This window comes from Affinundibacterium seohonense (assembly GCF_014284305.1).
In the GTDB taxonomy this organism is placed as follows: domain Bacteria; phylum Pseudomonadota; class Gammaproteobacteria; order Burkholderiales; family Burkholderiaceae_D; genus Undibacterium; species Undibacterium seohonense.
This window is the reverse complement of sequence record NZ_JACOFW010000003.1, coordinates 24,476-82,146: the sequence shown is the minus strand read 5'-3', so window position 1 is coordinate 82,146 and position 57,671 is coordinate 24,476. Positions and strand designations below refer to the sequence as shown.

48 protein-coding genes (1 of these 48 cut by a window edge) are annotated in these 57,671 nt (G+C 46.2%); 26 read left to right on the top strand and 22 right to left on the bottom strand.

What is annotated here, in order from left to right; translation table 11 throughout:
- Window positions 1-55: the end of an alpha-amylase family glycosyl hydrolase gene (locus tag H8K52_RS03960; RefSeq protein ID WP_425507521.1), read on the top strand. It extends 1,586 nt beyond the left edge of the window; 55 of the gene's 1,641 nt are visible here — the last part of the coding sequence; its start codon lies beyond the left edge, outside the window; the stop codon is at window positions 53-55.
- 78 nt (window positions 56-133) lie between these two features.
- The gene (locus H8K52_RS03955; protein ID WP_186921598.1) at window positions 134-832 is read left to right on the top strand and encodes a thiol:disulfide interchange protein DsbA/DsbL; all 699 of its coding nucleotides are present in this window, start codon (window positions 134-136) and stop codon (window positions 830-832) included.
- 81 nt (window positions 833-913) lie between these two features.
- On the opposite strand, the gene H8K52_RS03950 is transcribed toward H8K52_RS03955, so the two are convergent.
- The 3 genes from H8K52_RS03950 to H8K52_RS03940 all read right to left on the bottom strand — a co-directional run bounded on the left by H8K52_RS03950 (window position 914) and on the right by H8K52_RS03940 (window position 4,008).
- Window positions 914-2,038, bottom strand: coding sequence for a beta-ketoacyl-ACP synthase III (locus tag H8K52_RS03950; RefSeq protein WP_186921597.1), 1,125 nt, complete (start codon window positions 2,036-2,038; stop codon window positions 914-916).
- 139 nt (window positions 2,039-2,177) lie between these two features.
- Window positions 2,178-2,816: a YitT family protein gene (locus tag H8K52_RS03945; RefSeq protein ID WP_186921596.1), complete on the bottom strand. Its 639-nt coding sequence runs from the start codon at window positions 2,814-2,816 to the stop codon at window positions 2,178-2,180.
- Between the two features lie 199 nt (window positions 2,817-3,015).
- Entirely contained in the window at window positions 3,016-4,008 is a 993-nt protein-coding gene (locus H8K52_RS03940; protein WP_186921595.1) for a tetratricopeptide repeat protein, read from the bottom strand.
- A gap of 249 nt (window positions 4,009-4,257) precedes the next feature.
- On the opposite strand from H8K52_RS03940, the gene H8K52_RS03935 reads away from it, so the two are divergent.
- Together H8K52_RS03935 and H8K52_RS21025 are read left to right on the top strand one after the other, a co-directional pair.
- Window positions 4,258-5,568, top strand: a complete 1,311-nt coding sequence (locus tag H8K52_RS03935) for a hemolysin family protein (RefSeq protein ID WP_186921594.1) — start codon at window positions 4,258-4,260, stop codon at window positions 5,566-5,568.
- A gap of 393 nt (window positions 5,569-5,961) precedes the next feature.
- On the top strand, window positions 5,962-9,591 hold the full coding sequence (locus tag H8K52_RS21025) for a sensor domain-containing phosphodiesterase (RefSeq protein ID WP_222613667.1): 3,630 nt from the start codon (window positions 5,962-5,964) through the stop codon (window positions 9,589-9,591).
- Here the strand turns inward: H8K52_RS21025 and H8K52_RS03925 are convergent.
- The 4 genes from H8K52_RS03925 to H8K52_RS03910 form a co-directional block, all read right to left on the bottom strand.
- The gene (locus H8K52_RS03925) at window positions 9,550-10,698 is read right to left on the bottom strand and encodes a 6-phosphofructokinase (protein ID WP_186921593.1); all 1,149 of its coding nucleotides are present in this window, start codon (window positions 10,696-10,698) and stop codon (window positions 9,550-9,552) included. The genes H8K52_RS21025 and H8K52_RS03925 overlap by 42 nt on opposite strands.
- Window positions 10,699-10,745: 47 nt before the next feature.
- Window positions 10,746-10,934: a YgaP family membrane protein gene (locus tag H8K52_RS03920; protein WP_186921592.1), complete on the bottom strand. Its 189-nt coding sequence runs from the start codon at window positions 10,932-10,934 to the stop codon at window positions 10,746-10,748.
- A gap of 118 nt (window positions 10,935-11,052) precedes the next feature.
- Window positions 11,053-11,913 carry an MBL fold metallo-hydrolase gene (locus H8K52_RS03915; protein WP_186921591.1) on the bottom strand — a complete coding sequence of 287 codons (861 nt, stop codon included), beginning with the start codon at window positions 11,911-11,913 and terminating at the stop codon, window positions 11,053-11,055.
- The gene (locus H8K52_RS03910; RefSeq protein WP_186921590.1) at window positions 11,885-12,133 is read right to left on the bottom strand and encodes a hypothetical protein; all 249 of its coding nucleotides are present in this window, start codon (window positions 12,131-12,133) and stop codon (window positions 11,885-11,887) included. Before H8K52_RS03910 ends, H8K52_RS03915 begins: the two co-directional genes overlap by 29 nt.
- On the opposite strand from H8K52_RS03910, the gene H8K52_RS03905 reads away from it, so the two are divergent.
- Window positions 12,132-12,938 carry a sulfite exporter TauE/SafE family protein gene (locus tag H8K52_RS03905; protein ID WP_186921589.1) on the top strand — a complete coding sequence of 269 codons (807 nt, stop codon included), beginning with the start codon at window positions 12,132-12,134 and terminating at the stop codon, window positions 12,936-12,938. The genes H8K52_RS03910 and H8K52_RS03905 overlap by 2 nt on opposite strands.
- On the opposite strand, the gene H8K52_RS03900 is transcribed toward H8K52_RS03905, so the two are convergent.
- Window positions 12,935-13,309, bottom strand: a complete 375-nt coding sequence (locus tag H8K52_RS03900; RefSeq protein WP_186921748.1) for an ArsR/SmtB family transcription factor — start codon at window positions 13,307-13,309, stop codon at window positions 12,935-12,937. The two genes, H8K52_RS03905 and H8K52_RS03900, sit on opposite strands and share 4 nt — an antisense overlap.
- 193 nt (window positions 13,310-13,502) lie before the next feature.
- Here H8K52_RS03900 and H8K52_RS03895 point away from each other — a divergent pair, with 193 nt between their 5' ends.
- The 6 genes from H8K52_RS03895 (at window position 13,503) to H8K52_RS03870 (ending at window position 22,892) form a co-directional block, all read left to right on the top strand.
- A complete protein-coding gene (locus tag H8K52_RS03895) occupies window positions 13,503-14,639 on the top strand; it encodes an efflux RND transporter periplasmic adaptor subunit (RefSeq protein WP_186921588.1) in 1,137 nt (378 codons plus the stop codon).
- Window positions 14,640-14,675: 36 nt separating this feature from the next.
- Window positions 14,676-17,933, top strand: coding sequence for an efflux RND transporter permease subunit (locus H8K52_RS03890; protein WP_246464260.1), 3,258 nt, complete (start codon window positions 14,676-14,678; stop codon window positions 17,931-17,933).
- 32 nt (window positions 17,934-17,965) lie between these two features.
- Window positions 17,966-18,175 carry a YgaP family membrane protein gene (locus H8K52_RS03885; protein WP_186921587.1) on the top strand — a complete coding sequence of 70 codons (210 nt, stop codon included), beginning with the start codon at window positions 17,966-17,968 and terminating at the stop codon, window positions 18,173-18,175.
- A 90-nt stretch (window positions 18,176-18,265) separates the two neighbouring features.
- Window positions 18,266-18,685 carry a thioredoxin TrxC gene (trxC, locus tag H8K52_RS03880; protein ID WP_186921586.1) on the top strand — a complete coding sequence of 140 codons (420 nt, stop codon included), beginning with the start codon at window positions 18,266-18,268 and terminating at the stop codon, window positions 18,683-18,685.
- A 56-nt stretch (window positions 18,686-18,741) separates the two neighbouring features.
- Complete coding sequence (locus H8K52_RS03875; RefSeq protein ID WP_186921585.1) at window positions 18,742-20,016, top strand: NAD(P)/FAD-dependent oxidoreductase; 1,275 nt, start codon at window positions 18,742-18,744, stop codon at window positions 20,014-20,016.
- A gap of 275 nt (window positions 20,017-20,291) precedes the next feature.
- The gene (locus tag H8K52_RS03870) at window positions 20,292-22,892 is read left to right on the top strand and encodes a M14 metallopeptidase family protein (RefSeq protein WP_186921584.1); all 2,601 of its coding nucleotides are present in this window, start codon (window positions 20,292-20,294) and stop codon (window positions 22,890-22,892) included.
- Window positions 22,893-22,954: 62 nt separating this feature from the next.
- On the opposite strand, the gene mnmA is transcribed toward H8K52_RS03870, so the two are convergent.
- Window positions 22,955-24,052: a tRNA 2-thiouridine(34) synthase MnmA gene (mnmA, locus tag H8K52_RS03865; protein ID WP_186921583.1), complete on the bottom strand. Its 1,098-nt coding sequence runs from the start codon at window positions 24,050-24,052 to the stop codon at window positions 22,955-22,957.
- A 181-nt stretch (window positions 24,053-24,233) separates the two neighbouring features.
- Entirely contained in the window at window positions 24,234-24,722 is a 489-nt protein-coding gene (locus H8K52_RS03860) for an NUDIX hydrolase (RefSeq protein ID WP_186921582.1), read from the bottom strand.
- Between the two features lie 565 nt (window positions 24,723-25,287).
- Here H8K52_RS03860 and H8K52_RS03855 point away from each other — a divergent pair.
- The 4 genes from H8K52_RS03855 (at window position 25,288) to H8K52_RS03840 (ending at window position 28,931) form a co-directional block, all read left to right on the top strand.
- The gene (locus H8K52_RS03855; RefSeq protein ID WP_186921581.1) at window positions 25,288-26,403 is read left to right on the top strand and encodes a Re/Si-specific NAD(P)(+) transhydrogenase subunit alpha; all 1,116 of its coding nucleotides are present in this window, start codon (window positions 25,288-25,290) and stop codon (window positions 26,401-26,403) included.
- A 166-nt stretch (window positions 26,404-26,569) separates the two neighbouring features.
- Window positions 26,570-26,932: an aspartate 1-decarboxylase gene (panD, locus tag H8K52_RS03850; RefSeq protein WP_186921580.1), complete on the top strand. Its 363-nt coding sequence runs from the start codon at window positions 26,570-26,572 to the stop codon at window positions 26,930-26,932.
- Between the two features lie 227 nt (window positions 26,933-27,159).
- Window positions 27,160-27,483 (top strand): NAD(P) transhydrogenase subunit alpha part 2, encoded by a 324-nt coding sequence (locus H8K52_RS03845; protein WP_186921579.1) that lies wholly within the window; start codon window positions 27,160-27,162, stop codon window positions 27,481-27,483.
- Complete coding sequence (locus tag H8K52_RS03840) at window positions 27,483-28,931, top strand: NAD(P)(+) transhydrogenase (Re/Si-specific) subunit beta (RefSeq protein ID WP_186921578.1); 1,449 nt, start codon at window positions 27,483-27,485, stop codon at window positions 28,929-28,931. Before H8K52_RS03845 ends, H8K52_RS03840 begins: the two co-directional genes overlap by 1 nt.
- A gap of 809 nt (window positions 28,932-29,740) precedes the next feature.
- Here the strand turns inward: H8K52_RS03840 and H8K52_RS03835 are convergent.
- The 6 genes from H8K52_RS03835 to H8K52_RS03810 all read right to left on the bottom strand — a co-directional run bounded on the left by H8K52_RS03835 (window position 29,741) and on the right by H8K52_RS03810 (window position 32,723).
- On the bottom strand, window positions 29,741-30,271 hold the full coding sequence (locus H8K52_RS03835; protein WP_186921577.1) for an REP-associated tyrosine transposase: 531 nt from the start codon (window positions 30,269-30,271) through the stop codon (window positions 29,741-29,743).
- A gap of 135 nt (window positions 30,272-30,406) precedes the next feature.
- The gene (locus tag H8K52_RS03830; RefSeq protein WP_186921576.1) at window positions 30,407-30,730 is read right to left on the bottom strand and encodes a low molecular weight protein tyrosine phosphatase family protein; all 324 of its coding nucleotides are present in this window, start codon (window positions 30,728-30,730) and stop codon (window positions 30,407-30,409) included.
- On the bottom strand, window positions 30,727-31,071 hold the full coding sequence (locus tag H8K52_RS21945; protein WP_425507523.1) for a DUF5329 family protein: 345 nt from the start codon (window positions 31,069-31,071) through the stop codon (window positions 30,727-30,729). The genes H8K52_RS03830 and H8K52_RS21945 overlap by 4 nt, the downstream gene beginning before the upstream one ends.
- A 95-nt stretch (window positions 31,072-31,166) precedes the next feature.
- A complete protein-coding gene (locus H8K52_RS03820; protein WP_186921574.1) occupies window positions 31,167-31,556 on the bottom strand; it encodes a VOC family protein in 390 nt (129 codons plus the stop codon).
- A gap of 113 nt (window positions 31,557-31,669) precedes the next feature.
- Complete coding sequence (locus H8K52_RS03815; RefSeq protein ID WP_186921573.1) at window positions 31,670-32,137, bottom strand: helix-turn-helix domain-containing protein; 468 nt, start codon at window positions 32,135-32,137, stop codon at window positions 31,670-31,672.
- 172 nt (window positions 32,138-32,309) lie between these two features.
- Complete coding sequence (locus H8K52_RS03810) at window positions 32,310-32,723, bottom strand: SRPBCC family protein (RefSeq protein WP_186921572.1); 414 nt, start codon at window positions 32,721-32,723, stop codon at window positions 32,310-32,312.
- 382 nt (window positions 32,724-33,105) lie between these two features.
- On the opposite strand from H8K52_RS03810, the gene H8K52_RS03805 reads away from it, so the two are divergent.
- Window positions 33,106-35,931 carry a TonB-dependent receptor plug domain-containing protein gene (locus tag H8K52_RS03805; protein ID WP_186921571.1) on the top strand — a complete coding sequence of 942 codons (2,826 nt, stop codon included), beginning with the start codon at window positions 33,106-33,108 and terminating at the stop codon, window positions 35,929-35,931.
- 100 nt (window positions 35,932-36,031) lie between these two features.
- On the opposite strand, the gene H8K52_RS03800 is transcribed toward H8K52_RS03805, so the two are convergent.
- Window positions 36,032-36,580, bottom strand: a complete 549-nt coding sequence (locus H8K52_RS03800) for a CNP1-like family protein (RefSeq protein WP_186921570.1) — start codon at window positions 36,578-36,580, stop codon at window positions 36,032-36,034.
- Window positions 36,581-36,582: 2 nt separating this feature from the next.
- Window positions 36,583-37,257 (bottom strand): RNA pyrophosphohydrolase, encoded by a 675-nt coding sequence (locus tag H8K52_RS03795; RefSeq protein ID WP_246464258.1) that lies wholly within the window; start codon window positions 37,255-37,257, stop codon window positions 36,583-36,585.
- Between the two features lie 500 nt (window positions 37,258-37,757).
- Between H8K52_RS03795 and H8K52_RS03790 the strand changes: the two genes are divergently transcribed.
- A complete protein-coding gene (locus H8K52_RS03790; RefSeq protein ID WP_186921569.1) occupies window positions 37,758-39,500 on the top strand; it encodes a proline--tRNA ligase in 1,743 nt (580 codons plus the stop codon).
- Between the two features lie 11 nt (window positions 39,501-39,511).
- The gene (locus tag H8K52_RS03785) at window positions 39,512-40,147 is read left to right on the top strand and encodes a lytic transglycosylase domain-containing protein (RefSeq protein ID WP_186921568.1); all 636 of its coding nucleotides are present in this window, start codon (window positions 39,512-39,514) and stop codon (window positions 40,145-40,147) included.
- A 349-nt stretch (window positions 40,148-40,496) separates the two neighbouring features.
- On the opposite strand, the gene rlmF is transcribed toward H8K52_RS03785, so the two are convergent.
- The 4 genes from rlmF to H8K52_RS03765 form a co-directional block, all read right to left on the bottom strand.
- On the bottom strand, window positions 40,497-41,486 hold the full coding sequence (rlmF, locus tag H8K52_RS03780; RefSeq protein WP_186921566.1) for a 23S rRNA (adenine(1618)-N(6))-methyltransferase RlmF: 990 nt from the start codon (window positions 41,484-41,486) through the stop codon (window positions 40,497-40,499).
- A gap of 177 nt (window positions 41,487-41,663) precedes the next feature.
- Window positions 41,664-42,071 (bottom strand): SWIB/MDM2 domain-containing protein, encoded by a 408-nt coding sequence (locus H8K52_RS03775; protein ID WP_186921564.1) that lies wholly within the window; start codon window positions 42,069-42,071, stop codon window positions 41,664-41,666.
- A 659-nt stretch (window positions 42,072-42,730) separates the two neighbouring features.
- A complete protein-coding gene (gene ffh / locus H8K52_RS03770) occupies window positions 42,731-44,089 on the bottom strand; it encodes a signal recognition particle protein (RefSeq protein WP_186921562.1) in 1,359 nt (452 codons plus the stop codon).
- A 258-nt stretch (window positions 44,090-44,347) separates the two neighbouring features.
- Entirely contained in the window at window positions 44,348-46,510 is a 2,163-nt protein-coding gene (locus tag H8K52_RS03765) for a S46 family peptidase (protein WP_186921561.1), read from the bottom strand.
- 316 nt (window positions 46,511-46,826) lie between these two features.
- On the opposite strand from H8K52_RS03765, the gene H8K52_RS03760 reads away from it, so the two are divergent.
- The 8 genes from H8K52_RS03760 to H8K52_RS03725 all read left to right on the top strand — a co-directional run.
- The gene (locus tag H8K52_RS03760) at window positions 46,827-47,636 is read left to right on the top strand and encodes a cytochrome C assembly family protein (protein WP_186921559.1); all 810 of its coding nucleotides are present in this window, start codon (window positions 46,827-46,829) and stop codon (window positions 47,634-47,636) included.
- A complete protein-coding gene (locus tag H8K52_RS03755) occupies window positions 47,633-47,929 on the top strand; it encodes a PP0621 family protein (protein ID WP_186921557.1) in 297 nt (98 codons plus the stop codon). Before H8K52_RS03760 ends, H8K52_RS03755 begins: the two co-directional genes overlap by 4 nt.
- Before the next feature lie 17 nt (window positions 47,930-47,946).
- Window positions 47,947-49,686, top strand: coding sequence for a two-component system sensor histidine kinase NtrB (locus tag H8K52_RS03750; RefSeq protein ID WP_186921555.1), 1,740 nt, complete (start codon window positions 47,947-47,949; stop codon window positions 49,684-49,686).
- Window positions 49,683-51,158, top strand: coding sequence for a sigma-54-dependent transcriptional regulator (locus tag H8K52_RS03745; RefSeq protein ID WP_186921554.1), 1,476 nt, complete (start codon window positions 49,683-49,685; stop codon window positions 51,156-51,158). Before H8K52_RS03750 ends, H8K52_RS03745 begins: the two co-directional genes overlap by 4 nt.
- The gene (ampD, locus tag H8K52_RS03740) at window positions 51,142-51,765 is read left to right on the top strand and encodes a 1,6-anhydro-N-acetylmuramyl-L-alanine amidase AmpD (RefSeq protein WP_186921552.1); all 624 of its coding nucleotides are present in this window, start codon (window positions 51,142-51,144) and stop codon (window positions 51,763-51,765) included. The genes H8K52_RS03745 and ampD overlap by 17 nt, the downstream gene beginning before the upstream one ends.
- Before the next feature lie 647 nt (window positions 51,766-52,412).
- Window positions 52,413-55,334: a ribonucleoside-diphosphate reductase subunit alpha gene (locus H8K52_RS03735; RefSeq protein ID WP_186921550.1), complete on the top strand. Its 2,922-nt coding sequence runs from the start codon at window positions 52,413-52,415 to the stop codon at window positions 55,332-55,334.
- 146 nt (window positions 55,335-55,480) lie between these two features.
- The gene (locus H8K52_RS03730; RefSeq protein WP_186921549.1) at window positions 55,481-56,689 is read left to right on the top strand and encodes a ribonucleotide-diphosphate reductase subunit beta; all 1,209 of its coding nucleotides are present in this window, start codon (window positions 55,481-55,483) and stop codon (window positions 56,687-56,689) included.
- Window positions 56,690-57,170: 481 nt separating this feature from the next.
- A partial coding sequence (locus H8K52_RS03725; RefSeq protein WP_186921546.1) for a hypothetical protein occupies window positions 57,171-57,671 on the top strand: 501 nt, incomplete at its 3' end.

The following is a 57,671-nucleotide window of genomic DNA, read 5'->3' as shown; positions in this document are numbered from 1 at the left end:
AAGAATAACTTTGCCTGCTTATGGCGCTTGGATAGGTCTGCAACGTGGGGTTTGAGAGTCGTTGCAAAGCCACATGAGAAATTAGGGTTTGCGTTTATACTGTGTTTTTTGATTCACTTTATGGATGAGAACCATGCAGCTTACTCAACTATCACGTCGTCGATTTTCTCAATTGCTCGCAGGGGCGGGTTTGGGTTTGGTTAATTTCGCAGCGAATGCGAGTATCGCGAAACCAGAAGCTGGTAAAGAATATCGCGTATTAGCGCAAGCCCAGCCAGTCAATGCTGGTGACAAGATTGAAGTCATCGAATTTTTTGCCTACTACTGCCATTTTTGCCATCACTTAGAAACGAGCTTAGCCGAATGGGTAAAGAAGCAGGGCGATAGAATTCAATTTAAACGTATTCACGTCTTAAATCCCGGTGTCGAAGCGCAGCAAAAATTATTCTTCGCGCTGGACGCTATCGGTAAGGCAGATGAATTACACAATCAAGTTTTTGAGGCCTACCATGTGCAGCGTAATCGTTTGATGACAGACGAGCAGGTACGTGATTTCATCAATAAAACGAATATCGATAAGGCGGCGTTTTTTAGTGCTTATAACTCGTTCACCGTGAAAACGAAGCAGGGACGTTCACAGCGCGTGATGTCGGACTATGAAGTGACTTCATGGCCGACTTTGATTGTCGATGGACGCTTCCAGACATCACCGTCGATGGCGGGCAGTGAACATGGTCGTCCTAGCGAAGATCAAGCCAATCAAGCCTTGTTGCCGGTGTTGGATTGGTTGGTAGCGAGCGCACAGAAACAAAAAGCGGCGACACCAAAATAAGCTGTCGGTGCCAAAATAAAAAACGCCAGAGTGTGAATTCTGGCGTTTTTATTTGTTGAATTGAATCGAATTTTGTCGAGATTAACTCAGCTTCTTGACCACCACGCAGCCGATAGAGTAGCCAGCGCCAAATGAACAAATGACGCCAATCGCATCTTTCGCCAAGTCATCTTGATGCTTGTGAAACGCAATGATGGAACCAGCAGAAGAGGTGTTGGCATAAGTATCCAAAATTGTCGGTGATTCTTCTGGAGTCGCATCGCGTCCTAAGATTAAGCGGGCGATCAAGAGATTCATATTCAGATTGGCTTGATGTAACCAGAAGCGTTGTACACCACCGACTTCCAAGCCAGCGCTTTGCACGGTATTGGTGATGGTCTCTGCGGCCATTGGACAAACTTCTTTAAAAACTTTGCGTCCTTGTTGACGGAATAATTTATCGACTTTACCAATTCCGCTTTCATCCGCACGATTTAAAAAACCAAAGTTGTTGCGAATGTTATTGGAGAATTGGGTTTTGAGTTTCATGCCCAAAATCGCAAATTGATGTGACGATGTCGCGAGGTCAGCGCGCTCTAATAAAATCGCGGTACAGGCATCACCAAAGATAAAGTGACTGTCGCGATCACGCCAGTTTAAATGGCCGCTGGTAATTTCTGGATTGACGACTAATACCGCACGCGCTTGTCCGCTTTGAATCGCACTCATTGCAGCCTGAATGCCGAAGGTGGCGGAAGAGCAGGCGACATTGATATCGTAGCCGTAGCCATCAATGCCGAGTGCGCTTTGGATTTCTACTGCCATTGCCGGATAGGCGCGTTGCATATTACTGGCGGCGCAAATAACTGCGTCGACATCGGCAGCGGTTTTGCCCGCACGTTCCAATGCTTGTTTTGCCGCCGCTACCGCCATTTCACACATAATCGATGGTTCGTCATCACTGCGCTCGGCGATATGCGGCACCATGCGATTGATGTCTAGTACGCCGGCTTTGTTGATGACATAACGGGATTTGATACCAGAAGCCTTTTCAATAAACGCTTCGCTAGATGGTTCTAAAGCGGTGATCTCACCAGCGGCAATCGCAGCGGCGTTGCTTTGATTGAATTGCTCAACGTAAGCGTTAAAACTGGCGATTAATTCTTGATTAGAAATTGATTCGGTAGGCGTGTATAGACCTGTGCCGCTGATGACGACTTGATTCATCTGGGTTTCCTCGGTTGGCTTGATGGATTGCAGCGCTTCTGTAGGCGGTGCTTAGCACGCCAATTTTACACGGGTATTTCAAGCCTGCTGCATTTGTAGGCAAAACTTAGAGGAATGACTCCAACTACATTCGGGCGAACTACACTGCTAAATAGCGACCCGGACGGTGATTGAGCATAATCGCCAGGTTTAAGACTACAGCGCCAAAAATCGATGCCAGCATCGCCATCGGTGTGACCAATAAAAACGAGGCGAATACGATACATACATCAATGCCCATCTGTAGTTTGCCAGCACGGATGCCATGTTTTTCTTGCAAATACAAGGTCAGGATATTGATACCACCCAGACTGGCCTGATGACGAAATAAAACGATAAAGCCGACACCCATTAATGAGCCACCAATGAGGGCAATATAGAGAGGCGTGAACTGGCTAAGTTGTACCATTTTAGGATGTAAGCCCGACATCAGCGACACCAAGGCGACTGAGATAAATGTCTTTAAGGTAAACCGCCAACCCATGCGCTTCCATGCCAGCCAATAAAATGGCAAGTTCACGACAAAAAAAACAGTACCAAACGATAAGCCAGTTGCATAGTGAATCAGAAAGGCCAGACCCGCTGTACCGCCCGTGAATAGGCCAGCTTGATTAAACAAAGCCACACCGAGTGACACCAATAAGGTACCAGTAAAAATAGCCAGCACATCTTCAAAAAGATTATGGGGTACTGCGACTGGTGGTGCTGGTGGAACAGGGATAATTGGGGGAGTTGACATTGCGGTCTTCTTATCAAGCGAAACTCAGCAGAGCAGAAGCCGTATTGTAGTGGGGATGTGCCTTGAATAGGCTGTCAGTGCAGCCTATTCAAGGATTGCTTGATGCTTGTCAAACTAGGTCAATGTGTCCTAATGGACGGACTTTCAACTACGGTAATTTTTTCAGTCATATGTGGCTAATTATCAATTATCAGCGCTTCTATGAGCCTTTTAAGGCTTTCAACTGATCTTCCGCGTCAGCCTTAGGTTTTTTTGCTAGCTCAGGTTTAAAACTGAGTGCGCGTTCAAATGCCGTAACGGCTTTGACCTTGTCACCTAAATTTTGCCAAGCTTTACCGATGCGATAAAACGCATTCGCACTGGCCTCAATGAGTACCGATTTTTCAAAGTGGGGAATCGCCTCTTTTGCTTTGCCTTGTTCTAAGAGAACCTTACCCATTCCGTAAAATCCCATTGCTGAGTCAGGAAAACGATTACACAGTTCGCGGAAGATTCTTTCGGCCTCTACCATTTTCTTGTTATTGGTTAAAGCATGACCAATACTGGAAAGCACGTTTCTTTGATGCTTCGCCAACGCCTCGGAGTTTGCAGTATTGACAGCGAGTGCAGTCGATGAGGCGCGATCAAAATTGTCTTCATGCAGATCTAGTGATGCCTGTAACAAGGCACCGGCAGCTGGGCTAAATTTGATGGTTTCGATAATTAAATCTTTTGCTTTATCAGTGCCGCCACCGACAAAGCCGGGCGCTTGTAAATAGAACTGCATTAAAGAAGCACGGGCACTAAAATTGTTTGGGTCAAGCTCGATGGCTTTTTTGAAGGAGTCACGAATTTTGCCGATATAGGTGATCGCAGACATCACGCCGCCACGCATCGCTTTGGTGCCGAGTACATTGCCTAGAGCTTCGTGGCATTCAGAATTTTTGGGATTGGCAGCGATGCATTGCTCGGCGATTTTGACCGCTTCATCAAGTCGACTCTCTTTGCCTTCGATTAGGATTAATTCGGTTTTCGCAATCAGTGCATCAGGATTGTTGGCGTCGGTGCCGAGTTTGGCGGCTACTGCTTTTTCGACTTCTGCATATTTTTTAGCTTTGATCAGCGCATCGTATTCATGGGCTTGTGCTGTGGTCAGGTAAGTGCTGGACGCGAATAGTGCTACGGCTGCGGCAAATTGGTATTTTGATTTCATTGAACGATCCCTGGTAAAAATAGACTTGGAATATGGAGCGAGTAGGAGTGTCACTTTTGCATTAACGATTGTCAACCAAGATGCGATGACACAGAATTTAACAATCATGAAATGTCGAAAATGGGGGGTGAATGGCAGATTGCTGTTCTATCACTTTCTGATTGGACAGACTGATTCTTATGGATTTGCCATAGTCTTGTCGTATTTCTAGGGTAAAGTAGAGGCTTGTTTCTTTTCGAAAGTTAGGCGTTGGATAATATTTTGTATATCGTGGCAGCAATATTTTTAGTGTTGCTGAATGGTTTTTTTGTGGCGGCCGAATTTGGATTGGTGAAGTTGCGGGCAACCCGAGTACGAAGTCTGGCAAAAGTTGGTGGTTTTCGCGGACGCTTGCTAGTTGCAGTACATCAAAATCTCGATGCGTATTTGTCTGCCTGTCAGCTCGGCATTACTCTAGCGTCGCTTGGCTTGGGCTGGGTTGGTGAACCCGCATTCGCGCGGATCCTAGAGCCAATACTAATTTCCGTCGGGATCGATTCTGCCGAGTGGATACATAGAATTTCTCTCTTCTTTGCCTTCTTTGTCATTTCTTTTTTACACATTGTGGTCGGTGAACTTGCGCCGAAGTCGATGGCGATCCGCACTCCGGAAAGGGTGTCACTGTGGACGGCACCAGCATTGTATTTGTTTTATTGGACGATGTTTCCCGCCATTTGGGTTTTAAACAAAAGCGCGAACGCCGTACTCCGTTGGCTCGGTCTAGATGCAAACCATGGTGGCGATGCCCACTATTCTCCAGAAGAATTAAAAATGATTTTGCGCGGCAGTCATGCCAGCAAGAAATTGACGCCTGATGAATGGAGCATCATGGCGCAGATGTTGGACTTTGGTGATCTCGAAATTTCTGATTTGATGCGCCCGATTAATGAAGTGGTCGCTATGTATAAAGATGCGAGTCTGGAAGACAACATGGCAACGGCCGCTCGAAATCGCTTTAGTCGATATCCCTATATCGATACGGATGGAGAAACAGTCTTGGGTATGTTGCATTTGAAGGATTTGTTCTTAGCCCAGCAAAGCGGCAAATCTCTAGATGATCTAAGCAAACATTTACGCCACGTTGAGTATGTACCTCCTAACACCCCAGCCTTGGAGCTATTCCGCCGATTCCGTAAAGGTGCGCCGCACTTTGCGATGGTCGGTTATCGGGACAGTAAGCCCGTGGGCTTCCTCACCTTGGATAACTTATTAAGTGCCTTGGTAGGACAAATTCGCGACGAATTCCGCCAAAATGATAATGACTGGACTTTGCTAGATGACGGTACTTTAATTGGTAAAGGAAGCTTACCTTTGTTTACCTTAGGTATTGCTCTGGGAATCGATCTGGACAACGAGGAAGTTGAATCTATTGGTGGTTTGATTATGCAAGTTTTGGGGGATTTGCCAGAAGAGGGTCAAAAAATAGAATTCCCGCAATTTGATGTCGTCGTCAAAAAGATGAATGGTCCACGTATTATTTTGGTCAGAGTGCATCCTAAAGAACAAGTCGACGAGCATTGAGTCGCTATTGTGACTTAATCGACAATTTGTTTTAGAACACGATGCTTGAAGGACGCCAAATTAGGGGTCCTTTTTTTTGCCATGGCTCAGCGGCGCGGTATGCGACGTAAATTTCTTAAGTAGAAATGAGAAGCCTGTTTTGCTTAAAGTTTTATGGTTTTGGCCCCCGCGCTAGCTCGCTGCAAATTCGAAATGGCGAGTGTCTTGTGGCTGTTGTTGTTTTGCATATTCCGACTAGACATCAAGCTTGTTTTAGCTCAAGGTAACTGAAGTTTGACATGTTATAAATAAATACTGTCAGGAATGTCGTTACTGTCTCTCATCTATGACAGAAATTTTAATTTTCTAACCATTTGCCATATTCATCCGATCAACCTTTCAGTGATAAATTCAATGATCGCGTTAACTAGTTTTTTTAGATTTATGAAGAATTTCTGGTTGACGCTCTGTATGCTGGCCTTACTGAGCCTTAGCTTCACCGTGTATGTACGTTCAGAGAAGCAGCTCGATCATATGAATGAATTGCGGTTCAGATCGCATGCCTTAGCCGTTGAATTGCGCCAGTCCTCGGATGATCTGACGCGTATGGCACGCTCCTATGTGGTCACTGGCGATCCGATTTATAAACAATCCTATTTTGATATTTTGGCGGTGCGTGAGGGACAGCAAGTCCGGCCACCAGCCTATCAAGGCACTGATTGGGATCTTGCTGTGAATGACACGAGTCGAAGTGATGCTGCTGGCGGTGAACGGGTTGCGTTACTCGATTTGATTCGACAAGCCGGGGTCAATAGTGAAGAGTTTGCAAAATTGGCAGAATCTAAAACGACTTCAGATCAATTGACTTTGCTGGAAAAACAGGCAATGGCCTTGGCTGATGAGGAACGGTCAAATTGGTTGAATAAAGGTGAGCGCCCTATCGATTTGTTGATGAATAAGGCATACCACGAGGCAAAAGGCAAAATTATGCAGCCCATTGCCCAATTTCATCAAATGTTGGAAGCGAGAACTTTGCGTGATGTTCAATATGCCGAGACGGTTGCGCTGCAGATGCGTTATGTATTTATGGTGGTGTGTCTGACTGTCGTTTTCTTATTGTGGCGGGCATATCATGATTTTCAAAAAACGCTAGGCAGCTCAGTCACTAAAATTAAAGAACATCTAGACAGCTTAGGAAAAGCTGATTTCAAACAGATGATTATTTTACGTCCGGGAATGGAAAAAAGTGTCCTCGGTCTCGTTGGTATTGCCCAGCAGGCGCTCTATCAAATTGAGCAGCAACGACAAACGGTCGAGGCAAGAAACAAGAGGCTGACACAATTTTATAATGTTCTTAGCCAATGCAATCAGGCCATCGTTCGTAGCCATTCTGAGCAAGAGTTATTTTTACAAATTTGCCGCAATATTTTGCAATACGCGGGAATCAAAATGGTTTGGATCGGCGTGCTAGATGAGGAAGCAAAAACAATCCGTCCGCTTGCCTGGGATGGCATTGGTACTGTGCTTTTCAGAGAACGCCTCTTTCACCTCGAGTCACCTGATGAGCCCCGTGATTTATGTGTCAACGCTCTATTAGACGCACGCGCACTTTGGTCGCAAGAGAGCGTGCAATCGCCTGAAGCTGTGCAATTTAATCTGGCGTCTGCAGCTGCTATTCCGCTGTTCAAAAATGGATCTGTATATGGGGTGATGAATTTGTATGCAGGCAGTGCGCAAGCCTTTGATGACGAAATTAGAGTGTTGTTGCTTGAGTTGGCAATGGACTTGAGTTTTGCATTGAATCGATTTGAATTGGAGCTCGGTCGGCAGCGTTCTCGCAAGCTCGAGTCCTTACGAACGTATCTGCTTGAGCGTGTTAACAACGTAATTTATTTGGATCAGTTGTTTCATGATGTCGTGCTTGAACTGGAGCAGGTGTTACCTGATAGTGCCTGTTCGATTCTAACTTTGGATGCGGATCAGATTCATATTCACGCCGGTGCGATGCCTCATTTGCCCGATTTTTATTCCCAAGCTATTGATGGTCTGGCAATTGGCTACGGTGTTGGCTCTTGTGGACATGCGATGTTTTCAGGAACCCGCACGGTCGTCGAAGACATTGCCACCCATCCATACTGGATCGATTTTAAGGAGATCGCTGGCCGCGCTGGTCTGGCTTCATGTTGGTCGGAACCTATTCGATCCTCCAATAATCAAATCCTCGGTGCTTTTGCGATTTATCACAAAGTGCCGACTAAACCAGAGCTGTGGCATATCAGTTTGCTTGAAATGGCAGCACATTTTCTGGCAATTGCCATTGATAAAAATCGCATCGAGAGTAATTTGCGCAAATTGTCACAGGCGGTGGAGCAGAGTCCTAACATCATCATCATTACCGACACCGAGGCCAAAATCGAATATGTGAATCAAGCCTTCGTCGATAAAACCGGCCACACGCTGTCGCAAGTCCTTGGCAAACGCCCAAATATTTTGCAGTCGGGAAATACACCGTTATTTACCTATGAAGATATGTGGGATCGCTTGCGCAGCGGCGGCAGTTGGCAAGGCGAGCTGACCAATCGCTATAAGGACGGCAAGGAATATATCGAACTTGCGCACATTTCGCCGGTGCGCGATGCAAATGGGGTGATTACCAATTTCATATCCTTGCAAGAAGATATTACAGAAAAAAAACGTACGGAAGAGCGTATTCAATATCTGGCTCATTACGATGTGTTAACAGGATTACCCAATCGCGTTTTGCTTGAGGAGCAAGCTCAATTGGCGATCAAATCCGCACGGCGCAAGGGCAGTCCACTGAGCTTAATGTTCTTTGACTTAGATCATTTTAAGAATATCAATGATTCTTTGGGACACAGCACCGGTGATGCCCTGTTAGTAGAATTATCGCGTCGTTTGCGCGACGTCTTACGCGAAGATGATGTGGTGTCGCGTTTGGGCGGGGATGAATTTATTTTACTATTGTCTGGTGTTGATGAAACTGGTGCCGAACGGGTCGCAGAAAAGTTATTGCACACGGTGAGTCAGTCGTATCAATTGGGTCAATATGATTTAAATATCTCAACGTCAATTGGTATTGCTGTTTATCCTGAAGATGGGGAAGACTTAGAAACTCTGTTACGTAATGCCGATACGGCGATGTATAGGGCCAAGCAAGACGGTCGTGGTATTTACCGATTCTTCACACCAGAAATGCAGGCACGCTCTGGACGTCATCTTGAATTGGTCAATGCGCTACGTTACGCCTTAGAACGCAATCAATTGCACGTCGTGTATCAGCCACAAATGTCGCTGATTACTGGGAAAATCATCGGCAGCGAAGCGTTGCTGCGCTGGACGCATCCAGAGCTAGGATCAATTTCTCCTGCTGAATTTATTCCGGTAGCGGAGGAGACAGGTTTGATTTTGGCAATTGGCGAATGGGTACTACGCTCAGCGGTATCGCAAACCAAAGCTTGGCATGAGCAAGGATGGGCCGATCTGAGTATTGCCGTCAATTTGTCTGCGATCCAGTTTCGGCATACCGATTTGCCGGGGACAGTTTCGCGGATACTGCAGGAGTCACAGTTAGCAGCGACCTATCTCGAATTAGAATTAACAGAGGGCGTTGCCATGATCGACCCACCCGGCGCGATTGCCATCATGAACGATCTGCATTTACGTGGTGTGCGAATGTCGATTGATGATTTTGGAACGGGTTATTCTTCATTGAGCTATTTAAAGAAATTCAAAGTGTCGAAATTAAAAATCGATCAGTCATTTGTGCGGGATATTAATAGTGATCCAGAAGATAAAGCGATTGTCAGTGCCGTCATCAGTATGGCAAAAAGCTTGGGATTGCAGACGATCGCGGAAGGTGTTGAAACCGAAGAGCAACTGACTTTCTTACATCAACAACATTGTGATGAAGTGCAGGGCTATTATTTTGCACGTCCTCTGGCACCAGTACAGTTTGCGCAATTTATGTTGGATAACAAGAATTTAGTCTCCAAAGCTAATGCCGATGTCACGTCCAGTTTGTAGCGTATCGCCATCTAGAGGGACCCCTTTCATGCGGCCTGCGACTTCATCTAGATTGACATATTCCACATTCGGAAATGCCAGCGCGACCATGATGCCCGAGTAGCCTTCATCCAGAGCCCGTACCGCAGCCGCACCGAAGCGCATGGCGGACAGTCGATCAAATGAAGTTGGACTACCGCCACGTAACAAATGGCCTAGTACCACGGCACGTGCTTCTTTGCCGGTGATGGCTTCTAGTTGACGTGCGAGTTGCTCGCCCACGCCGCCCAAGCGCTCGACTCCGCCCAAGTGCGCTTGCTCTTCTAGTACGCGTTGACCATCTTTGGCGCGCGCACCTTCCGCCACCACGACGATGCTGTAGTGACGTCCAGCCTTGGTACGCGCATGAATTTTTTGTACCACTTGATTGATGTCATAAGGAATTTCTGGAATCAAAATGGCATGCGCAGTACTCGCCATGCCAGCATGTAATGCGATCCAGCCCGCATAGCGGCCCATTACCTCGACCACCATAATCCGACGGTGACTTTCCGCGGTGCTGTGCAAGCGATCGATACAGTCAGTAGCAAATGCGACGGCGGTATCAAAACCAAAGGTGGTGTAGGTTTTATCTAAATCGTTGTCGATGGTTTTCGGTACACCAATCACGCGCAGACCGCGCGCTAATCCACGTTGATGGAGTGCGTGCGCAATGGTTAAGGTGCCATCGCCACCAATGCAAATCAAAGCATCGATATTCATCCCGCGCAGATGCTCAATAATGTCATCGGTGCGATCAACTTCATATTCACTACCGTCGGCATTTGTCATGACAAAGCGCATAGGATTGCCATGATTAGTAGTGCCAAGTATGGTGCCGCCTAAATGGTTGATACCGCGTACCTGATCTTTGCCAAGTGCAAACACACCATCAATGGGAAAACGATCGGGCCGCAGAATGCCATTGAATCCTTCCCGAATACCAAAACACGTCCAACCACGTTGCGATGCGGATAGGACAACCGCTCGAATCACGGCGTTTAGCCCTGGCGCATCGCCGCCACCAGTGGTGATGGCAATACGTCGGATCGGATTGGATGTGTTTGAATTGGGAATGTTGACACTCATGCGAGCTCCTGAATTAAATCGTGTTCAATCGCGTTAAATCTTGCTTTTTAATCTTTGCGGCAAGTTGAAATACCAAAGGGCATATAGGCCGGGCAAAAACGCAAGGTGCCAGTTAAGATCGGTACGATGCCAATATAGCCCCACATGCCGATATAGCCGGTCACTGCGGCAGCGATTAAAGCGACGCCAACAACGACACGAATTAAACGATCAGTACTTCCGACATTGACTTTCATGGTGCTCTCCTGAGTTGATTGAAGTGAGAAAATACAGCGAAAAAATGAAACGATTTGATACAACTAACTCGAAATATTTGTGCATCAACAGTTGTCACGTAAAGCTAAATACTGATCGCTAAATACCATTAAAAGGGATCTTTAAATAGCTGACACCGTTGGCTTCTGGCGGTGGCAGATTTCCCGCACGGATATTGATCTGTACTGCGGGCAAAATCAATAAAGGCATGTCTAGCGTTGCATCGCGGTTGCTACGCATCGCAACAAAATCCGCTTCGCTCATGCCATCATGCACGTGAATATTATTGGCCTTTTGTGCTGCGACTGTGGTCTGAAAGTCGACTTCACGATTGTTTGGCGGATAGTCGTGACACATAAAAAGTCGGGTATCGCCAGGGAATGCCAGAAGCTTTTGGATCGAAGCAAACAACATCTTTGCATCGCCACCGGGAAAATCGCAGCGTGCGGTACCGACATCAGGCATGAATAAAGTATCACCGACGAAAATTGCATCACCGATTTGATATGCCATATCCGCTGGTGTATGTCCCGGTACAAACAAGGCCTTGGCGCTAAGTTGGCCTATCATGAATACGTCATCTTCTTGGAACAAGTGATCAAACTGCGAACCATCGATTGCAAACTCGGGTTCCAGATGAAAAAGTTTTTTGAAAACGGTTTGTACTTGGTTGATGTGCGCACCGATTGCAATTTTGCCGCCAGCCTGTTGTTGCAGATAATGTGCCGCCGAAATGTGATCGGCATGTGCATGGGTTTCCAAGATCCAGCTGAGTGTTAACTGCTGATGGCTTAAGGCGTGCAAGAGTTTGTCTGCGGACACGGTTTTGCTGCGGCCAGATTTGTGATCGTAGTCAAGCACAGGATCGATAATCGCAGCATGCCCACCTATTTGGTCAAAGACTAAATAGCTGACGGTGCAAGTATTGGAATCAAAAAAACTTTGTATCTGAGGATTCATTCGGCGAAAGTGCTACTACAAAATAGTGATGGGTCATCATAGCAAACCAGTTTTTGAATGCAAGATAATTTCTAATAACTGCCTTTGAAACCACAATTGTTTCGCTTTGTTTTGATTTGCCACATAATGTGGTTCGTGAAAGGCGAGTGCTGCCTTTTTTTTCTTTTTGATTTTGATAAATCATCTTTTTGGACCTTGCTCCTCCCAATACGGAAGCCATGAGCTTACTCACACTATTACTGATTATTTTGATTGGCACCGTGGTCGGGTTGATCATGGGTTTAACTGGTGCTGGCGGCGGTATGCTTGCCGTGCCCGCATTGGTGTATAGCCAAGGATGGAGTATGCAGCAAGCGATGCCAGTCGCTTTGCTTGCAGTGAGCTTGGGGGCTTTGATTGGTGCGATTGACGGATTGCGTCGTGGGCAGGTTCGGTATAAAGCGGCAATCTTGATGGCGCTCGCCGGAGCACCGATGACGACACTGGGTGTTTTGTTTGCACAGAAAATGTCCCAGCGAGGCTTGATGTTAGCCTTCTCCGCGGTGTTGATGGTGGTTGTGACACGTTTGATTTTACAAGTGCGTACCAATGCGAGTTCCTCTGTGAAAAGTGATGCCATGGCGATGGTCAATCATCAGACTGGACGGTTTAACTGGAGTTGGGCGACCGCGATGATCATCGGACTGATTGGCGCATGCGCAGGATTCGCAACTGGCCTATTGGGCGTCGGTGGTGGTTTTATTATTGTCCCTTTATTGCGGCATTTTACGAATTTAACGATACAAAGCGCAGCAGCAACATCGCTGATGGTGATCGCATTGGTTGGCGCAGTCGGGGTGAGTTCTGCAGTCTTGCATGGCGTCGAGCTGCCGCTGTTATTTTCTTTGTGGTTTGCTGGCGCTTCTATTGCTGGCGTATTAATGGGACGACAGTTGGCGAATCTGTTGGACTCAAAAACAGTGCAGTTAATTTTTGCAGCAATGTTAACCGCGGTTGCTCTGAGTTTTCTATGGAAATCGCTCTAGGCTTTTACGGCGTTGAGTGTCGTTAGCCCATCAGATTTTTTACTCTGCAATCCACCTAATAACGAGGCTTGTGATTCTAACTGGCGCGCCACATTGCCGCAGACTAAATCACACAAGGCATAAATAGAATCATCTGCAATGCGGTAGTACACCGCGGTACCCCGCCCTTCGCGCACCACCATGCCGTGTTTTGCTAGGGTCGATAAGTGGCGGGAGACATTTGCCTGTGAGCAGTCGCATGCGCTCGCTAAATCACCAACATTTTTTTCCCCATCACGCAGATTATTCAAAATCTTGAGCCGGGTCGGCTCTGAAAGTGCGGAAAAGTATTGGGCAACGTGATTTAGCGCAAGTTCTGATAAACCTTCCATATTTGTACATGTCTGAGTGAATGGATCCATCATGATACCCTCTATAATAAATTTTTGTCTATTTGCGCAAAAAGTCTATTTACTATTTGCGCATGTGCGCAAATAAGTATATTATGTGTGGCATGAGATAGCAATTTAATTTTTGTCTTCTATTTACTTTTGATTTATTCCGAAATTTAGGGGAGTCACCACCATGACACTGTTGTCGACAAATTATCTACGTAAGCCTGCCGTGTTGTTCATGCTGATTCTTGCCACTTTCTCGCAAACTCAGGCGTTAGCACAAAAGCCTGCAGTAAACCTAGCATCGACGAATGTCGCTGCCAACTCAGGTTTAAAGTCCGTTGCGGTGAGAGCTGTGAACGGCGATAGCAATTTAAGTGTTGATGGCGTGGTTGAGGCAGTCAGAAATACTGTGATCTCGGCACAGATTGCCGGTGCGATTGTGCAGTTGCCAGTGCAAGCGGGCGATGTGGTAAAAGCGGGTCAATTGCTGGTGCGCATGGATGCACGTGCAGCACAACAAGAATTCAATGCGAGCAAAGCCCAAGTCGATGCAGCTAAATCGAATCTTGCGGTTGCAGAGAAAGATTACGAACGTCAAAAATTGTTGTTCGAAAAAAATTACATTAGCCAAGCGCAATTGGATCGCGCTTTAGCGCAATTCAAGTCTGCCAGCGCGCAAGCGAATTCACAAATTGCCCAAGCTGGCGCGGTGCAAACGCAATCTGGCTTTTATACCATCAATGCGCCATATAACGGCATCGTGTCCGAAATGCCATCCGCAGTCGGTGAAATGGTGATGCCAGGTAAACCAATTATGACCGTGTATGACCCTAAGGAACTACGCGTGATTGTCACCGTGCCGCAAGCACGTATCAGTCAATTGAAAGCTGAACAAAATCTGCAAATCGAGTTTCCATCTTTGCCAGCAGCGCAGCGCTTTGTTAAACCTAGAAAAATGACGATCCTGCCTTTGTCCGATGCAGCTACGCATACGGTACAAGTGCGCTTTGATCTGCCAGCAGATGTGCAGGCAGTCAATCCCGGCTTATTTGCGCGTGTCAATTTATCTTTGAATGCTGATTCGACTACTGCGAAAGGTGCGAGCGTCAATCGTTTGTATGTGCCACGCAGCGCGGTTATTCGTCGTGCTGAATTACATGCTGTGTATGTGATCAACGCGCAAGGAAAGCCGATCTTGCGTCAAGTGAAACCTGGTCCGATGCTACTCAACGAACAAGAAATTCTTAGTGGTGTCGCGGCAGGTGAAATGATCGCCATCGATCCTTTAGCGGCAGCAAACGCTAGCAAACCAGTAAGCCAATAAACGAATCAGCACCTACCTCAACAAGAAGGAGCGAACATGTCTGACAACGATATGATCAAAGCGAAAACAATGGGCGTATCTGGCAGGATTGCTGCATTTTTTCAAGCATCGCAAATTACGCCTCTGTTGGCGTTGGTCGCCTTTTTACTAGGGCTGTTTGCAGTCATGGTGACACCACGCGAAGAAGAGCCGCAGATTAATGTCACGATGGCGAATGTGCTGATTCCATTTCCAGGAGCATCAGTGAAAGATGTTGAGCAGATGGTGGCGATTCCTGCTGAGCAGGTCTTGAGTCAGATTGCCGATGTCGAACATGTGATGTCTGTCGCACGTCCCGGTATTGCCATTATCACTGTGCAGTTTAAAGTGGGTGTGCCACGTACTGAAGCTTTGGTGCGTTTGTATAACACCATTCACAGCAATCGCGATTGGCTACCCGCAAATCTCGGTACGCTCGAGCCTTTAGTGAAACCGAAAGGCATCGATGATGTGCCTATCGTTTCTTTAACTCTGTGGAGTAAGAATACCGAAACTGGCGCAGCCGCTTTGGAACGTGTCGCGCATAGCATTGAGGCAGATATCAAGCGCGTGCCAGGAACACGTGAAGTGGTCAGCATAGGCGGACCCGGACGTGCGATTAACATTGAACTTGATCCAACTAAGTTAGCTGCAAATGATTTGACCGTGATGGATTTGCAAGGCGCTTTGCGTGCAGCAAATTTGGGTCTGCCTAGTGGCGAATTGAGCGCCGGTAATCAAAGCGTTGCAATTGAAGCGGGCCCATTTTTGCGTGATGCGCAAAGCGTTGGTGAGTTAGTCGTTGCCGTGAAAAACAAACGTCCTATTTTCTTGCAAGACGTCGCAAAGATTGAAGATGGTGCATTGCCAGCGAGTCAATACGTTTGGCACGGTACTGCTGGTAAAGATGCCGCGGAGTATCCAGCGATCACCATCGCGATTACGAAAAAGCCAGGTCAAAATGCCGTTGAAGTGGCAAATACTGTCATCAGCCGCGTCGAGACATTGAAGAATGCAGTAATCCCTGCTGATGTCGAAGTGTCTGTCAGTCGTAACTATGGTCAAACGGCAGATGATAAAGCGAAAAAGCTTATCCAAAAACTGTTGTTTGCGACCTTGTCCGTTGTCGCATTAGTCTTCATCGCACTTGGTCGTCGTGAAGCCGCCATCGTTGGTACGGCGGTGATTTTGACTTTGACAGTAACCTTGTTCGCCTCTTGGGCTTGGGGCTTTACGCTCAATCGTGTTTCACTTTTCGCTTTGATTTTCTCTATCGGCATTTTGGTCGATGATGCGATTGTGGTGGTGGAAAACATCCATCGCCATCAAGCCTTATTCCCACATAAAACGCTGACAGAAATTATTCCAGGTGCAGTGGATGAAGTCGGTGGGCCAACGATTTTGGCGACATTTACGGTCATTGCCGCTTTATTGCCGATGGCATTCGTCAGTGGTTTGATGGGTCCATACATGAGCCCAATCCCGATTAACGCAAGTATGGGGATGTTGTTGTCATTGGCGATCGCTTTTGTCGTAACGCCTTGGTTAGCACGTATCTGTATGAAAGAAGGTCATCATGCGCACGATGGTTTGGCGAGCAAATTGGAGCCAACTTTCCGCAAGATATTTAAGCCATTTTTGGACGACAAAACCGGCAGCAAGAATCGTAAAAAGCTCGGTCTTGGTGTGGCTGGTTTGATTGCTTTATCTGTTGCCTTGCCTGTGATTGGATGGGTGCAATTGAAGATGCTGCCTTTTGATAATAAGTCTGAATTTCAAGTGATCGTCGATATGCCTGCGGGCACGCCAGCCGAAAAAACGGCAGCGGTCTTGCGTGAACTCGGCAATTATTTGCAGACGGTTCCTGAAGTTAGTGACTATCAAGCGTATGCAGGTACGGCCGCGCCGATTAATTTCAACGGTTTAGTACGTCAATACTATTTGCGTTCAGGTGGCGAGGTCGGTGATATTCAAGTCAATCTTGTCGATAAAAGTCATCGCTCCGATAAGAGTCATGTGATCGCAACCCGTGTTCGTCCTCAATTACAAGCTTTGGCGAAAAAGTTAGATCCAGAAGCCAATGTGAAAGTCGTCGAAGTCCCACCTGGTCCACCTGTTTTGGCACCGATCGTTGCAGAAATTTATGGTCCTAGCGATGAAGAGCGCCGTCAGGTCGCTAAGCAAGTACGCGCCGTGTTTGAAAAATCCGAGGGCATTGTTGATGTGGATGACAGCAGTATTTTGCATGCGCCGCGCAAGTTGTTGATCGTCGATAGAAAGAAAGCTGCGCAGCTAGGGATCGCACAGTCCAGCATCGTGATGACTTTGCGTGCAGGCTTAGCGGGTGATTCTGCTGCTTACCTGCATGATGAAAGCAAATATCCAGTCGCAGCGAATTTGCACTTGCCAATTAGCGAGCAGGGTAGTCTCGATACCTTGTTGTCCTTAGGTGTAAAGAATGCCCAAGGCGGCATTGTGCCGATTCGCGAACTTGTGACTGTGACAGACACTTTGCGCGAACAACCTCTGTATCACAAAGATGGTTTGCCAGTGAATTTTGTGGTTGCGGATATGGCAGGTAAAGTTGATAGCCCGCTGTACGGCATGTTTGCCATGCGTAGTGAAATCGCGAAGATCGTGACCCCAGGTGGCGGTAAGTTAGAGGAGTTTTTCATTAGCGCACCACAAGATCCTTATCGCGGCTTTAGTTTGAAATGGGATGGCGAATGGCAAGTCACGTATGAAACTTTCCGTGACATGGGTGCGGCTTATGCGGTTGGCTTGATTTTGATTTATCTGTTGGTGGTTGCGCAGTTTGGTTCTTATTTGACGCCGCTCATCATCATGGCACCAATTCCACTGACGATTATTGGTGTGATGCCAGGACATGCGATTTTGGGTGCGCAATATACGGCAACGAGCATGATAGGCATGATCGCCTTAGCGGGGATTATTGTGCGCAATTCCATTTTGTTAGTCGACTTTATTCATGTGCAAATTGCCGAAGGTATGGCGTTTAAAGAAGCCGTGGTGAGCTCGGCAATTACACGCGCACAACCGATTGCATTAACTGGATTGGCAGCGATGATGGGTGCTTTCTTTATTCTCGATGATCCTATCTTTAATGGTTTAGCGATCTCATTGATCTTCGGTATTTTTGTCTCGACTTTGTTGACCTTGGTCGTGATTCCTTTGCTGTACTTCATGGCGTATCGCAAGAAACATGAAGCAGGGATTTCGGAAGTGGCTTCAGATGTCGTAGCAGAGCAAGTTTAATTTTTTACGTTGTTATATTGAGGAGAAATAACATGACTTCATGGCAAATGGTTCGCGTAGTAGCAGGTACATTTATTTTGTTGAGCTTGGCTTTAGGTATTCCTGGTAGCCCGATTTTTATGAATCAATGGTTCTTGGCATTCACTGCTTTTGTTGGTGTCAATATTTTGCAGAGCGGGATCACTAAGTGGTGTTTGATGGAAACGATCATGCGTAAGTTGGGATTGAAGGCTGGCGATTAAATCGCACATCACTTTGACGGTTGAGAAGTATAGGGCGGGTTGCAACCCACCATCGAGTTTGCAAGTTGGAGAATTGATAGGAGCCAAACCATGTATTTAGTTTGTCCCAGTTGCACAGCAACGAATCGGATTCCGAATGAACGTTTGCGTGATGAGCCGGTTTGCGGTAAGTGCGGTCATGCATTGATGGCTGCACATCCCGTGGCGATTAGCGAGCAGGCTTTGCCGAAGTTTTTATCGCAGACGGAATTGCCCGTCTTGATCGACTTTTGGGCGGCGTGGTGTGGTCCTTGTCGGGCGATGGCGCCGCAGTTTGAACAGGCAGCGCAGATGGCACCGGATATTCGTTTTATTAAAGTCGATAGCGATGCCGCACCGCTCGCTAGTCAACGTTATGGGATACGTAGCATTCCAACTTTGTTGTTGGTTAAAGGCGGGCAGGAGATTGCGCGTCAAAGTGGTGTGATGCCAGCCGCACAGATCGTGGCTTGGGCCAAGCAGTATTTATAAGGGATGTTGTAGATGCGGTAGTTTTTGATACTCAATCAATCTTAGGAGTAGTAGACATGGCACATATTATTGTTCTCGGTGCAGGTACAGGTGGTATGCCTGCGGCCTACGAATTGCGTGAAAAACTGGGTAATGCACATCGCATTACGGTGATTAACGCAGTCGACTATTTTCAATTTGTGCCGTCGAATCCTTGGGTTGCTGTGGGTTGGCGACAACGCGAAGCCATTACCTTCGAGATTCGTCCTTATTTGGAAAAGAAGGGCATCAATTTCATCGCGCAAGCTGTGACGGCTTTAATGCCAGAGACAAATTCGCTGACCTTAGCGGATGGAAGTACGGTCAATTATGATTACTTAGTGATCACAACGGGCCCCAAGTTGGCCTTTGACGAAGTGCCCGGCGCAGGGCCAGTGAATGGCTTTACGCAATCAATTTGTTCGATCGATCATGCAGAACATGCCTATGCTGCTTATCAAAAATTCTTAGATGATCCGGGCCCTGCAATTATTGGCGCGATGCCTAGTGCCTCGTGTTTTGGCCCTGCCTACGAATTCGCTTTTATCTTCAGTACGGATTTGAAACGACGTAAATTGCGCAATAAAGTCCCGATCACTTACGTGACTAGTGAGCCTTATATTGGACATTTAGGCTTGGGTGGTGTTGGCGATTCAAAATCGATGTTGGAGAGTGAATTTCGCAATAATGACATCAAATGGATTTGCAACGCGAAAACCACGCGGGTTGAAGATGGCAAGATGTTTGTCAGTGAAATGGACGACATGGGCAATCTCAAAAAAGAACACGAGCTGCCATTTAAGTACAGCATGATGTTGCCATCCTTCCGTGGTGTCGATCCGATAGCTGCCGTCGAAGGTCTCTGTAATCCACGCGGTTTTGTGCTGGTTGATGATCATCAACGCAGCAAAAAATATCCGAATATCTATTCAGCTGGTGTCTGTATTGCGATTCCGCCAGTTGAAGTTACACCCGTTCCAACTGGAGCGCCGAAAACTGGTTACATGATAGAAACCATGATCACCGCCATCGTTCACAATATTGAAGCTGATCTGAAAGGTGAGCCGGCAACCGCGAAAGGTAGTTGGAATGCGATCTGTTTGGCGGATATGGGCGATACCGGTGCCGCTTTCGTCGCCTTACCGCAAATGCCACCGCGTAATGTGAACTGGTTTAAAAAAGGTAAGTGGGTACACTACGCTAAGATCGCATTTGAAAAATACTTCATTCGCAAGATGAAAACCGGTAACTCAGAACCCATCTATGAAAAGTATGTATTGAAAATGCTTGGGATAGAGCGTTTAGACAAATAAAGCTGTTCAACAACGTATTATCAACACTTTTCGATCCCTCAAACTTCGTTGGCTTTGAGGGATTTTTTTCGCTTGAAAACTAGACTTCTTTCGATTTCTCGATAAAGAGGCATGCTTTCCTTAATCACTTAGTGCGAACTAGCTTGTTAGTAAATGTTATTTTGCAAGTTTGAACTAATTGTTAGAAAATTGCTCCAAAGCCGCTAAGCTAATGCTGTAAGTCATTGCATCATAGCTCAACACCCGGTCTGCAATTCACAACAAAAAGGAATCCCATGTCCCTTAAAAAAATCGCTCAAGCGGTCAGCCTCGCGTTTTGTATTTCACTTAGTGCTGCACCTGTTTATTCGGCTTATGCAGCAACGCCCCAATCGGTTATTCCTGCACATGCTCGTGCCGACAAGATCAGTGCACCAGCATCGGTTTTAGGATTTGAGTTGGGTGAGTGGCATGCGCGTCCTGAGCAACTAACTTCCTACTATCAATTATTGGCAAGCCAATCGCCACGTGTCAAAGTGCGTGTAGTTGGTTATTCGCACGAGCGCCGTCCGATTTTGAATGTGATTATCACGAGCGAAAAAAATCATCAACGCTTGAGCGAGATTGAAGCAGCACGTGGACGTGGCGAAAGCGATACACCTTTGGTCGTCTATCTTGGCTACAGCGTACACGGCAATGAACCTAGTGGAGCAAACGCCGCACCAGCGGTGGCATGGCACCTCGCAAGTTCAATGGATAAATCCGTCAACGAGATGTTAGAGCGCACCGTGGTTGTGATCGATCCTATGCTGAATCCCGATGGCTTAGCGCGTTTTGCGAACTGGGCGAATAGCAATCGTGGTCAGACTTTGGTCAGCGATCCAAATACGCTAGAGCATCGTGAAGGCTGGCCAAGTGGTCGCGGTAATCATTATTGGTTTGATCTCAATCGTGATTGGTTATGGTTGCAACATCCAGAATCCCGCGCACACGTTGCGACATTCCAAACATGGCGTCCGCATGTGTTCGGTGATTTTCATGAACAAGGCACAGATGCAACCTATTTCTTCCAACCCGGCGTGCCAACCCGCACCCATCCTTTGACACCGGCGAATAATCAAACCTTGACCGAGGCGATTGCAAAGTTTCATGCGCAGGCCTTGGATGCACGCGGTGAGTTGTATTTCAGCCGCGAAGCTTTTGACGATTTTTACTACGGTAAAGGGTCGACCTATCCAGACTTGCAAGGCAGTGTTGGTATTTTGTTTGAACAAGCTAGTTCACGTGGTCATATTCAGGATTCACGCAATGGCTTACTGAAATTTGATCACACGATTGCGAATCAGATTACGACTTCGTTCAGCACAATTCAAGCTGCAGATGCGATTCGCGATCAATTGATTGCGCATCAAAAGAACTTCTATGACGAAGCAAAGAAAATGGCGCAAGCCGATCCCAATCGCGCGATGTTGTTTGCCGCTGAAAATAATCCAGCCCGCTTACGCGATTTTTCGAATCTGTTGAAACAACATGGTATCGCCGTGCATCAAGTTAAAGGCAGCGTCACCATCAATGGTCAACGTTATGACGCACGTAATGCGATCGCGGTTCCACTTAATCAGCGTCAAAGCCGTCTGTTAGAAGGGATTACCGAATTGCGTACGCAGTTTAAGGACAATACCTTTTACGATGTCTCTGCGTGGAGTGTGACCAAAGCGTATGACTTGGCAAGTGCCAAAAGCGCGGGTGATGTGATTGGCGAGCCAGTACAGGATTTGCCGAAGGCAAGTTTGAAAGCAGAGTCGAATATTGCTTACGCTTTTTCATGGGTCAATGATGATGCTGCGCCTTTGCTCGCGGAATTAAGTCAGACTGGTTTGCGCTTACGTACGGTAACTAAGCCGATGCGCGTACAGACGACAGATGGTACTAAGGACTTGGGTATCGGCAGTATCGTTATTCCAGTCGCGATGCAAAACACGTCAGCTGCGAATGTCGCAGAAATTATCCGTAAAGCGACGGCAAATCATAGCGTTGAAGTGTTTGCATTAAGTTCGGGCGCAGGTGGTACAGGCGTTGATTTAGGTAGCGCGAGTTTGAAAACGGTAGAACGTCCGCGCGTGGCAGTGTTAACTGGTCAAGGTTTGGATTCAACTTCAGTAGGTGAATTGTGGCATTGGATTGATACGCACCTTCGCTTGCCAGCAACCATGCTCAGCACTGATCGTTTAGCCGCTACACAATTAGAACGCTATACGCATATTGTGATGAGTGATGGTACGTATCGCTTGTCAGATGAAGCAAATAAAAATATCGAGCGTTTTGTTAAGCAGGGCGGTGTCATCATTGGCGTTGAGGGTGCATTGAATTGGGCGAGCAGCCAATCCTATTTGCAAACGAAGTTAGTTAAAGGCGATGCAGGCAAAAAATCGGATGCCGATAAGGCAGAAGATAAGAAAGCCAAGGAAGGACGTTTAGCCTATAAAGACCAAGATGCAAACGCTGCCAAAGATTTGGTTGCAGGCGTGATCTTCGAAACGGAGATTGATCGCAGTCATCCCATCGCTGCCGGTATTCCTCGCGACATCTTGCCCGTATTCCGCGGCCAAGCCGATGTGTATAAGTTAGAAGGCGATCGTTATGGTACCGTCGCTGCCTACACTAGCTCACCAGTATTGAGCGGATATGCGTCTCCAGAAAATGCCAAACGGATTGCTGGATCTGCAGCGATCACAGCTCAACGCGTCGGTAGTGGTAGTGTGATTTTGGCGAGTGCTGCTTTAGGCTTTAGAAGTGGCTGGTTAGGCAGCCGCCGTATTTTAGAAAATGCTTTGTTCTTTGGTAAAGCGTTTGAAAAAGCACGCGCGGAAGGCGATGAAGCACATGAAGCGCATTAAGATGCTAGTTGTTGCAAACGATTAGCGTTTAGGTGGCAGGGCGGGTTGTACCCGCCCTTTTTTTATGCCCAAGCGGAGTTGATAATTCCGCCCCCCAAACAGACATCGCCGTCATACAAGACCGCAGATTGTCCCGGCGTCACTGCCCACTGCGCTTCATCAAAATGCAATTGAAATAGCTCATTATTGCCGCTAAAACGACATGCCATATCTGGTTGACGGTAGCGGGTTTTTGCGGATAGCTTTTCTAAATTGGGTGCATGACCCGCAACCCAACTGACTTGCGCAGCTTCGAGCGCATTAGAGAGTAGCCAAGGATGATCATGTCCTTGTACCGCATACACGCGATTGTTTTCTACGTCTTTACGTGCAACATACCAGGCATCACTGCTCCCATCGGAATTTTGATGCGACTTGATGCCGCCTATACCTATGCCTTTGCGTTGGCCTAAAGTATAAAAACTTAGACCGACATGTTTACCGATAATCTCTTCTTCCGGTGTACGAATTTCGCCCGGCGCGTAGGATAAATAGCGGTTTAAAAATTCACGGAAAGGGCGCTCACCGATAAAACAAATGCCGGTCGAATCCTTCTTTTTTGCGTTCGGCAAATTGATTTGCTCTGCAATTTTACGTACTTCAGTTTTATTGATTTCGCCGAGTGGAAATAACGTGTTCTTGAGTTGTGCTTGATTCAATCGATGCAGAAAATAACTCTGATCCTTGCTGGCGTCGAGTGCCTTTAATAACTGAAATTCGCCATTCACCTCACGCACACGAGCATAGTGCCCCGTCGCAATGTAGTCCGCGCCTAGCTTCATCGCGTGATCCAAGAAGGCTTTGAATTTGATCTCTGCATTACACAGCACGTCAGGATTCGGCGTACGCCCAGCTTGATATTCGCGTAAAAATTCAGCGAACACGCGGTCTTTGTATTCACTGGCGAAGTTGACCGTTTCGATATCAACGCCCACCACGTCGGCAACACTCACCGCATCGATTAAATCTTCGCGGGTTGAGCAATATTCAGAATTGTCATCATCTTCCCAATTCTTCATAAATAGGCCGATTACCTCGTAACCTTGTTCTTTTAAGAGCCAGGCAGAGACCGAAGAATCTACACCACCGGACATACCGATGACTACGCGTTTTTTACTCATGAATATTCCTGCTAATTTTTATACTGTATATATTTGTATGTTTCGACATCTGCATGTGCCTAGCTAACTTACGCTATCTTGGTTTGGGTTTCCTCTCCCGCAAGCGGGAGAGGGCTAGGGTGAGGGCGGTTCAAATGAAAAGAAACGTCTGAAAACTCTTCTAACTTACTTGTTAACTGACCTAAACACTCATCACACTAGGATGCGTATACATCAAATCCAAAGGTGCTCTTTGTCCCGCCAAATAATCCTGTAAACATTGCAAAATCAATGGACTCCGATGCATTTCTTGACACGCCAAGATTTCCTCGTAAGTCATCCACAATGCGCGCAAAATACCGTGATCCAAAGGCCGATCGTATTGCGCGACCACTTTGCCACAAAAAGCAAATCGCAAATACGTCACTTCTTTACCTGAATTCGGTGAAATGAATTTCGACATGTACGTACCGACCAAAGCCTCGGGCACAAATTCATGCGCGGTTTCTTCCATGGTTTCACGAATCACCGCTTGCACTAAGCTTTCATTTGGATCGAGATGACCTGCTGCTTGATTGAGACGTACGCCATCGGGTGTTGTCTCTTCTATCATCAAAAATTCTAATCGTTCCCCGTTTTGACGCGGAACGATGGCAGCGACAGTGACTGAAGGTTTCCAAATGTCTGACATAAGTTGGGATCTTGAGTAGTGAGGAAAAAGCGTAAAAACGAATTAGGGTGGCATTTTACCTCGCCAGTCCTTAATTCACCCGCGACTGCTCCCGATTTACGATTCGAATTTACTAATAAAGATTCTGTCTATAAGAAAATCCATCAAACTAGTTGTTATTTTTAAAATGAATGTGAAAGTCTAAAAAGACTGGCCTTCGCACATGAATTCCTTCGCCAAGCCTTACGCCATCTGTGTTTAGCCTTACGTCTGTGGAGTTTAAGCTGGTGGGAAGTCGCTTTGTCGAGGCAGAGTGGTATTCATACAGTGGTAGTTTAAGGTGCGTATCCTGTGCCAGTATGGTGCGTTTTTCGTGTAATATCGTTGTCGAATATCAAATGTATGATCTCCCTGCAGTTCAAATTAGTATGAGTGTCCGCAGTAATTTGTAAAACCGCTTCAAATAATCCGAGTAATTGGTCTGGGCTTTTATCAAAAGTCAGGATATCTGCGTAACATGAAATACCTGAAGTAACCACTTTTGCCATTGAACCTAACGGTATCAAAAATAAAAAGGAGTATCTTTATGAAAATCGGCATTCCCGCCGAAACACGGTCGGGCGAGACGCGCGTTGCGGCGACCCCAGAAACAATTAAGAAATATGTGAGCGCCAAGCATGAAGTCGTTGTGCAGGCCGGAGCTGGTATTGCTTCATCGATTACTGATGAAGCCTACCAAGCGGCAGGTGCGACCATTGTTAATGCGGCAGATGCGTTTGCGGCAGATTTGATTCTAAAGGTGCGTGCACCGTCTGCGGAAGAGCGTGGACTAATCAAATCCGGTGCAGTGATCGTCGGCATGCTCAATCCCTTTGATGCCGAGAATATCGCGGCGATGGCAGCGCATGGCATTACTGCTTTTTCTTTGGAAGCAGCGCCACGTATTACACGTGCGCAATCACTTGACGTCTTGTCTTCACAAGCGAACATCGCGGGCTACAAGGCCGTCATGCTGGCAGCGAATACTTACCAACGATTTATGCCGATGTTAATGACCGCGGCAGGTACCGTGAAAGCGGCACGCGTCTTGATCATGGGTGTGGGCGTGGCTGGTTTGCAAGCGATTGCGACGGCAAAGCGTTTGGGTGCAGTGATTGAGGCTTCTGACGTACGTCCACCTGTGAAAGAACAGGTCGAATCCTTAGGCGCGAAGTTTATTGACGTGCCGTATGAAACCGATGAAGAGCGTGAGATCGCCAAAGGCGTCGGTGGCTATGCTCGTCCTATGCCAGCCGCATGGATGGCACGTCAAGCTGCCTTGGTACATGAACGCGCCAAGCAAGCGGACATTATCATTACCACAGCGTTGATTCCAGGTCGCAAAGCGCCAATCCTGATTTCTGAAGAAACAGTCAAAGCGATGAAACCGGGTTCGGTGATTGTCGATATGGCGGTTGAGCAAGGCGGTAACTGTCCTTTGTCAGAGCTGAATAAAACCGTTACGAAATATGGCGTACACATCATCGGTGAACCGAATTTGGCGACACTGGTGGCGGCAGATGCATCCGCGCTATATTCACGCAATATTCTCGATTTCCTAAAATTGATCATCGATAAAGATGCGAATCTGGCGATCAATAAAGAAGATGAAATCGTCGTCGCGACCATGATGTGTTCTGGTGGCGAAGTGTTGAAGAAATAAATTTGAAAACGATGAAAAACATTTGAATCGCAGAGGCGCAGAGGACGCAGAGTTTGATAAAGAGAAATCTCTGCGCTCTCTGCGCCTCTGCGGCGAAAAAAGGATTTAATCCGGTTTTATCATCAGTTGTAGTAAGTAAGTTTTAAATAGAAGTTTTGAGGAAATTATGCAAAGAAATATGTTACGCGCCAAGATTCATCGCGTTTCTGTGACCCAATGTGACTTGAACTATGAAGGTTCATGCGGCATCGACGAGGATTTGCTCGACGCTGCTGACATTAAAGAACATGAACGGATTGAACTCTACAACATCAATAACGGCGAGCGTTTTGCAACTTACGCGATTAAAGGACAACGCGGAAGCGGTGAGATCTCCCTGAATGGTGCTGCAGCACGACGCGTACAGCTTGGTGACCTGATGATTATTTGTACCTACGCACCGATGGACGATGAAGTCGCAGCGAACTTCAAACCCAAGGTCGTGTTCGTTGATGCAAAGAACAAGATCACTAGCTTAAAAGAATATTGATTTGCAGAGATTTTCAAACGTGATGGAAGTAAAGAATAGCTGAAGCTTAATGCTGCTCGTTTAAGCACGAAACTTTGAGGCGTCATCCCTGCGTAGGCAGGGATCCAGTGTCTTTTGACTTTTACGCCGCTGGATTCTCGCCTTCGCGGGAATGACATTGAAGCTAAAGTGAACCTGAACAGCATTACAACTGAAGTCCCTTTTAACGTAAATAAAGAGAGAACGTCATGGATGTAGTAAGTCATACACTCACTAATTTGATCATTTTTGTACTGGCAATTTATGTCGGTTACCACGTGGTCTGGACCGTAACACCTGCATTGCACACACCTCTGATGGCAGTGACCAATGCGATCTCCGCCATCATCATCGTTGGTGCGATGTTGGCAGCAGGCTTGACCGAAGGTGTCCTCGCGCAAGTGATGGGTACGCTGGCAGTCGCGTTGGCTGCGGTCAATGTCTTTGGTGGCTTCTTAGTCACGCAAAGGATGCTAGAGATGTTTAAGAAAAAAGAGCCTAAAGCCAAAGTCGAACAGAAGGAGGCACAATAATGAGTATGAATCTCGTGACGATGCTTTATCTGATCGCATCGGTTTGTTTTATTCAAGCGCTCAAAGGTTTATCTCATCCATCGACTGCACGCAAGGGTAATACCTTCGGCATGATCGGTATGGCGATTGCCGCTTTCACGACAGTTGCTCTGATTGTTAAGTTGAAAAACGAAGCTGGCGGCGCTGGTCTCGGTTACGGTTTAGTGATACTCGGTATCGTGGTTGGTGGCGGTATCGGTGCAACTTTAGCGAAACGTGTAGAAATGACCAAGATGCCAGAGCTGGTAGCAGCGATGCACTCATTGATCGGTTTAGCTGCTGTATGTATCGCGGTAGCGGTGGTTTCTGAACCTTGGATTTTCCGCATTGTTACAGATCGTTCATTCGCGATCCCATTTGGCAACCGCGTAGAACTATTTATCGGTACCTTCGTCGGTGCGATTACCTTCTCAGGCTCGGTAATCGCTTTCGGTAAATTGTCTGGTAAATACAAGTTCCGTTTATTCCAAGGTGCTCCAGTGAGTTTTGCTGGTCAACACATGTTGAACTTGGTTTTGGCTATTGCGATGGTCGGTTTGGGCCTGGTATTCTGTTTTGATGGTGGCGTGGCTCCAGCTTGGACACCATTCATCCTGATGACTGTCATTGCATTTGTGTTGGGTGTACTCATCATCATCCCTATTGGCGGTGCAGATATGCCAGTGGTAGTGTCGATGTTGAATAGTTATTCAGGTTGGGCAGCTGCGGGTATTGGCTTCTCACTCAATAACTCCATGTTGATTATTGCCGGTTCCCTAGTCGGTTCGTCTGGTGCGATTCTTTCTTACATCATGTGTAAGGCGATGAACCGTTCCTTCTTCAACGTGATCTTGGGCGGCTTCGGTGGCGCTCCAGCAGAAGCAGCCGCTGGCGGTGGTGCACAACGCACAGTCAAATCGGGTTCCCCTGATGACGTCGCTTTCTTGTTGGGTAATGCCGAAACGGTCATCATCGTTCCAGGGTATGGCTTAGCGGTAGCACGTGCTCAGCATGCTTTGAAAGAATTGACGGAAAAGCTCACGCACAAAGGTATCACGGTAAAGTACGCAATTCATCCAGTGGCAGGGCGTATGCCTGGTCACATGAACGTCTTATTGGCGGAAGCAGAAGTGCCGTATGACCAAGTGTTTGAGATGGAAGACATCAATAGCGAATTTGGTCAAGCCGATGTGGTCTTGGTTCTCGGTGCGAATGACGTTGTGAATCCGGCCGCTAAAGATCCAAAATCACCTATCGCTGGTATGCCGATTCTTGAGGCCTACAAAGCCAAAACGATTATCGTTAATAAGCGTTCTATGGCGTCTGGTTATGCTGGTTTGGATAATGAGTTGTTTTACATGGATAAGACCATGATGGTGTTTGGGGATGCTAAGAAGGTGATTGAGGATATGGTTAAAGCGGTGGAGTAATACGCTTTTCTGTGTTTTGATTGCTTGTGAAAAAGCCCGCAAGATCTTTGGATTTTGCGGGCTTTTTTTGTGTTTCGGTGTTGCGTGTTTGTCGTTACGTTTGCTGTCGCTTTGAGTTCTGTAGGTCGGGGGTGGCCCGACAGCCAGTTACCTTTTTTGCTTCGCCAAAAAAGGTAACCCAAAAAAGGCGACCACGCTGCCACTGCCCTTCGGGTTCCCAATTGTGCAAGTCAAAAATGGGGAGAGTCAGAAACTCGCTACGCTCAAACATCTGACTCTCTTTTTCCCATTTCTGCCTTGCACAATTGGCAGTGTCAGAAGTGGATGAACGTCAAAAACAAAGTCAAAAACAACGTCAAAATCAAAACCAAAACCAACACAATTGGTAACGACGGTCTTTCAATTTTCTATTTGCAGTTATGGGTCGTTGTTTTTGATTTTTGTTTTTGATTTACCCCCGTTTGAGACGATGTAATTTGTGCTTTACAGAAAATGGATAAGAAAGTGTTGTTGTCTGAGCCGAAGGCGAGTTTCAACACTTTCCCATTTTTTGTGATGCACAAATTATGCTGAAGCGAAGCGTAAGCACCCCGAAGGGGCGAGTCTACGGTCGCCTTTTTTGGATTACCTTTTTTGGCGAAGCAAAAAAGGTAATTGGCTGTCGGGCCACACCCGACCAACAGAAGCTTGAGCAAACGAAAAGGTCGAATCTGAACGATCGCAAACACGCATCAATTTACATCAAAAACTTCCCAACCTAAGTTCCCGTAGGTGCGATTAGCGCAGCGTAATCGCACGCATGCAATAGGTCAATCTCTACCATCAAGACTAATTTCTCCATCACCACACCAATTCAAAGGATAAATTCCTCGTTCAACATCACGATGAAAAGTCGAATAAGGCCAATCACAAACACGGGACACCAAGCCATGCTTCAGAGGATTCACATGCACATAATCGACATGTCTTTGATAATCCAATTCATCACGAATTAAATGTTCCCAATAATGACGTTGCCAGATCCCGCGTTCGCCATGTGCCTTACGTGCTGGCGATAGGGATTCGGTTTTGGGTAAGGCACGAGAGAATCCACTTTTGATCAAGCGCCAACGCAGGCTAAAATCGCTATCACCTTCTGGTAGCGAAAACACACAATGCATGTGTTCAGGTAGAACGACCCAAGCATCGATGTGAAATGGATACTTAGCGCGAACGGTTTTGACAACTTGTCTCAATAAATCGATTTCGCGAATTAACAAATCGTTGTTATACCTTTGCAGGCAATTGACTGTGAAAAACCATGTGCCACCTGGAATAAAGGCTCTTCGATAGTTGGACATACTTTATTTGTTGTAAAGTGTATTCGTCGATTGTCATGCGTGCGATTACGCTTTGCTAATCGCACCTACTTGTTAAGAGAGTCAGATTATGGCGAACTTTCAGGTTTGAAATCGTTAACTGGATCCAATTGAGGTTTACATCAAAAACTTCCCAACCTTAGCCTTCAAAATCGTAATCAACACCGGATCCATAAACGCATATTCATCCGGAATATCCAAACAAATAATCCGCTTATTATTGAGATAGCGTCTAAATTTCTGCGACAACTTATTGCGATGCGCTTTCTCCATCACGAAGATGATCGTCGCCCAGGCGATTTGTTCTGAGGAGAGTGGCGTGGTGGCGTCGTTGCCCAAACCAGCAGAGTCTGTTTCGACATCAGGCCATGATGCGAAAATTTGTTCTGCAGTCGGGCTGCGAAGTCGGTTTTGGGTGCATATGAAGAGGGCGCGTTTCATTTTGGCGAGCGCATAATTTTTAGTTGCTCTTGCAGCCAAATCTTACTTTCGGTGGCTGGCATGTTTCCACATTTAACTAGATACGCCTTCCCGCTCGAACTGCTAAGCGATGCCGCTTGGGTAATAAAATCTTCTGTGCTCTTGATCATGTTTTTGTTTTCGAAATAAGCCAATTTTTTTGTGAGATGTACTTTTGCCTCAACACCTGAATACCAAGTGCCATTGCGATTGAATTGGCAGTTTGCAGCTTGGAGTTTTTGGAACAGAGTCTCAATTTCTGCACGAGTCTCTTGCGGGGCTTGGCTTGCTGAACTGCTTGTGGCTATGAGTGCTAAAAGCAAAGAGAGGAGAATATTTTTCAATTTTATCGCCAGACGTTTGGGTTTTGATTGTGTGAATAAAGGTCAGTCTTGTTTTGCAAAACAGGGGTGTTTTGTCATGCAACCAGCATCCGTAATTGAATAACATTGCCCTCAGGGTCGTGGCCGTCACAAGCACGAATTCCTTGAAACACCCATTCGTGTTCTATGGCCTTGATTGCTCCGCCAAATGCCTTTGCAGTGGCACGCGCGGCGGCGATATCGCTTACTGGTAAACAAAGCTTGAAATAGGAATCCTCACGCACGGTAATGTGACTTGTCGCAATGATCGGCGGTGACTCGCTTTGCATAGCGTGCAAAATGAGTTCGAAACCATCGATACCCAAGACCGCATAGGCGCTGTCCTGGTGTCTTATTGCCATGTTCGCGACATTACTATAAAAGGCAGTAAGTTTGGCGACATCATCGACGAAGAGTACCAAGCACGTTGGAGGTAAATTGGACATAGTGAGCTTGTTCCTATCTTTGTGGTGTGTTGCACTATATGGCGCTGTTGAGAGAATACATCAATGAAACTTCAAATCGCTTTCGCCCAAACCCCAGACGAAAGCGATCAGACTTATTGCGTCGTTATTTCCGCGTCTTCATACCAAATGCCATATTGATCACCTTGCCAACTCAAAAAATAAAATAAGTAGGCGGTTGCCAACATGATTAAGCCACCAGCTAAAGCCGCTTCATTGAAAAAACCAAGTAAACAAAAACTAAAGCCAGTGAGGTGAGACATGATTTCTATCCTCTTGGACGTTTGTCGCTTAGGGCGCAAATTGAGAAAATGTAAGGCAAACCAACACTTTAGCCAAAAAGGCAGGTTTTGCCAGTTGCCGGATTTTTTGTCCATCATAAATTGCTCCTGATTTAAGGTTGAAATATCGACTTCAAGCACTGACGCTAGGCATTTAAGAGACTCGACACTCGGCTTATGTCCGCTTTCTATCCGCTGTATGGTTCTGACGCTTAAACCAGACATTTGTGCTAACTGATCTTGGGAGAGATGACGACTAAGCCGTAATTGTTTGAGAATCATTTTTTACTCCAACGAAAGTGAACCATGAGTATTCATTGATTCTCTGTTTGACGGTGACGAATTGCTGCCGACATTCAGCCGACAATGAGCTGACAGTGAGGCGCTATCTGGTTTTTGTAAGCATCGCAGGGAAAACCGTTTGATGGCATGGCTCGATGTTCAAACCTGAGCTTCACACAGTTTTGTTTTCCACATACTGTCTAAAATTATTCAAGATCGCTTGCCAACCGGCACGTTGCATCTCTGCACTATGTTCACCCTCTGCATCGAACGTTTCTGTGATGTCGACAACGCCATTGTTGTCTTTGAACACCACGCTGACCGTGCGTTGATCGCCTAAGGAATATTCGATTAATTGATAGTCGATAATGTTGGTGTAAGTGCCTTCGAAATCGAAGCCCATGCTGCCATCTTTGGCTTCCATACGACTGGTGAATTTGCCGCCGATGCGTAAATCATTCGTACTGCTAGGCGTATGCCAGTCTTGGTTAGCTGCATTCCATTGCATGATGTCGGCAGGTGTTGTCCACGCGTCCCAGCATTTGTTAAGGGTGGATTTGACGGTGGTGTGAATAGTGATTTTCATAATTATCCTGATCGGGTGGGCGAAAAGTTGCATCAGCAAGTTATCAGTAAAGTATAGATTTATCAAACACATTTGCATGGTGGCATAACGTCATTGGTTGTGAAAAACTACATTTATTATGGTTATTAACCTTCATTGGTTTCTGGTTGATTACCACCAACTTCGTCGCAGATAGAATTAATTTACTGTCATTTTCGTTGTTTTTTTCTCAGATATCTTTTAAATATTTTGTAAATATATTTAAATGTCGACGCATGTCAGGAATGTATTCTTAGTTGCTTTTCAATGGGAGTGGTCATTGGCAAAAAAACATTGAGAGTATTTCATGTCATGAGACAGTTTCAGATTGAAGCTGAAAACGACAGAACATTAAGGAGTTATCTTGAAAAAACGAGTCAAAGTAAAAACCATCGTGGTGGCGCTAGCCCTGTCATTTGGTGCACAGTCATCAGGTTGGGCACAAGATGCGGTTAAAGCAAATGCGGATGAAAAATCCAGTTCGCAACGCGTTGTTGTGACTGGATCCAATGTGAAACGCATCGATGCTGAAACAGCTGCACCACTGCAAATCATCACCAAAAACGACATTATGCAAAGCGGTGCTGTGACGGTGAAAGACATTTTGGAGTTGTCGACGTCGAATGATAAGAGTGCGATTTCAGATTTGAGCGGTGCTAATTCTTGGGCAAGTGGTGCTTCAGGTGTTTCCTTGCGCAATTTGGGAGTGAGTGCGACATTGGTGCTGATCAATGGACGCCGTTTGCCTAGCTTCGGTTTTGCCGATGGTTTGCAAAATACCTTTGTGAACGTGGATGCGATTCCCGCTTCTGCAGTCGAACGCGTGGAGATTTTACGTGATGGTGCTTCAGCGATTTATGGTTCCTCGGCAATTGCTGGTGTGGTCAACATCATCACGCGTAAAGATTTTACAGGTGTGCAGGTGAGCGCTAGTAAGCAGCAGTCGGTGAGCAATCGTCAGATAAATAATCAGAGCTTTGCCAACGTCACCGCCGGTATCGGTGATATCGATAAAGATGGCTATAACTTATTCGCTAGTTTGGATTTGTATAAACGTGGTTCTTATAAAGATGATTTTGTGAATCGTCGTTTGCCGGAATGGTATTTGAAGCTCAATCCTGCGCGAGATACTGGCAAGATCGATTCATTATCGACGGGCGCTTTCCCTGGTAATTACACAGGACGCTATCCTAGCAACTATACAGATCCTAAGTTAGCGGGAACGCGCATCAGTAAGTCTATGCCAGGCTGCGCTACAGAAAATTTGATTGATGGTTTGTGCCGTTACAATTATTGGAAAGATAGTGATGCCATGCCTGGTGCCGAGCGTGCTGCCTTCTATTCCATGGCAAATTTTAAGATCTCTGAGGACATGTCAGCATGGGCGGAGATTCAATTAGCCGATACCAAATCGACATACAACACCTCAATTCCCCGCAGTAATGTCACTGGTTCGAGCTTATCTTGGTACGACTCGATTAAAGGCGAATTGCAGTATTTTGTGGATCCGACTTTACCTGTTGGACATCCAAACAATCCCTATTCATTTCCGATTGGGCTGAATTATCGTTTTGCCGATCATCCTGATATGTTTAAGAATGTCGGCGGTTCACAACAATACCGGGCAGTTGCCGGTTTGCTTGGCAAAACCGCTGGCTGGGAGTGGGATGCCGCGATCGGTTACATGGGCGGACGCGCCCATCAACGACAACAACTGTATCGCGATCGTTATGAATACGAGAAGGCAATTACCAGTGGTGAGTATAAATTCGGACAGCAAAATCCACGGGCTTTATTAGACAAAATGTTCCCAGTGATGGGCTCGGATGGTAAGTCGAGTGAGTCGTGGGTAGATTTTAAAGCTAGCAAAGACATGATGAACTTGGCTGGTGGTCCTATGACTTTGGTGCTAGGTGCCGATGTACGTCACGAAACTTTCTTGCACAAGAGTATGGACAATATTCTGCAAGCACGTATTGTTCAGTTTAGCGGTGTATCGATTGATGGTTCACGCAATGTCAGTGCAGCATTTGCTGAATTGAATGCACCGATTACTAAAAAGCTAGAATTGGATTTTGCGCTACGAGCAGATAAATCAGGTCCAACGAATTTAGAGATTATTCCGAAAGCCAACGCGAGCTATTTGGTGTCCGATCAATTGAAAATTCGCGGCACGATGTCTCGTGGTTATCGTGCCCCTAGTTTGCCAGAAACCGGCAATGGCGGTGCATCGTGGTTCACTAGCGGTGACGATCCTAAACGCTGCGACATGGCGAATAAGATATATGATGCCTTGATGTTGGGCGATGCGACTGACCGCTCCAATGCCTTGACTGCTTACTATTCTGGGTGTGAAACAGGGTTTCCATCGACTGTCACCCCGAATCCAAAGCTAGAGCCGGAACGCTCTCGTATATATAGTTTAGGTTTTGTGCTGCAACCGACGAAAGACACTGCAGTCACTTTGGACTATTGGAATGTGTCACGTTTCAATGAAATCGCTGTACGTGGTTCGGATTACATTTTGGCGCATGAAGACACAACGACGGGTTTAGTTGTACGTGGTGCTCTATCACCTCAGGATATCGAGTTTGGTCAACGCGCAAGTCAGCTCGCTGGCGTACCGCTAGGCTTTAAAGTGGGGCCGGTACAAGGCGTACGTGATCAATATTCCAACGTTACAAAAACCAAGATGTCAGGTGTCGATTTGGGTATTCGTAGTCAATGGAACTTAGGTGAATATGGCCGTTTGACTACGAATTTAGAATCAACGATACAGATTGATACGCTGTGGTATGACACAGACAAGCAACGCTTTAGCGACAATTATGTAGGATATCGTTACTACCCACGTGTGGTTAGTAACGTGAGTGCAAATTGGTCTAAGAGCGTGTGGAGCGCTGGTGCACGTGGTTATTTCCAAAGTGAGCGTAAGTTAGCTTGGGGTGCCGACGATACTGCTAACACCATAGAAGCCTGCGCTGAGCGTAAGGTCAGTGCCGAAGGATGTAAGATCGGCGCCGACTTTACGGTGGATATTTACGGCTCTTATTCGGGCTTTAAAGATTTGCGGATTGGCTTTAATTTGTTCAACCTAATGAATCGCAAAACACAGGTAGAAAATCGTGCTGGCAGTCCATTGCCATTACGCGGAACCTCTTTGAAATTGTGGGGCGAATATAAGTTTTGATATTAGTTCTGATCGATCTTTGATTTGAATAAAAGAAAAAGCCCGGCAGAATCTGAATCTATCGGGCTTTTTTATATCCTCAATCCATGACTAATGCAGATTAGTGAAACTGCCGTAATGATTGATTGTGACGAATACGTTGAACAATATTTTCAACAGTACCGGCTAGACTGCCGCCTTCACAAGCAAAATCCCAAGCAAGGCTACTGTGTTGTTTATTCACGCCGTCATTGCTGAAACTATCCCATTCATTGCGACGTGAATTCGACCAAGAGCCATCAGCACGCCCAAAGGCAAATAAGCGCTTTTGTTTGCTGTCGCAACGTAGGCCTTCATAGCTGACATTTTTTGCACCGGACCGACTAATAGAAACTAAGGTGTAACGCAAGCTGCCATCGGCGACGATGCTGATGGACTTGTGATCAATGAAGAAACTTTGATTGTCATTGCTGTAAAAACGCAATAAATTTTCGGTTGCTGGTGCGGCTGGTAAATTGACTGGGCTATCTACCCAAGGTTTGATAATTTTTTCATCATTCTCCTGAGCGTAGGAAATGATGGGTATCATCAGGAAAAAGCACAGACCGCAGCGGCGCAGCATTGCTTGCAGCTTGCATTGGGGAAGTCGGAGCGATGTGTGCAATTGCATGGTTAACCTTCTTTATTGGGGATCTCAATCTCAGATTTCTGTTCAGGCATTTTCGTCTCGATCGCGATGTTAACAGTGACTTCAACTGTGGTACTTACATCTAGTATTAATGGTGCAGACTTACTCATTTCAGAAGTGTTGGCCGTACCTGTTTTTTCTTCCAGATGCCTGCGTTTTTGATGAAAAGGCTTACGTTGTCCCTCAGGACGATTCAAGAATCGAGATAATTCTTGTAAAGCCATTTGATAGACACCACGCTTAAACTCGATCACCGTATCAAGCGGTACCCAATAGTCATGCCAGCGCCAAGCATCAAATTCAGGATGCGTGCTGGCACGCAAATTCACATCGCAATCACGCCCGACCATTCGTAGCAAAAACCAGATTTGTTTTTGCCCACGGTAATGACCACGAATTTCGCGTTTAATGAAATGATCCGGCACTTCATAGCGCAGCCAATCACGGGTACGACCCAAGATTTTGACATGTTCGGGAAGTAAGCCAGTTTCTTCTTCTAGTTCGCGGAACATTGCTTGTTCCGGCGATTCGCCGTATTTAATGCCGCCTTGTGGAAACTGCCAAGAATGCTCGCGCACCCGCTTGCCCCACCAGACTTCATTATTGGCGTTCAGCATAATAATGCCTACGTTAGGCCTAAAGCCTTCACGATCCAACATGGTATAACCCCAATTATTTCTTGGGAATTCATTTACTATCGTTCAGGCTTGCCGGCGACAAATTTTTTCTATTTACGAAAAATAAGCCGCACCAAAAAATTCCAGCACTGATTGATATCAGCGAGAATTTATGTATCCCTAAACGAATTGTTAATTATTCCCAAACGTGGTCAGGGCTCATTCTTTATTTTTGACTGGCGAAATTTTTGACACTGGGAACTCAGGACTTGTAGAAAATACCGATAAAAATCTGAGTTTGAGCGAGAAAAATGCAATTAAGCAGTCGAAACCATCATCAAAAATGCAAAGAGTGAGCGCATGAGCCAGCATATCCTTTAAAATTGAGGTGATTATAACCTAGGACTTCAACAAAAAAGTTCACGCGTTGTTGTTTCATAAATCATGGCGCTCCTTGTCAGAGTTAGGCCTGAATTTTGCTGCGCAATGCTGGCAACATTTTGATGTCATTCCAAACCTCCATTATTGAAAAGAATTAAGTCATGCGCGCTACACGTTTTTTCATTTCCACTTTAAAAGAAGCTCCAGCCGACGCCGAAATCGTCAGCCATAAACTAATGATGCGCGCTGGGATGATCAAGCGTCTCGGCTCTGGTATTTATAACTACATGCCTATGGGTTTGCGTGTCATCCGTAAAGTTGAAAAAATTGTACGCGAAGAGATGGATCGTTCTGGCGCAATTGAAATGTTGATGCCCGTGGTGCAACCCGCTGAATTATGGCAAGAAACCGGTCGCTGGCAAAAATATGGCGCTGAATTGATGCGCGTGAAAGATCGTCATGGTCGTGATTTCATCATTCAACCGACTTCTGAAGAAGCGATTACTGACGTGGCGCGTCAAGAAATTAAGTCTTATCGCCAATTGCCGCTGAATTTTTATCATATTCAGACCAAGTTCCGTGATGAGCGTCGTCCACGTTTCGGCTTGATGCGTGGTCGTGAATTTACGATGAAAGATGCTTACTCTTTTGACCGTGACTTAGATGGTCTAAAAAAATCTTATCAAAATATGTATGACGCCTATGTCCGTATTTTCAATCGCTTCGGTTTGCAATTCCGCGCCGTCGCGGCGGATAACGGTGCGATTGGCGGAACGGGTTCGCATGAATTCCACGTGATTGCCGAAACCGGTGAAGACGCTTTGGTATATTGCCCAACTTCGGATTACGCCGCGAATATGGAAGCAGCAGAAGCCTTGTCCTTGTTTGATGCTCGCCAAGTAGCAACACAAGCATTGACGAAAACGGCAACGCCAGGCAAAGCCAAGTGTGAAGAGGTTGCTGAGCTCTTGAATATCCCTTTGCAAAACACGGTGAAGTCTATCGTCTTGACAGTTGAGACTGAAGAGAAAGATAAAGTTACCAAGCAAGTCTGGTTATTGCTGATACGCGGCGATCATGAATTGAACGAAATTAAAGCGAGCAAAGTACCAGGCTTAGCGAACTACCGATTCGCAACAGAGGATGAAATCGTCGAACATTTTGGTACTAAGCCAGGTTACCTCGGCCCAGTGAATACCAAGTTGCCGGTCAAAGTGGTGGCAGATCGCACCGTGGCGATGATGGGCGACTTTGTCTGCGGCGCGAACGAAGAAGATTTCCACTTTACCGGTGCTAACTGGGGACGTGATGTGGCGGAACCACTGGTTGCTGACCTGCGCAATGTGGTCGCAGGCGATCCGTCACCGGATGGCAAAGGCGTGCTCGCAATTCAACGCGGTATCGAAGTGGGCCACGTGTTCCAGCTCGGCACTAGCTATTCCGAATCCATGAAAGCGACTTTTCTTGATGAAAACGGTAAGCCTCAGTTATTGCAAATGGGCTGTTATGGCATCGGTATTACCCGTATTTTGGGTGCGGCAATTGAGCAAAATTTCGATGATAAAGGCATCATCTGGCCAACCGCAATTGCGCCGTTTGAAGTCGTAATTTGTCCTATGGGCATGGAGAAGAGTCCAGCGGTCAAGGAGCAGGCAGAAAAACTGTATGCAGATTTAATGGCTGCTGGTGTCGACGTCTTGTTAGATGATCGTGATTTGCGCCCAGGTTCGATGTTCGCTGATTGGGAATTGATCGGTGTGCCACATCGCGTCGTGATTGGTGATCGTGGCTTAAAAGAAGGCAATCTGGAATACAAAGGTCGTCGTGATGCCGAAGCGAGCAATGTTGCGGTTGCAGATATGTTCAGTTTCCTCACTGCTAAATTGCAGGCGAAGTCATCCTAAGAATGAAGTTCATGTTGAACGCAATAGCGCGAGTTTGTTTCTTTGAAAAACAAACTCGCGTTTGTCTTCTTGCGCTGCTACTCACGCTGTCATCGCTTGCGAACGCAGGCAATCAAAAAGAAGAAGCGATAGCCGATTCCGTTAGACTAGCACTCGCCAAGCTGGTGGCCGATCCACGCCCACCGAAACCGACTTTCGACAAGATAGAAGACCGCATCAAATATCTGCATTGGTTAGGTGAAATGTCAGATCGCTTAAAACGCCGCATACCGGATAAGCAAACCCGCTTAGAGTTTCTAGAAACGGTTTGGTACGAATCCAAACGCGCGGGCTTGGATACTGGCTTGGTGCTCGGCTTGATGCAAGTCGAATCGGGATTCAAAAAATACGCAGTATCCATAGTCGGTGCACGTGGCTTCATGCAAGTCATGCCATTCTGGTCGCGCGTAGTCGGCGACGGTGATCCTAAAAAATTATTCCAGATGCAAACGAACTTGCGCTATGGATGTTCGATTTTGCGCATGTATATCGATATGGAGGGCGGCAATTTGTATTTGGCTTTGGGGCGCTATAACGGCAGCCGTGGTCGCGCCGAATATCCGAATGCTGTGCTGGCTAATTGGAAAAAGTGGGAATTTGAAGGATAGGTAAAAATCAAAGAAAAGTTACACTCAAGATTCATGGTGGCCTAATAAATATAGAAGCTACGATTTAACAGGACCTAATACATTTTCATATTGATTGCGGAAAATCCGTCTAAAGCAGAAAAATGATCTTAGATCGAAACAAGCATGATGTGACAGTCGAGTAAGAGACGACATTTAAATAAGATCAGAAAATCCTGCGAGCATGCTCGGGCTATCGGTACTTCACTAGTGTTCCTCCTCTTTGCTAGCTAAAAGAAATGAAACATCGGTTGATCAGTCGAGCGGGAAACGGCGCTTGACGTGTGAAATTTATACCCACTATTAAAGTCAATTTTCGACAGCACGACGTTCAGCGCCAACGTAATTTAGCCCAAGCCGCCTGTTGGACTGGTGTGAGGAATGTCCAAGCGACGAAACGACTTTCCTTACTTCCTTGCCGCATTGTGATTAGTTTATGCTGTAGCACTTTAGTTTGTTTTAGTTTGGCTTTGATCGGATCCACATTCACGGATTTTGAGATAAGGCTGCTAAACCAAAAACATTGGGAAGAAAATTGTCGACTTTCTTCGATCATTTTGGAAATGAATTGCAGTTCACCGCCAGGGCACCAAAGTTCCGCTGCTTGTCCGCCAAAATTCAAAGCTGTATTTGTCTGATTAGTCGTTTTCCCTAGGTTTTGCCATTTTCTGTCAGTTCCGCTTTGTGCTTCTGCCGCAGAGGTATGAAATGGCGGATTGCACATGCTCAGATCAAACCATTCATCCTGGTGGACGATATTGTAAAAAATCCGATCGTGATCTTGCTGATGACGTAGTTCGATCTTGGTTAGCAGTTGTGGGTTGGCTTGAACGATGTTTTGCAGATTGGTAAGCGAATTAGGATTGATATCAGTAGCAACAAAATTCCAATCGTATTCTCGACTACCAATTAGTGGATAAATGCCATTTGCACCAGTCCCAATATCCAGGACATGTACACTATTTTTCTTGGGCAACTTGCCTTGATTCGCGGCGATTAGTAAATCGGCTAAGCCATGAATATAATCCGCACGACCTGGTACGGGCGGACACAAATAGTGTTCAGGAATATCCCAATGATTGATTCCATAATGAAGCTTGAGCAAAGCACGGTTCAGTGCTTTGACTGCATTGGCATCAGTAAAATCAATACTCATATCGCCATAAGGATTGGTGCGAACAAAGCGACTGAGTGCACTAACATCGGGCGCTTGATCTGCTGCGATTAGTGCAGGGAAATCATATTGACCCTGATGCCGATTGCGCGGATGGAATTCCGTTTGCTTAGGGTTTTTTTGCGGCTTATGTGTTGGACTCGGCATGGGAGATGTTATAAAAAATGTCGTGGTATACAAAGAGATTTTTATATCCTCTGAGAACGTTATTCACTGTTCTTAACAAACAAAAACGCCCGCGCGATGCGGGCGTTTTTGTTTGGGTTTGGGAAGTAAGACTTACATCCCAGAAATTGCCCAAAGCAATATGGAAATCAAATCCGATTAGGACAGATGACCAGAAATGAGTTTCGTCATTTCAAACATGGAGACTTGTGCTTTGCCACCGAAAACGGCTTTCAATTTGTCATCCGCATTGATATTGCGTTTGTTTGCTTCATCTTGCAGCTTGTGCTTCTTGATGTATTCCCAGATTTTTTTTGTTACTTCAGTACGTGGCATTGGTGCTGCGCCGATTACCGCTGCTAATACTGGAGACAAAGTCATAGGCTTCATGAAAGCAGCGTTTGGCTTACGTGCTGCTGCTGGCTTCGCTGCTGCTTTAGCTGGCTTTGCTGCAGGTTTCGCTTCTGCTTTTGCTACTGGTTTTTTTGCTGCTGCTGGTTTCGCTGCTGCTTTCGCGGCAGGCTTCGCTGCTGGTTTTGCTGCTGCTTTTTTTGGTGCTGTTGCCATATCGAGGCTCCTTCACAATTGTCTTGGAAAATGCGCCATTTCACGCAGTGCTTATAGTGGTGCTGATTACAGAGTGATGCAAGTGTTTTTTTTTGCTTTTTGCGAAAAAAGTGTGAGAAATCATGAGAGACGTGGTTTTCAGAGGGGAAAATGTCGTTTTTCCCCTGCAGAGTGAAGAAAATGATGGGTTTGTTGTCGAGGAAATTGGGTCTTGAAAAATGGAAAATCAAAACCTCTCAACGCGGAGATACAGAGATGCCGAGGCAAAACAAGAGGGTATTTTTAATGAGAAATGATGTGATGTTTGAAGAGGAATTCAAGACACGAAGTAAACGAGATAATCAAACTATGTTGGGCTTCACTTCGTTCAGCTCCAACCTACGACATTCAACGGTCGACTTTGATTTTTTTAAAAAACAGCAAAGTGATTTGCCTGCAGAAATTCAATTATAGGGATGTCGCGCTAGGCGCCAAGCACAGCAATACTCAGGTTCCGAGAGGATATCGATAAGTTGCTTGGGAATCGGAAGGTGAATAAATAGGCGGCTTTAGAAATTCAATTATGGGGATGCAGTGCAAGGCGCGGCCCAGAGCAATACTCAGGTATTGCGAGGAGGCGCAACGCCGCAATGCGCCCCAGAATTGGATTTATATGACGCCTATCGCATCATGCCTTTGAGACCTCTCATCATTTTCATCATGCCACCACCCTTCAGTTTTTTCATCATGCTCTGCATTTGATCAAACTGCGCGAGCATGCGATTGACTTCTTGAATCTGCACACCGGCGCCAGTGGCGATGCGACGCTTGCGTGAGGCTTTGATTAGCTCCGGTTTGGCGCGTTCTAGTGGTGTCATGGAATTGATGATGCCTTCCATGCGGCGCATTTGCTTTTCCGCGTTGTCCATGTTGGCGCCGCTGGCGGCTTGTTGAAATTGCGCTGGTAATTTATCCATCAAACTCGATAAGCTACCCATGTTCTTCATTTGACCTAACTGCATTTTGAAATCGTTCATGTCGAACTTGCCGCCGACTTTGATTTTTTCTGCCAGGCCTTTCGCCGCTTCGACATCCATGCCTTTTTGGGCAGACTCAACTAAAGCGAGAATATCGCCCATGCCGAGAATACGATTTGCCATGCGGGTGGCATCGAAGGCTTCGAGGCCATCAAGTTTTTCAGAAACACCTGCAAACTTAATTGGTTTGCCTGTGACATGGCGTACCGATAAAGCTGCACCGCCGCGTGAGTCACCGTCGAGTTTGGTAAGAACCACACCAGTCAAAGGTAATGCATCATTAAAGGCTTTCGCTGTATTGACGGCATCTTGTCCCAACATGGCGTCAACCACGAACAAGGTTTCGATAGGTTTCACCGCTGCATGTACGGCAGCGATTTCTTGCATCATGGCTTCATCAATACCGAGGCGACCCGCGGTATCGATAATCAACACTTCGTGATGATGTTTCTTTGCCCAATCGAGCGCAGCTAAAGCGATATTGACGGGTTTGTCATTGATGGTAGTCGGAAAGAAGTCCGCACCTGCTTGCGCGGTCACCGTCTCTAACTGACCGATCGCTGCGGGACGATATACGTCGGCAGAGACGGTTAAGACTTTTTTCTTTTTCTTTTCACGCAGATATAAAGCGAGCTTACCAACGGTCGTGGTTTTACCTGCACCTTGCAGACCTGCCATCAGTATGATTGCTGGCGGCTGTGTCGCGAAGTTCAGTTCAGAAGCACCTTCGCCTAAATCTGCACCAATCAGTGATGCCAGTTCTTTCTGTACGACACCGACCAAGGCTTGACCTGGGGTTAAAGAACCGATGACATCTTCACCCATCGCTTTTTCTTTGACGCGGGCGATCAATTCACGCACGGCTGGCAAGGCAACGTCGGCTTCCAGTAAAGCCATACGCACTTCGCGCAACATCTCGGCGGTATTCGATTCAGTTAAACGCGCTTCACCGCGCATGGTCTTGACGACTTTGGCGAGACGCTGGGTCAGATTGTCGAGCATAGTAAACCTTCTATTTGTCTTCTATTTGATAACAACAGTGATGCTGCGTTGCGGCACCATGAAATTTTTGCAACCGGATTTGCGAACGCTACACCGATTTAGATAAGCGCGTATTTTACTCGAAACGAGGGCGTTTCCTTCGATGTCTAGCGGGTTTTATGGGCAGATCGTCAGCTTTTATGGTGTTTGTGCAAATAAAAAAGCCACGTTGAACTCAATCAACGTGGCTTTCAGTTTTTTGACTTAGAGCTAAGCTGCTTACTCCGCGCCCATTTCTTTCAACAAGTTATCTGCCTTATCGACATGTTTCATTTGCCAAAGCATAAAGCGCAAATCGACTTGGATAGAGCGGCTAGACGCTTTGTTGTAATCCCAGTCAGCGATGATGGAATCTAAAGTGCCGTCAAATGCTAAGCCGATGAATTCGCCTTTGGAGTTCAAAGCTGCTGAGCCTGAATTGCCGCCAGTGATATCCAAAGTGGCTAAGTAATTGACTGGAACTGTCTTCAAGATCGGATCGACATACTTACCAAAGTCTTTGGCTTTGATTGCTGCTAACTGATTGGCTGGAGCATTGAATTCGCCAGTGCCAGTCGCTTTTGCAGTAATACCTTTGACAGTCGTAAATGCAGTCCAAGTTGTACCATCTGCGCCAAATGGACGACTTGCGACTTTACCGAAAGTCACACGCAAAGTGCTGTTCGCATCTGGATAAACTGCTTGGCCTTTGCTGTTCATGTAAGCGATTTTTGCTTTCATGTAGCTAGCGTAGGCCTTTTGAGAAATACCAGCAGATTCCAAATCAGCTGCTTCACGCTTCATGCTTTCGTCGTACATCGCAACAGCTGCTTTGATGAAGCTATCGTTACTTGCTTTGAATTCGTCAACAGACTTATTCAACCAAGCAGAGCGAACTGCTTTGTCACCAAATTGGCTGCCAGCATACATTTGATCCAGCAAGGCTTTCAATTGATCTTTGCTCATGCCGTCTTTGATACCCATCGCATTATCAAAGTTGGCATTGCGCTCCGCTGCCGGTGATGCTGCATATTTAACTAAGCTGTTCAACACCAAAGCTTTGTCGACTTTCTCATCGTAGCTACGTTCTACGCCATCAACGGTGGCTTTGAAGCGTGGCAGATCACGATTTTGGAAGCCAGCGCGACGTTCTGCATCTGGTTTGGTTTTTTCATGAGCCAAGCGATACAAAGTGCGCGCAGTGGACAAGAAACGTGGAGAAGAAGACGCTAAATAAGATTCTTTCTTCGCTGTAGCATCACGCTTTGCGTAGATTTCTTCAATCTTCTCGATGTCAGCAGCGTATTCTGCTTTGGTCTTAGGATTGGAATTGACCCAAGCTTTCAAATCAGCGTGTTCTTTGGTTTTGCGTTCCAAGATATCGCTGCCAGCATAGCTATCCAACATACCTTGACGGTTTTTGTAGTAGTTGTTGATGCCAGCAACCATACCAGCATATTTCAAACTCGCGTCTTTATTGTCTTTGGTTTCAGCGGCGATAATCGCCAAAGTTTCTGCAGAATTTTTGACGAAATTTGGATAGTCGAAATCAAATGTGTAAGAAATCTCTGTCGGCAAACGATGACGGTTCGTACGGCCAGGATAGCCCAATACCATGACGAAATCGCCTTCTTTCAAGCCATCTTTTGCTAATTTCAAGACGTGCTTAGGAACGTAAGGGACATTGTCTTTGCTAAATTCTGCTGGCTTGCCGTCTTTGCTGACGTAAGCGCGGTAGAAGCCATAATCACCAGTGTGACGTGGCCACATCCAGTTATCGGTGTCACCACCAAATTTACCAACGCCTTCGGCTGGTGCGTGTACCAAACGTACGTCTTTGATTTCCATCTGTTTGATCAGATAGAATTCTAGTCCGCCGTAAAAAGTAGGAATGCTGCAACGATAACCAGCTTCTTTTTCACAAGAAGCGATCATGGTTTTTTGATTTTTTTCAATCGCATCAACGCGTGCCTTGCCAACCAGTTTGGCGACGTCTGCCGTGATCACTTTATCGCTGACATTGGTCACTTCAGTCGTGACGAAAATGCGTGAGCCTGGACCAGCTGGTAATTCTTCTGCCAAAGTTTTTGCAAGGAAGCCATTCGCCAGCAAGTCACGTTCTGGTGTTGAATTGCGTGCCACGCTGTCATAGACGCAGTGGTGATTGGTCGCAACCAAGCCTTGAGGGGAAACAAATGAAGCAGAGCAACCACCCAAGCTGACAATCGCACCCATAGGGAATTCGGTCAACTTAGTTAAGGATTTTGGATCTAATTTAAGACCCGCTGCTTTGAGTTGTTTAGTTATTTGTGGTAACTGTTGCGGCATCCACATACCTTCATCGGCTTGCGCAAAGCCGCCGGTGAGAGTGAGTGCGGCTAAAGCGAAAAGTGATTTTTTCATTTTAATTCCTGCAAAAAAGGCTACATGTTTTTAAACTACCCATTATATCCAAGGCTATCTTTACTTTACAGCCAGGTTCTTGAGTGCTTCGCAGTATCTAGAAGCGATCTTTCTTAGTCAAGTGCTTAGAGCAAGCTTTTCACCTTAAGTGCTGGCCTGTTGTAATTGAGAGGTATAAAGTTTCCATGGCGGATCTTTTTGATCAAGTCGCCTTTCTAGTTTTTTTGCTTTCCCGATTGACTGATTGTCAGTGAATACAGAATTGCGTTAATCACAAAGCGAAAAAAATAAGCTCAACATAGTGTAAACTTGGGTCATGTTAATTTATTTATCGATAGCGGCAGCGCTCATGTATGCGGTCTGTCCATTTATTCCAGATACCCGTAAAGCATTGGCTCTGGGTTTGACTGCGGTTGCTTGGTGTGCTCATGGTTTAGCCTTAGGCTTAAGCGTATATGCAGTCGATGCTTTCCGCATTGGTTTTGCAGTGATGTGGTCAGCGGCGATTTGGGTGTCAGTACTTGTATATCTAGTGGAAAATAGAAATTTTTCACTCGATGGTCTACGGGTTTTGATCTTGCCACAGGCGGCAGTGACAGCTTTATTACCGCTTGTTTTTCCTGGTAGCTTGGTGCATTTAGTTGATAAGCCTTCGATGTTTCCCTGGCATATTGGGGTCGCCTTGCTCGCCTATAGTACCTTGACGATTGCGGCTTTCCACGCATTGGTCATGTATGTACAGGATTTACATTTACATCGTACGCGCGGTAAGCCAATTCAGTCATGGTTGGAAAAAGCATTGGATCGCTTACCGGCACTATTGAAGATGGAACACATCCTGTTTTTATTAGTGACGCTTGGTTTTGTGCTGTTGAGTCTAACGGTTTTATCTGGCGTGATTTTTTCCGAGCAGTTTTTAGGCGTGGCCTTTAAATGGGATCATAAGACCGTGTTGTCCTTGCTGTCATGGTGCTTGTTTGCCGTGCTTTTGGCTGGGCGTCAGTGGCGTGGGTGGCGCGGTAAGGCGGTATTGCGAATTACTTTGTTCGGGTTTTTAAGTCTTTTACTTGCCTATGTGGGTAGTCGCTTTGTGTTGGAAGTGTTATTACATCGGAGCGCCTTATGAGAATGTTGATGTGGTTGGGTTTGGCTATATTGGTGTATCTGGCCATACGAAAAAGTATACGTACGAATAAGCCACCTGCGAACTCTGCGCAGTCAGATGCTTCGCAATGGAGTGATGGGCCGTTTGGACAAGCTCCTGGGGCGCCTCATCATGCTGGAACTCCATCAGGGCAAGCTGAAGCGATGCTCGCTTGTGATCACTGTCAGATCTATTTCCCTGCTTCTGAAGCAGTGACGCGGTCTGCGAAACATTATTGCAGCCAAGAGCATGCAGATGCCGCCAATAAAAATTGATAAATACTGATGGCACAATGATCACTCACGACGTCAGAAATACCGACATCAGTTCGACTTTATGGCGTTCGCTGCAGACCTTCAATTTTTCGAGGGTACTAGTTTCTCTTGCCTTATTACTGTCTCTGAGCTTTAAAGCATTCACCGATAATTGGTTATTTGAACCAACGCTCTTGCGTACGCTAGCGGTCAGTTACTTGTTGCTTGCTTTGGGCTTTCTTGTTCTGAAATTAAAGTGGCAGCAGCGTTTTTTATTGCAGTTGGTGGTGCAAGTTAGCATCGATCTTGTGGTGATTTCTTTGCTGTATGTCGGTGCAGGTGGTAGTAAAAGTGGTTTAGTGATTCTGTACCTATTCCCACTTGCTGGCCTAGGCATTCTGGCCCCGATGCTGTTGGCATTGTTCTTTGTTTCGGCAGTGTCGCTATTTTTGCTATTGGTGAATACCTATCAAGTTCTACAAAATGAAGATAGCAATATTGTTGCGCAGGCGGGTTTATATGGTGCAGCTTACTTCGCTGTCGTTTATGTTTTAAATCGATTAGCCAAAAATTTAATCGGACAAGAAGAACTTGCCAATCAACGTGGCTATGAGCTGGCCTTGCAGCAGGCAATCAACCGGACTGTCATTGCCGATATGGAAGATGGCGTGCTAGTTATCGATCAAGATGGAAATTTATTTGAATCGAATCCCGCCGCAGAACGCATGTTGGGCATTGCCAAGCTGAGTTATTCTGCTAGTCATAAACTACGATTAAATCAAATTAATAGTCTGGAGCCGATTGCACACGCCCTAGAAGCTTGGACAGATGGTCTGCGTCCAGATACGACCACTTGGCTGCGCAATGAAGGCGCGTCTTTTGTGACAATTCGCCATTATGTTGAAGAGCGTAGTCAGAGTACTAGCTATTCGGCGACAGAAGCGCCACACGAGGCGGCGACACATTTAAAGCTGCGTTTCGTGCGGATTGATGAAAATGATTTTGCGCATTTGGATATTCATTTGACACCTTGCACGATTATTTTTATGCAAAACGTGTCGGAGTTAGAAAACAAAGCGCAGCAGTTAAAGTTGGCATCGATGGGGCGTTTAACAGCCAGTATTGCCCATGAAGTACGCAATCCTCTATCGTCAATTTCCTACGCAGCCTCATTGTTAGGCGAGGATGTTCACAATGAGGTTCAAGCACGACGCTTGTTGAAAATTGTCGAAGATAATGTGGCGCGGCTGAATCAATTGATCGAGGATATTTTGAAGTTGTCGCGTAAAGCGCAAATGAATTTGACGCCGACATTATTGATGGATGAATTAAGAAGTATCGTGCAAGAGTTCGTCGAGACTCGTGGTATTTCTGAACAAATGATACATATGAGTGACACTGGGCGATTTCATATCGTTTTTGATCCCGGTCATTTACATGAAGTGATTACCAATTTACTCTCAAATGCTGTGCGCTATGCCAGCGGCAAGCCCGGATGCATACGCTTAATTATCAAGATATCGTCAGGTAATCGGCGTGAGCTGCATATACAAGATGATGGTCCTGGTATGTCCTCTCTTGTTCGGTCACATTTGTTCGAACCTTTTTACACAACGTCGAGCAAAGGCACAGGCTTGGGTTTGTACATGGCACGTGAACTCTGTCTCAACAATCACGCCGTGCTCGATTACGAATACCGAAATGATGAAACTTCTACCTATGGCATAGAGCCTGGTGGGCGCTTTGTGATTAATTTCTCTTCGAATGAAAAATCATGAGTCCAATCGAACCGCACAGTGGAAATACGCCTCGCATCTTAGTGATTGATGATGAAGCCCATTTACGTGAATTATTAGAAATTACTTTGATTAAGATGGGGTTGGAGGTCGATACCGCGGAGTCGCTGGAAGTCGCGCGCCGTTATCTGGTCAAGTATACTTATTCTTTGGTGTTGACGGATATGCGCTTGCCTGATGGTTCAGGTTTGGAGATGGTAGAAGAAGTCAGTAACCACCATAAAGCGACGCCGATCGCAGTGATTACCGCTTTTGGTAGTGCGGACAACGCTGTGGTTGCTTTGAAAGCCGGGGCATTTGATTATGTTTCTAAGCCCGTGGCTTTAGATCAACTGAGAAAATTAGTGCGCTCTGCTTTGCAGATGCAGAATGTGAAGCCTGTAGAGGAAGTGGCGATCGTTTCTGCCAAGCCTTCTAGTCCTTCGTTCTTAATTGGGCAATCAATCGAAATTCAGCATGTTCGCTCACAAATTAGTCGCCTGGCACGCAGTATGGCGCCAGTGATTATTACTGGTGAGTCAGGCAGTGGTAAGGAGTTGGCTGCGCGCGAAATTCATCGAAGTAGTGCGCGAGCAGACAAACCGTTTATTGCTGTCAATTGTGGCGCGATTCCCGAAGCTCTGATGGAAGCGGAATTTTTTGGCTACCGTAAAGGGGCATTCACAGGCGCGAACGATGATAGGGATGGTTTCTTTCAGGCGGCAAATGGCGGTACCTTGATGTTGGACGAAGTCGCCGATTTACCCTTGGCAATGCAGGTAAAATTATTGCGGGCGATCCAGGAACGCCGGGTGCGCAAGGTCGGCGCTACGGTGGAAGAGGCGGTTGATGTCAGGATATTGAGCGCTACTCATCAAAACCTTGAAGCCTGTGTGAGTGCTGGTAAGTTTCGACAAGATCTCTATTATCGCTTGAATGTCATTGAATTATTATTGCCGCCATTGCGTCAGCGACTCAGCGATGTTGGTGAATTAGCTGGATGTATTTTGATAAAACTGGCGACACCTGGATATCCAATTAGTTTAAATCAGGCAGCCCTGTCGGCTTTGCAGGCATATGATTTTCCTGGCAACGTACGGGAACTTGAAAATATTTTGGAGCGGGCGGCAGCGTTCGCCAATGATGGTTGCATTGACGTGATTGATCTAGGCTTGCGTGCTAGTGGGACTTTAGGTTCAGTAGCGACCAACGAGTTGACCGATAACGCAGCTACTGCATCCTTGGAGAATAAGGTCGAGACCCAAACTGATCCACTAATATCTGTCTTTTCAGCGCCAGCATTGCCGTGCGTCCTACCGGAATATCTAGAGCAAATTGAGCGTGAGGTGATTCGTGCTGCGCTGGTGAAAACCCGCAATAATCGAACGCAAGCAGCGGAATTGCTGGGCGTCAGTTTTCGCCAATTGCGATATTCAATTCAGAAATTAAAAATTTGCGATGTTGACTCGGACTAAGCCATTTTCATCACAAGATCCTGCTGATGCGTGGGCGATTGATGACCAGGGCTGGTGTCGACAAGCTCAGGTTCGGATGTCGCCTAATTTTGGGATACGCCCGGCGGATATGCCAGTCGATTTATTGGTGATTCACAATATCAGTTTGCCGTTGGGTGAGTTCGGTGACAATTACATTCTCGATTTATTCCAAAATCAACTCGATTGTGATGCTCATCCTAGTTTTAATAGTTTGCGCGGTTTGCAGGTGTCCAGTCATTTTTTAATTCGGCGTGATGGACAAGTTCTTCAATTCGTCTCGACACTAGCACGCGCCTGGCATGCCGGTCTTTCGCATTTTGATGGTCGGGATGGCTGTAACGATTTTTCTATCGGTATCGAGTTAGAAGGCTGCGATACCACCCCATTTACGGATGCGCAATACTCCAGTCTCTCGCAATTGAGTCTATGCCTGATTCGACACTTTCCCTTGTCCCACATTGTTGGGCATGAAGAGATTGCACCTGGACGTAAAACGGATCCAGGTCCTTTTTTTAGTTGGTCGCGATACCAGCAAAGTTTGCCCGGTTGGCTAATTGAGGCGCCAATAATCGAGGACGTCGATTAACGCGTCTTGAATGACAACCTTGGGTAAATAGCCTGACGATCCAATTTCATCACAATTCTTTTCCCGCTCAAAATAGAAAACTAGCTATAGATAGTGTCTATCTGTGGCTTATTTTTATCATTTTCTGTTTTGTCGAGATTCAATTGTTCTTTATTTTCGCGGCCGCACTTTCTAATTTGCTTAAGTTTTCGGCAGACTGGGTTAGTGTTCACTCACGCTGCGATCCGCATTCTTTTGTGCGCTCTCTAATGTCAAATGGAAGCGCGCCCCTAGAACGAAATATATCCGGTGCTGGCTTAAAAAAGCGGTTGCGCTTAGTCACTTGAGACACTAGAATTAGGGCAAATAAAAATAAACACACTAGATCTAGTGTTTTTTGGAATGTTTCCCAAAATTATTTTTTCTCACATCTTCATGTGATTATGCTGAATTAATCGTCTTACGAATTCGAACTTACCCAAAAATATTGAATACGATTGGGTAAGTATTGTCGTTGATTGTTGGCATTGAGCAGACGAGATGTGTATTAGCAGAAGTAGAAGTTGAAATGGGGTTGATTACCTTGTCAGCCTTTAGCAGCACGAATGCAATCTTCATCTTACTTAGTTAAAAAAGACCCTTAATAAGACCCTGAACCTGGAGGCGAAATGCACTCTTCAATAGAAATATCCTCATCCCAATCATTTGATGCTGCCGCAGCACAAGCGAGTTTGTCTGCGAATACACATGCGCCAACAGCGAACTTTAGCGACTATCGCATTATTCGTCGCAATGGCGCGGTAGTTGGGTTTGAGCCTTCAAAAATCTCAATTGCCGTGACTAAGGCTTTTTTAGCAGTCAATGGTGGTCAGGGGGCAGCATCGGCAAGAATCCGTGAATTGGTTGAACATTTAACGTTCAGCGTCGTCACTGCACTGATGCGCCGCCAACCTAATGGCGGCACGTTTCATATTGAAGACATTCAAGATCAGGTCGAGTTAGCGTTAATGCGTTCAGGTGAACATGACGTCGCACGGGCTTATGTTTTGTATCGTGCCAAACGCATGGATGAACGTCGTCAACAGTTGGAAGCGCAGGCCGCAGGTAAGCCACACGCTGCTGTGCCACAAATTCATGTGATCGTCGACGGAAAGCCCCAAGTATTAGAAGTGGCACAAGTGCGTGCTTTGATTTCTGCGGCTTGCGTAGGATTGGAAAAATTAGTCGATGCAGAAGCCATTCTGATCGAAACTTTGAAAAATCTGTATGACGGCGTGCCAGTTGAGGAGTTGCATAAATCGGCAATTTTGGCGGCCCGTGCCATGATGGAGAAAGAGCCTGCATACAGTCAGGTAACGGCTCGTTTATTGTTGCATACAGTGCGTAAAGAAGTGTTTGGCAAAGAAGTTGCGCAAAAAGATGCGGCTGATGAATATGTAGAGTACTTCCCAAAATTCATCAAAAAAGGTATCGAAGCCGGTTTGTTGGATGCCAAATTAGCACAGTTCGATTTGAAGAAAATGGCAAACGCGCTGACTGCTGATCGCGATTTGCAATTTGGTTACATTGGTTTGCAAACCTTGTATGACCGTTACTTCCTCCACATTCGCGATATCCGTATCGAAATGCCACAGGCGTTTTATATGCGTGTCGCAATGGGTCTGGCCTTAAATGAAATCGATCGTGAAGCGCGTGCGATTGAGTTTTACAATTTGTTGTCGAGCTTTGATTTCATGAGCTCTACGCCGACGCTATTTAATAGTGGTACCCAGCGTTCGCAATTGTCTTCTTGTTACCTGACGACAGTGGCAGACGATCTCGATGGTATTTACGAAGCGATTAAAGAAAATGCCTTGTTAGCGAAATACGCTGGTGGTTTGGGTAATGACTGGACGCCAGTTCGCTCTTTGGGTGCGCATATCAAAGGTACGAATGGTAAATCCCAAGGCGTAGTGCCGTTCCTGAAAGTCGTCAACGATACAGCTGTAGCTGTAAATCAAGGTGGTAAGCGTAAAGGCGCGGTTTGTGCTTATCTCGAAACTTGGCACATGGACGTCGAAGAATTCTTGGAGTTGCGTAAGAATACGGGCGATGATCGCCGCCGTACGCATGATATGAATACGTCTAATTGGATTCCAGATTTGTTTATGAAGCGTGTGATGGAGAAGGGTGACTGGACTTTGTTCTCACCATCGGATGTACCTGATCTGCATGATAAGTTCGGTAAATCTTTCGAAGAGGCGTACACCGCATACGAAGCAAAAGCCGCCGCCGGTGAAATTAAGTTGTCAAAAAAAATTGCGGCCTTAGATTTGTGGCGCAAGATGTTGTCGATGTTGTTTGAAACAGGTCATCCATGGATCACATTTAAAGACCCATGCAATATTCGCTCACCACAACAACACGTCGGTGTCGTGCATAGCTCCAACTTGTGCACAGAGATTACCTTGAATACCAACGACAGCGAGATCGCTGTTTGTAATTTGGGTTCTGTGAACATGCCTGCACATTTAAAAGATGGCAAGCTCGATCACGAAAAGCTCAAGCGCACGATCACAACGGCAATGCGTATGTTAGACAACGTAATCGATATCAATTACTACGCGGTGAAAAAAGCGCGTGATTCCAACTTGCGCCATCGTCCGGTTGGTTTGGGTATCATGGGCTTTCAAGATTGTTTGCATATGATGCGTATTCCTTACGCCACTATGGATGCAGTGCAGTTTGCTGATACATCGATGGAAGCGGTGTGCTACTACGCTTATTTGGCTTCTACAGAATTAGCTGAAGAACGTGGCCGTTATAGTTCTTATACTGGTTCCTTGTGGGATCGCGGCATCTTGCCACAAGATTCTGTAAAATTATTGGCGCAAGAGCGTGGCGGCTATCTGGAAGTGGATAGTTCAGAAACCATGGATTGGCGCATCGTTCGTGAGCGTATTAAGCAATATGGTATGCGCAACTCCAATTGCGTGGCGATTGCGCCGACCGCGACGATTTCTAATATTATTGGTGTCTCTGCATGTATCGAACCAACTTACCAAAACTTGTATGTGAAATCGAATCTGTCTGGCGAGTTCACCGAGATTAACGAGCACTTGGTGCGTGACTTGAAAGATCGTGGATTGTGGGATGATGTCATGATCTCCGACTTGAAATATTTCGATGGTAGCTTGGCGAAAATCGACCGTATCCCAGAAGATTTGCGTGAATTGTATGCAACCGCATTTGAAGTAAGTCCGACTTGGTTGGTCGAAGCAGCTTCGCGTCGTCAAAAATGGATAGACCAAGCGCAGTCTTTGAATATCTATATGGCAGGCGCATCTGGTAAAAAACTCGACGAGACCTACAAGTTAGCGTGGTTGCGTGGACTGAAAACGACTTATTACTTGCGTACGATAGGTGCAACGCACACTGAGAAATCGACAAGTAAGACTGGCGCATTGAACGCGGTGTCTGTTGATGGTGGTCACAGCGGCTATGCAGCGGGCGCAGAAGTCGCAGCGACATCCGCTGTGGAAGCTGACGGTGCCGCATGTTATTTGCGTCCAGGTGATCAAGGTTTTGAAGAGTGTGAAGCCTGTCAATAAATAGTCGCGGAGTCGCTACGACATCAACGTGTAGCGACTCAGATCAGGTATTTAACAAAACTTCACAAATAAAAAATACCAATGCGTGATGTAAATGCTTAATGCTGATGCATCAGCTTTTTAATTAACATAGTAAGGAATATCACATGCTTTCATGGGATGATGAAGTCGCTCCGGCGGCACCAGCACCACGTCCGGCAGTACAGCCAGCGACATCGACTGGAACAGCTGCACAATCAGCGTTTGATCAATATCAAACTCGTCAGCAAACCCAAGATGTGGCGTTGAACCCAGCCTTGGTAACCAAGCCAGTTGTTGTGAGTGCCGAAGATATCGGGCGTCGCGTGAATGCTGCTGATAAGCGTATCATCAACGGCCAGACCGATGTGAATCAGTTAGTACCATTTAAATATAAGTGGGCTTGGGATAAATATTTGGCAGGTTGTGCGAATCACTGGATGCCGCAAGAGATCAATATGCAGCGCGATATCGAGCTGTGGAAAAATCCAAACGGCTTGACAGAAGATGAGCGTCGTTTAGTAAAACGTAACCTCGGATTTTTTGTGACTGCAGATTCTTTGGCTGCAAATAATATTGTGCTCGGTACCTATCGTCACATCACGGCACCAGAATGCCGTCAGTATTTATTGCGTCAAGCGTTTGAAGAAGCGATCCACACGCATGCATACCAGTACATTGTTGAGTCACTTGGTTTAGATGAAGCAGAAATTTTTAATGCGTATAATGAAGTCGAATCAATTCGCGATAAAGATCAGTTTTTGATTCCATTTATTGATGTGCTGACTAACCCGGAATTCAAGACGGGCACTATCGAAGCGGACCAAACGCTATTGCGTTCATTGATTGTTTTTGCGTGTTTAATGGAAGGTCTTTTCTTCTACGTTGGCTTCACACAAATTCTCGCGCTTGGTCGCCAGAATAAAATGATGGGCGCTGCGGAACAATACCAGTACATCTTGCGTGATGAATCGATGCACTGCAATTTCGGAATCGATTTGATCAACACCATCAAAATGGAAAATCCACATTTGTGGACCGCTGCATTTCGCGATGAAATTAAATCGTTGTTTTTGCGTGCGGTAGAGTTGGAATATCGTTACGCAGAGGATACAATGCCGCGAGGAGTGCTCGGCTTGAATGCGCCAATGTTTAAAGGCTATTTACGATTCATCGCAAATCGTCGCGCGCAACAAATCGGACTTGATGTTTTGTTCCCACAAGAAGAAAATCCTTTCCCGTGGATGAGCGAGATGATCGATCTGAAAAAAGAGCGTAACTTCTTTGAGACCCGTGTCATCGAATATCAAACAGGCGGTGCGCTCAATTGGGAATAAATTTTTTGTAGTCGACCATGTTCAAGATAAATTCCGTATGATGATCAGCATATGGAAAAAGTGATTGAACAAGAAAGGCTTCGCAAAACTGAATGAACTGTTTAGACTCATTCGATGTAGTAAAATTTTATAGCGCGACTCCAGCTAGGTTGGATGTTGCGCTTTTGTGTTTGGAGCGTCGAACTCCCAGCTTGATTGTCATTGCTCATTGATACAAGAATTCCGACGCTAATCTTTACGATTAGTGTTTTGGCTGTTGTCATAAATCGTTAAGGTCTGCCTAATATTAAGAACAAAAAAAGGGCAAACGACAAAGCCATATGATCTCCTTATTAGCCTTTTCGCGCTGTAAGAGATCGGTGCCGAATTCATTAGCGCAACCAGAAGTCATGTTTGTGCCGATGAATAATCCGCTTACAAGAACGCGAGCGGATTTTAACTTTAATCTGATTTTTTCCGACTAACGTGAAGGAGAAACAAAATGGCAACAGCAAAAGAAGCCAAGAAAGCAGCAGCTAAGCCTGCGGCGAAACCGGCAGCTAAACCAGCAGCAAAAGCAGCGACTAAGGCAGTAGTGAAACCAGCAGCAAAAGCAGCAGCTAAACCAGCAGTAAAAGCAGCAGCTAAACCAGCTGCGGCAAAGGCAGCAGCGAAGCCAGCGGCAAAAGTAGCGGCGAAACCAGCAGCGAAAAAAGCAGCAGCGAAGCCAGCGGCAAAAGTAGCGGCAAAACCAGCAGCGAAAAAAGCAGCAGCGAAGCCAGCAGCAAAAGTAGCGGCAAAACCAGCAGCGAAAAAAGCAGCAGCGAAGCCAGCAGCAAAAGTAGCGGCAAAACCAGCAGCGAAAAAAGCAGCAACGAAGCCAGCGGCAAAAGTAGCGGCAAAACCAGCAGCGAAAAAAGCAGCAGCGAAGCCAGCGGCAAAAGTAGCGGCAAAACCAGCAGCGAAAAAAGCAGCAGCGAAGCCAGCGGCAAAAGTAGCGGCG

What these genes read in the sequence shown, in the direction of transcription:
- H8K52_RS03955 (WP_186921598.1), top strand. Translation starts at nt 134, where the DNA reads ATGCAGCTTACTCAACTATCACGTCGTCGATTTTCTCAATTGCTCGCA.
- H8K52_RS03950 (WP_186921597.1), bottom strand. Translation starts at nt 2,038, where the DNA reads ATGAATCAAGTCGTCATCAGCGGCACAGGTCTATACACGCCTACCGAA.
- H8K52_RS03945 (WP_186921596.1), bottom strand. Translation starts at nt 2,816, where the DNA reads ATGTCAACTCCCCCAATTATCCCTGTTCCACCAGCACCACCAGTCGCA.
- H8K52_RS03940 (WP_186921595.1), bottom strand. Translation starts at nt 4,008, where the DNA reads ATGAAATCAAAATACCAATTTGCCGCAGCCGTAGCACTATTCGCGTCC.
- H8K52_RS21025 (WP_222613667.1), top strand. Translation starts at nt 5,962, where the DNA reads ATGATCGCGTTAACTAGTTTTTTTAGATTTATGAAGAATTTCTGGTTG.
- H8K52_RS03925 (WP_186921593.1), bottom strand. Translation starts at nt 10,698, where the DNA reads ATGAGTGTCAACATTCCCAATTCAAACACATCCAATCCGATCCGACGT.
- H8K52_RS03920 (WP_186921592.1), bottom strand. Translation starts at nt 10,934, where the DNA reads ATGAAAGTCAATGTCGGAAGTACTGATCGTTTAATTCGTGTCGTTGTT.
- H8K52_RS03915 (WP_186921591.1), bottom strand. Translation starts at nt 11,913, where the DNA reads ATGAATCCTCAGATACAAAGTTTTTTTGATTCCAATACTTGCACCGTC.
- H8K52_RS03905 (WP_186921589.1), top strand. Translation starts at nt 12,132, where the DNA reads ATGAGCTTACTCACACTATTACTGATTATTTTGATTGGCACCGTGGTC.
- H8K52_RS03910 (WP_186921590.1), bottom strand. Translation starts at nt 12,133, where the DNA reads ATGGCTTCCGTATTGGGAGGAGCAAGGTCCAAAAAGATGATTTATCAA.
- H8K52_RS03900 (WP_186921748.1), bottom strand. Translation starts at nt 13,309, where the DNA reads ATGGAAGGTTTATCAGAACTTGCGCTAAATCACGTTGCCCAATACTTT.
- H8K52_RS03895 (WP_186921588.1), top strand. Translation starts at nt 13,503, where the DNA reads ATGACACTGTTGTCGACAAATTATCTACGTAAGCCTGCCGTGTTGTTC.
- H8K52_RS03890 (WP_246464260.1), top strand. Translation starts at nt 14,676, where the DNA reads ATGTCTGACAACGATATGATCAAAGCGAAAACAATGGGCGTATCTGGC.
- H8K52_RS03885 (WP_186921587.1), top strand. Translation starts at nt 17,966, where the DNA reads ATGACTTCATGGCAAATGGTTCGCGTAGTAGCAGGTACATTTATTTTG.
- trxC (WP_186921586.1), top strand. Translation starts at nt 18,266, where the DNA reads ATGTATTTAGTTTGTCCCAGTTGCACAGCAACGAATCGGATTCCGAAT.
- H8K52_RS03875 (WP_186921585.1), top strand. Translation starts at nt 18,742, where the DNA reads ATGGCACATATTATTGTTCTCGGTGCAGGTACAGGTGGTATGCCTGCG.
- H8K52_RS03870 (WP_186921584.1), top strand. Translation starts at nt 20,292, where the DNA reads ATGTCCCTTAAAAAAATCGCTCAAGCGGTCAGCCTCGCGTTTTGTATT.
- mnmA (WP_186921583.1), bottom strand. Translation starts at nt 24,052, where the DNA reads ATGAGTAAAAAACGCGTAGTCATCGGTATGTCCGGTGGTGTAGATTCT.
- H8K52_RS03860 (WP_186921582.1), bottom strand. Translation starts at nt 24,722, where the DNA reads ATGTCAGACATTTGGAAACCTTCAGTCACTGTCGCTGCCATCGTTCCG.
- H8K52_RS03855 (WP_186921581.1), top strand. Translation starts at nt 25,288, where the DNA reads ATGAAAATCGGCATTCCCGCCGAAACACGGTCGGGCGAGACGCGCGTT.
- panD (WP_186921580.1), top strand. Translation starts at nt 26,570, where the DNA reads ATGCAAAGAAATATGTTACGCGCCAAGATTCATCGCGTTTCTGTGACC.
- H8K52_RS03845 (WP_186921579.1), top strand. Translation starts at nt 27,160, where the DNA reads ATGGATGTAGTAAGTCATACACTCACTAATTTGATCATTTTTGTACTG.
- H8K52_RS03840 (WP_186921578.1), top strand. Translation starts at nt 27,483, where the DNA reads ATGAGTATGAATCTCGTGACGATGCTTTATCTGATCGCATCGGTTTGT.
- H8K52_RS03835 (WP_186921577.1), bottom strand. Translation starts at nt 30,271, where the DNA reads ATGTCCAACTATCGAAGAGCCTTTATTCCAGGTGGCACATGGTTTTTC.
- H8K52_RS03830 (WP_186921576.1), bottom strand. Translation starts at nt 30,730, where the DNA reads ATGAAACGCGCCCTCTTCATATGCACCCAAAACCGACTTCGCAGCCCG.
- H8K52_RS03820 (WP_186921574.1), bottom strand. Translation starts at nt 31,556, where the DNA reads ATGTCCAATTTACCTCCAACGTGCTTGGTACTCTTCGTCGATGATGTC.
- H8K52_RS03815 (WP_186921573.1), bottom strand. Translation starts at nt 32,137, where the DNA reads ATGATTCTCAAACAATTACGGCTTAGTCGTCATCTCTCCCAAGATCAG.
- H8K52_RS03810 (WP_186921572.1), bottom strand. Translation starts at nt 32,723, where the DNA reads ATGAAAATCACTATTCACACCACCGTCAAATCCACCCTTAACAAATGC.
- H8K52_RS03800 (WP_186921570.1), bottom strand. Translation starts at nt 36,580, where the DNA reads ATGCAATTGCACACATCGCTCCGACTTCCCCAATGCAAGCTGCAAGCA.
- H8K52_RS03795 (WP_246464258.1), bottom strand. Translation starts at nt 37,257, where the DNA reads ATGTTGGATCGTGAAGGCTTTAGGCCTAACGTAGGCATTATTATGCTG.
- H8K52_RS03790 (WP_186921569.1), top strand. Translation starts at nt 37,758, where the DNA reads ATGCGCGCTACACGTTTTTTCATTTCCACTTTAAAAGAAGCTCCAGCC.
- H8K52_RS03785 (WP_186921568.1), top strand. Translation starts at nt 39,512, where the DNA reads ATGTTGAACGCAATAGCGCGAGTTTGTTTCTTTGAAAAACAAACTCGC.
- rlmF (WP_186921566.1), bottom strand. Translation starts at nt 41,486, where the DNA reads ATGCCGAGTCCAACACATAAGCCGCAAAAAAACCCTAAGCAAACGGAA.
- H8K52_RS03775 (WP_186921564.1), bottom strand. Translation starts at nt 42,071, where the DNA reads ATGGCAACAGCACCAAAAAAAGCAGCAGCAAAACCAGCAGCGAAGCCT.
- ffh (WP_186921562.1), bottom strand. Translation starts at nt 44,089, where the DNA reads ATGCTCGACAATCTGACCCAGCGTCTCGCCAAAGTCGTCAAGACCATG.
- H8K52_RS03765 (WP_186921561.1), bottom strand. Translation starts at nt 46,510, where the DNA reads ATGAAAAAATCACTTTTCGCTTTAGCCGCACTCACTCTCACCGGCGGC.
- H8K52_RS03760 (WP_186921559.1), top strand. Translation starts at nt 46,827, where the DNA reads ATGTTAATTTATTTATCGATAGCGGCAGCGCTCATGTATGCGGTCTGT.
- H8K52_RS03755 (WP_186921557.1), top strand. Translation starts at nt 47,633, where the DNA reads ATGAGAATGTTGATGTGGTTGGGTTTGGCTATATTGGTGTATCTGGCC.
- H8K52_RS03750 (WP_186921555.1), top strand. Translation starts at nt 47,947, where the DNA reads ATGATCACTCACGACGTCAGAAATACCGACATCAGTTCGACTTTATGG.
- H8K52_RS03745 (WP_186921554.1), top strand. Translation starts at nt 49,683, where the DNA reads ATGAGTCCAATCGAACCGCACAGTGGAAATACGCCTCGCATCTTAGTG.
- ampD (WP_186921552.1), top strand. Translation starts at nt 51,142, where the DNA reads ATGTTGACTCGGACTAAGCCATTTTCATCACAAGATCCTGCTGATGCG.
- H8K52_RS03735 (WP_186921550.1), top strand. Translation starts at nt 52,413, where the DNA reads ATGCACTCTTCAATAGAAATATCCTCATCCCAATCATTTGATGCTGCC.
- H8K52_RS03730 (WP_186921549.1), top strand. Translation starts at nt 55,481, where the DNA reads ATGCTTTCATGGGATGATGAAGTCGCTCCGGCGGCACCAGCACCACGT.